The sequence below is a fragment of the Parabacteroides sp. FAFU027 genome (genome assembly GCF_022808675.1).
GTDB lineage: Bacteria > Bacteroidota > Bacteroidia > Bacteroidales > UBA7332 > CAXXIC01.
In genome coordinates, this window is record NZ_JAKZKV010000015.1 from 1 (window position 1) to 57,671 (window position 57,671).

Annotated in this window: 49 protein-coding genes (1 of these 49 running past the window's edge); 26 read left to right on the top strand and 23 right to left on the bottom strand. The window is 43.7% G+C overall.

Translation table 11 applies throughout. From position 1 onward, the window contains the following. The first annotated feature begins 423 nt into the window (after window positions 1–423). Entirely contained in the window at window positions 424–3,126 is a 2,703-nt protein-coding gene (locus tag MLE17_RS16965) for a family 43 glycosylhydrolase (RefSeq protein ID WP_243349911.1), read from the top strand. 191 nt (window positions 3,127–3,317) lie between these two features. On the opposite strand, the gene MLE17_RS16970 is transcribed toward MLE17_RS16965, so the two are convergent. The 7 genes from MLE17_RS16970 to dnaN all read right to left on the bottom strand — a co-directional run bounded on the left by MLE17_RS16970 (window position 3,318) and on the right by dnaN (window position 10,327). Continuing rightward, a complete protein-coding gene (locus MLE17_RS16970) occupies window positions 3,318–3,695 on the bottom strand; it encodes a RidA family protein (RefSeq protein WP_243349912.1) in 378 nt (125 codons plus the stop codon). Between the two features lie 30 nt (window positions 3,696–3,725). Next, a complete protein-coding gene (gene rlmB, locus MLE17_RS16975) occupies window positions 3,726–4,469 on the bottom strand; it encodes a 23S rRNA (guanosine(2251)-2'-O)-methyltransferase RlmB (RefSeq protein WP_243349913.1) in 744 nt (247 codons plus the stop codon). Beyond that, window positions 4,451–6,124, bottom strand: coding sequence for a DNA repair protein RecN (gene recN, locus MLE17_RS16980; protein ID WP_243349914.1), 1,674 nt, complete (start codon window positions 6,122–6,124; stop codon window positions 4,451–4,453). The genes rlmB and recN overlap by 19 nt, the downstream gene beginning before the upstream one ends. Window positions 6,125–6,133: 9 nt before the next feature. Then, a complete protein-coding gene (locus MLE17_RS16985) occupies window positions 6,134–7,033 on the bottom strand; it encodes a DUF4835 family protein (protein ID WP_243349915.1) in 900 nt (299 codons plus the stop codon). A gap of 31 nt (window positions 7,034–7,064) precedes the next feature. Continuing rightward, window positions 7,065–8,267, bottom strand: a complete 1,203-nt coding sequence (gene coaBC / locus MLE17_RS16990) for a bifunctional phosphopantothenoylcysteine decarboxylase/phosphopantothenate--cysteine ligase CoaBC (RefSeq protein WP_243349916.1) — start codon at window positions 8,265–8,267, stop codon at window positions 7,065–7,067. 43 nt (window positions 8,268–8,310) lie between these two features. Beyond that, entirely contained in the window at window positions 8,311–9,078 is a 768-nt protein-coding gene (locus MLE17_RS16995) for a 3'-5' exonuclease (RefSeq protein WP_243349917.1), read from the bottom strand. Between the two features lie 124 nt (window positions 9,079–9,202). Next, window positions 9,203–10,327, bottom strand: coding sequence for a DNA polymerase III subunit beta (dnaN, locus tag MLE17_RS17000; RefSeq protein WP_243349918.1), 1,125 nt, complete (start codon window positions 10,325–10,327; stop codon window positions 9,203–9,205). A 342-nt stretch (window positions 10,328–10,669) separates the two neighbouring features. Here dnaN and MLE17_RS17005 point away from each other — a divergent pair, with 342 nt between their 5' ends. The 5 genes from MLE17_RS17005 (at window position 10,670) to MLE17_RS17025 (ending at window position 16,944) form a co-directional block, all read left to right on the top strand. Then, window positions 10,670–12,649, top strand: coding sequence for a TonB-dependent receptor (locus MLE17_RS17005; RefSeq protein WP_243349919.1), 1,980 nt, complete (start codon window positions 10,670–10,672; stop codon window positions 12,647–12,649). Between the two features lie 154 nt (window positions 12,650–12,803). Further along, window positions 12,804–13,811, top strand: coding sequence for an MFS transporter (locus tag MLE17_RS17010; protein WP_243349920.1), 1,008 nt, complete (start codon window positions 12,804–12,806; stop codon window positions 13,809–13,811). A 186-nt stretch (window positions 13,812–13,997) separates the two neighbouring features. Next, window positions 13,998–14,546, top strand: coding sequence for a hypothetical protein (locus MLE17_RS17015; protein WP_243349921.1), 549 nt, complete (start codon window positions 13,998–14,000; stop codon window positions 14,544–14,546). Between the two features lie 124 nt (window positions 14,547–14,670). Beyond that, window positions 14,671–16,077, top strand: a complete 1,407-nt coding sequence (locus tag MLE17_RS17020) for a serine hydrolase domain-containing protein (protein ID WP_243349922.1) — start codon at window positions 14,671–14,673, stop codon at window positions 16,075–16,077. Between the two features lie 36 nt (window positions 16,078–16,113). Next, a complete protein-coding gene (locus tag MLE17_RS17025) occupies window positions 16,114–16,944 on the top strand; it encodes a polysaccharide deacetylase family protein (protein ID WP_243349923.1) in 831 nt (276 codons plus the stop codon). A 91-nt stretch (window positions 16,945–17,035) separates the two neighbouring features. Here MLE17_RS17025 and groL read toward each other — a convergent pair whose 3' ends face one another. After that, window positions 17,036–18,673 (bottom strand): chaperonin GroEL, encoded by a 1,638-nt coding sequence (gene groL, locus MLE17_RS17030; RefSeq protein WP_243349924.1) that lies wholly within the window; start codon window positions 18,671–18,673, stop codon window positions 17,036–17,038. A 67-nt stretch (window positions 18,674–18,740) separates the two neighbouring features. Next, window positions 18,741–19,010, bottom strand: coding sequence for a co-chaperone GroES (locus tag MLE17_RS17035; protein ID WP_243349925.1), 270 nt, complete (start codon window positions 19,008–19,010; stop codon window positions 18,741–18,743). Window positions 19,011–19,571: 561 nt separating this feature from the next. On the opposite strand from MLE17_RS17035, the gene MLE17_RS17040 reads away from it, so the two are divergent. The 3 genes from MLE17_RS17040 to MLE17_RS17050 are packed head-to-tail and all read left to right on the top strand — an operon-like array spanning window position 19,572 to window position 21,233. Beyond that, on the top strand, window positions 19,572–19,886 hold the full coding sequence (locus MLE17_RS17040) for a hypothetical protein (RefSeq protein ID WP_243349926.1): 315 nt from the start codon (window positions 19,572–19,574) through the stop codon (window positions 19,884–19,886). Window positions 19,887–19,945: 59 nt separating this feature from the next. Further along, window positions 19,946–20,587, top strand: coding sequence for a uracil-DNA glycosylase (locus MLE17_RS17045; RefSeq protein WP_243349927.1), 642 nt, complete (start codon window positions 19,946–19,948; stop codon window positions 20,585–20,587). Window positions 20,588–20,612: 25 nt separating this feature from the next. After that, window positions 20,613–21,233 carry a hypothetical protein gene (locus MLE17_RS17050; protein ID WP_243349928.1) on the top strand — a complete coding sequence of 207 codons (621 nt, stop codon included), beginning with the start codon at window positions 20,613–20,615 and terminating at the stop codon, window positions 21,231–21,233. A 366-nt stretch (window positions 21,234–21,599) separates the two neighbouring features. On the opposite strand, the gene MLE17_RS17055 is transcribed toward MLE17_RS17050, so the two are convergent. Beyond that, a complete protein-coding gene (locus MLE17_RS17055) occupies window positions 21,600–22,268 on the bottom strand; it encodes a Crp/Fnr family transcriptional regulator (RefSeq protein ID WP_243349929.1) in 669 nt (222 codons plus the stop codon). Between the two features lie 365 nt (window positions 22,269–22,633). Between MLE17_RS17055 and MLE17_RS17060 the strand changes: the two genes are divergently transcribed. Beyond that, window positions 22,634–23,509 carry an ATP-binding protein gene (locus MLE17_RS17060; RefSeq protein ID WP_243349930.1) on the top strand — a complete coding sequence of 292 codons (876 nt, stop codon included), beginning with the start codon at window positions 22,634–22,636 and terminating at the stop codon, window positions 23,507–23,509. Window positions 23,510–23,641: 132 nt separating this feature from the next. After that, window positions 23,642–25,288 (top strand): hydroxylamine reductase, encoded by a 1,647-nt coding sequence (gene hcp, locus MLE17_RS17065; protein WP_243349931.1) that lies wholly within the window; start codon window positions 23,642–23,644, stop codon window positions 25,286–25,288. A gap of 622 nt (window positions 25,289–25,910) precedes the next feature. On the opposite strand, the gene gldG is transcribed toward hcp, so the two are convergent. After that, window positions 25,911–28,298: a gliding motility-associated ABC transporter substrate-binding protein GldG gene (gldG, locus tag MLE17_RS17070; protein WP_243349932.1), complete on the bottom strand. Its 2,388-nt coding sequence runs from the start codon at window positions 28,296–28,298 to the stop codon at window positions 25,911–25,913. Between the two features lie 191 nt (window positions 28,299–28,489). Between gldG and MLE17_RS17075 the strand changes: the two genes are divergently transcribed. From MLE17_RS17075 to MLE17_RS17115, 9 genes are all read left to right on the top strand, one after another. After that, complete coding sequence (locus MLE17_RS17075) at window positions 28,490–30,571, top strand: beta-galactosidase (RefSeq protein WP_243349934.1); 2,082 nt, start codon at window positions 28,490–28,492, stop codon at window positions 30,569–30,571. A gap of 104 nt (window positions 30,572–30,675) precedes the next feature. Then, the gene (locus MLE17_RS17080) at window positions 30,676–31,317 is read left to right on the top strand and encodes a vancomycin high temperature exclusion protein (RefSeq protein WP_243349935.1); all 642 of its coding nucleotides are present in this window, start codon (window positions 30,676–30,678) and stop codon (window positions 31,315–31,317) included. A 79-nt stretch (window positions 31,318–31,396) separates the two neighbouring features. Then, window positions 31,397–31,993, top strand: coding sequence for a hypothetical protein (locus tag MLE17_RS17085; protein WP_243349937.1), 597 nt, complete (start codon window positions 31,397–31,399; stop codon window positions 31,991–31,993). A 257-nt stretch (window positions 31,994–32,250) separates the two neighbouring features. Beyond that, entirely contained in the window at window positions 32,251–33,849 is a 1,599-nt protein-coding gene (locus MLE17_RS17090) for a hypothetical protein (protein ID WP_243349938.1), read from the top strand. A 60-nt stretch (window positions 33,850–33,909) separates the two neighbouring features. Further along, complete coding sequence (purU, locus tag MLE17_RS17095; protein WP_243349939.1) at window positions 33,910–34,785, top strand: formyltetrahydrofolate deformylase; 876 nt, start codon at window positions 33,910–33,912, stop codon at window positions 34,783–34,785. A 42-nt stretch (window positions 34,786–34,827) separates the two neighbouring features. Beyond that, on the top strand, window positions 34,828–35,418 hold the full coding sequence (hisH, locus tag MLE17_RS17100) for an imidazole glycerol phosphate synthase subunit HisH (RefSeq protein WP_243349940.1): 591 nt from the start codon (window positions 34,828–34,830) through the stop codon (window positions 35,416–35,418). A gap of 4 nt (window positions 35,419–35,422) precedes the next feature. Then, entirely contained in the window at window positions 35,423–36,142 is a 720-nt protein-coding gene (hisA, locus tag MLE17_RS17105) for a 1-(5-phosphoribosyl)-5-[(5-phosphoribosylamino)methylideneamino]imidazole-4-carboxamide isomerase (protein WP_243349941.1), read from the top strand. Between the two features lie 127 nt (window positions 36,143–36,269). Continuing rightward, a complete protein-coding gene (hisF, locus tag MLE17_RS17110) occupies window positions 36,270–37,028 on the top strand; it encodes an imidazole glycerol phosphate synthase subunit HisF (RefSeq protein ID WP_243349942.1) in 759 nt (252 codons plus the stop codon). A 78-nt stretch (window positions 37,029–37,106) separates the two neighbouring features. After that, window positions 37,107–37,832: a porin family protein gene (locus MLE17_RS17115; protein WP_243349944.1), complete on the top strand. Its 726-nt coding sequence runs from the start codon at window positions 37,107–37,109 to the stop codon at window positions 37,830–37,832. Window positions 37,833–37,896: 64 nt separating this feature from the next. On the opposite strand, the gene MLE17_RS17120 is transcribed toward MLE17_RS17115, so the two are convergent. The 7 genes from MLE17_RS17120 to MLE17_RS17150 form a co-directional block, all read right to left on the bottom strand. After that, window positions 37,897–40,890: a glycoside hydrolase family 3 N-terminal domain-containing protein gene (locus tag MLE17_RS17120; protein WP_243349945.1), complete on the bottom strand. Its 2,994-nt coding sequence runs from the start codon at window positions 40,888–40,890 to the stop codon at window positions 37,897–37,899. A 30-nt stretch (window positions 40,891–40,920) separates the two neighbouring features. Further along, window positions 40,921–41,418: a metallophosphoesterase family protein gene (locus MLE17_RS17125; RefSeq protein ID WP_243349946.1), complete on the bottom strand. Its 498-nt coding sequence runs from the start codon at window positions 41,416–41,418 to the stop codon at window positions 40,921–40,923. Then, complete coding sequence (kdsA, locus tag MLE17_RS17130) at window positions 41,418–42,233, bottom strand: 3-deoxy-8-phosphooctulonate synthase (RefSeq protein ID WP_243349947.1); 816 nt, start codon at window positions 42,231–42,233, stop codon at window positions 41,418–41,420. The genes MLE17_RS17125 and kdsA overlap by 1 nt, the downstream gene beginning before the upstream one ends. Window positions 42,234–42,281: 48 nt before the next feature. After that, window positions 42,282–42,701, bottom strand: coding sequence for an endonuclease domain-containing protein (locus MLE17_RS17135; RefSeq protein ID WP_243349948.1), 420 nt, complete (start codon window positions 42,699–42,701; stop codon window positions 42,282–42,284). 147 nt (window positions 42,702–42,848) lie between these two features. Continuing rightward, on the bottom strand, window positions 42,849–43,769 hold the full coding sequence (gene miaA, locus MLE17_RS17140) for a tRNA (adenosine(37)-N6)-dimethylallyltransferase MiaA (protein WP_243349949.1): 921 nt from the start codon (window positions 43,767–43,769) through the stop codon (window positions 42,849–42,851). Between the two features lie 64 nt (window positions 43,770–43,833). Then, entirely contained in the window at window positions 43,834–45,366 is a 1,533-nt protein-coding gene (locus MLE17_RS17145; protein WP_243349951.1) for a 4Fe-4S binding protein, read from the bottom strand. 123 nt (window positions 45,367–45,489) lie between these two features. Next, entirely contained in the window at window positions 45,490–46,422 is a 933-nt protein-coding gene (locus MLE17_RS17150) for a DUF362 domain-containing protein (protein ID WP_243349953.1), read from the bottom strand. Between the two features lie 196 nt (window positions 46,423–46,618). Here MLE17_RS17150 and MLE17_RS17155 point away from each other — a divergent pair, with 196 nt between their 5' ends. The 3 genes from MLE17_RS17155 to MLE17_RS17165 all read left to right on the top strand — a co-directional run bounded on the left by MLE17_RS17155 (window position 46,619) and on the right by MLE17_RS17165 (window position 50,254). After that, window positions 46,619–46,921, top strand: coding sequence for a hypothetical protein (locus MLE17_RS17155; protein WP_243349954.1), 303 nt, complete (start codon window positions 46,619–46,621; stop codon window positions 46,919–46,921). 221 nt (window positions 46,922–47,142) lie between these two features. Beyond that, window positions 47,143–47,832 (top strand): hypothetical protein, encoded by a 690-nt coding sequence (locus MLE17_RS17160; protein WP_243349955.1) that lies wholly within the window; start codon window positions 47,143–47,145, stop codon window positions 47,830–47,832. A gap of 148 nt (window positions 47,833–47,980) precedes the next feature. Continuing rightward, window positions 47,981–50,254: a YCF48-related protein gene (locus tag MLE17_RS17165; RefSeq protein WP_243349956.1), complete on the top strand. Its 2,274-nt coding sequence runs from the start codon at window positions 47,981–47,983 to the stop codon at window positions 50,252–50,254. 185 nt (window positions 50,255–50,439) lie between these two features. Here MLE17_RS17165 and MLE17_RS17170 read toward each other — a convergent pair whose 3' ends face one another. Next, entirely contained in the window at window positions 50,440–52,011 is a 1,572-nt protein-coding gene (locus tag MLE17_RS17170) for a ribonuclease E/G (RefSeq protein ID WP_243349957.1), read from the bottom strand. A 238-nt stretch (window positions 52,012–52,249) separates the two neighbouring features. Then, window positions 52,250–52,528, bottom strand: a complete 279-nt coding sequence (locus tag MLE17_RS17175) for an HU family DNA-binding protein (RefSeq protein ID WP_243349958.1) — start codon at window positions 52,526–52,528, stop codon at window positions 52,250–52,252. A 159-nt stretch (window positions 52,529–52,687) separates the two neighbouring features. On the opposite strand from MLE17_RS17175, the gene mutY reads away from it, so the two are divergent. Further along, entirely contained in the window at window positions 52,688–53,740 is a 1,053-nt protein-coding gene (gene mutY, locus MLE17_RS17180; protein ID WP_243349959.1) for an A/G-specific adenine glycosylase, read from the top strand. Window positions 53,741–53,766: 26 nt separating this feature from the next. Beyond that, window positions 53,767–54,981: an S-adenosylmethionine:tRNA ribosyltransferase-isomerase gene (locus MLE17_RS17185; protein WP_243350001.1), complete on the top strand. Its 1,215-nt coding sequence runs from the start codon at window positions 53,767–53,769 to the stop codon at window positions 54,979–54,981. Between the two features lie 136 nt (window positions 54,982–55,117). On the opposite strand, the gene MLE17_RS17190 is transcribed toward MLE17_RS17185, so the two are convergent. The 3 genes from MLE17_RS17190 to MLE17_RS17200 are packed head-to-tail and all read right to left on the bottom strand — an operon-like array spanning window position 55,118 to window position 57,247. Next, on the bottom strand, window positions 55,118–55,429 hold the full coding sequence (locus tag MLE17_RS17190) for a pyrimidine/purine nucleoside phosphorylase (protein WP_243349960.1): 312 nt from the start codon (window positions 55,427–55,429) through the stop codon (window positions 55,118–55,120). A gap of 21 nt (window positions 55,430–55,450) precedes the next feature. Then, window positions 55,451–56,197, bottom strand: coding sequence for a bifunctional demethylmenaquinone methyltransferase/2-methoxy-6-polyprenyl-1,4-benzoquinol methylase UbiE (gene ubiE / locus MLE17_RS17195; protein WP_243349962.1), 747 nt, complete (start codon window positions 56,195–56,197; stop codon window positions 55,451–55,453). A gap of 18 nt (window positions 56,198–56,215) precedes the next feature. After that, window positions 56,216–57,247 carry a LacI family DNA-binding transcriptional regulator gene (locus MLE17_RS17200; protein ID WP_243349963.1) on the bottom strand — a complete coding sequence of 344 codons (1,032 nt, stop codon included), beginning with the start codon at window positions 57,245–57,247 and terminating at the stop codon, window positions 56,216–56,218. 283 nt (window positions 57,248–57,530) lie between these two features. Between MLE17_RS17200 and MLE17_RS17205 the strand changes: the two genes are divergently transcribed. After that, a protein-coding gene (locus tag MLE17_RS17205) for a carboxypeptidase-like regulatory domain-containing protein (protein ID WP_243349964.1) crosses the window boundary here: on the top strand, window positions 57,531–57,671 show its 5' portion. It continues 1,101 nt past the right edge of the window; only the first 141 of its 1,242 coding nucleotides appear in the window; the start codon lies at window positions 57,531–57,533; its stop codon lies beyond the right edge, outside the window.

Genomic DNA, 57,671 nt, shown 5'->3' on the forward strand with positions numbered 1-57,671 from the left:
GCATTTGCAAATCGTATTATGAAGTGCAAAAGTGCAAATTGAAATCCGTTTAATTCAAAAACGACTATAACTGACTAAATTTCAAATATATCAAAGACCTTTTTTAGATTTTAATGGGACAGCAATGAGATTCAGTTATTCCCTTCGAGTCTGACAGAATAATTTTGTCACTATTACCGCATAGCCATAAAATCCACAAACTATATATCCATGAAAACTCTTGTTTCAATTGCATTTACATTTATTTCAGCTTAGAAAACCACGTCCTAAGGGCGTGGTCAGAGACGTTTTACGGGTTTGCCTGAAAATAGTCTATGTATAATCAGTGAACAATCAATAACATTTTCATTGTAGTTCTCTGAATGCGTATGAATTCGAGTAAACAGAAACCCTTATAGGGTAAATCAATGCCCCTTCCTCTGGATGGGGATTTTTACTCTTTTTCTTAACGTTCAGGCGCAAAGCTGGACGAATCCCATGACTCTTTCGGGTGAATGGTATCTGTACGGAATCGGCGACCCCTATATCATGAAATACTGTGGAACCTATTATCTGTATAGCAGCACAAAAGACAATAACATAGGGATCAAATGCTGGTCGTCCAATGATCTGGTTCACTGGGCAGGGCCTTACACCTGCTCAACCGATGCGGTTACGAAAACTGCGTATGCCCCCGAAGTTGTGTACTGGAACGGCGCTTTCTATATGTACACCTCACCGGCAGGCAACGGACATTATGTATTAACCGGCAAAAGCCCCACAGGCCCGTTTACAGTCGCGACCGGGAATCTGGGCAAAAGCATCGACGGTTCGGTATTTATTAATGACAACGGGAACTGGTACTTTTATCATGCCGGAATGAATGGTATCCAGGGTTGTGCCATGAGCTCCCCCACTGCTATCGGTGATGACATTAACCTGAATACCTGTATGGGTAATAACTGGACTGAAGGTCCCTGCGTATTTAAACGAAACGGAATATATTATCTGCTTTATACAGGAAATCATTGTATCAGTAAAGGGTACAGAATCGATTATGCGAAGAATAGCTCAGGACCAATCAATCCCTTTACGGCTCAAAGCGCACAAAATCCCCTTCTGGTTAGTACCGAAGGAGACTTTGTCGGTTTGGGACATGGAACAGCCTTTATTGGTCCAGACCTGGATACTTACTTCTTCAGCTATCACAATCTGGCAGGCGATTATGGCGTAGGACCTTACCGCCATTTAAATTATGACCGCATTGCCTGGAACGGGGATAAAATGCTGGTACTCGGCCCAACTACCTGGGCACAACAAGCATCCGCAATGCCCTATATGTACGATTATTTTGCCAGAACGGAAACCGGAACAGATTGGACGACTCCAAACGGTGGAAACTGGATCATTGAGAATAATGACGCTTTAATACAGACCTCTTATAAAGAGAGCTCAGAAACCTGGCACAAAATCATTTCTACTAAAAAAGCATCCGACAACTATACAGCCGAATTTAATCTCTGCGAAGACAGCTGTTCCAACAGTCAGTCACGTACCGGAGCCATATTCGGATATACCGATGAAGCCAACTATGGGATAGCCGTCATACACAGTTCAAGCAAACTATTGGAGATTAATTTCCAGGTAAATAATGTATGGGAAGCTCCCCGTTATTACAGTTTATCCACTGCATTTGTTCCTTCCGCCTGGCATTGTCTGCGTATCGAAAAATCCGGCACTCTACATAAGTTCTTTATCGATGGAATGTTGAAATCCTCAGTGACAAGTACATTAAACGGGGGAAAGATCGGCTACATGACCAGTTGGAGTAAAGGTCGTTTTGGATATATCGCCTTCAGTAATCAGGTAAACGGTTCCGGTATTTTTGATACATACAAACCCATTCCCGGAGCGATTGAAGCGGTACATTACATTTCCGGTGGTGAAGGAATCGCTTATCACGATGTTACTGTTGGGAATTCAGGCAGTAAATATATCCGGAATGACAGCGTCAATATATCCGATTGCAGCGAAGGCGGCTATGCGATAACCGATAATCAGACCGGTGAATGGTATAAATACAGGGTGAATATTAAAGCCACAGGTATCTATAACGCCGGAATACGTTACGCCTCAGCAGGAGCCTCACAGATCAGAATCTGGCAGGATAACAAGGATTTAACCGGAATCGTTACACTGCCCTCTACCGGCAGCAACAGCACTTTTAGCACCTTTACGGTTAAGGGGTTGAACTTAACAGCAGGGTATCAGAACCTGCGTATTGAAACAATTGACGGAAATTACAGTCTCTATCGGATTCAGTTCCAGGAAGCTGCTAACGACGCCTTTACCCAAACGGATGATTTTCAATCTGCCTTCTCTTCTGACTGGAACTACAGTGATGGCACATGGGCTATCGAATCGGGTGAAGCAAGCAGCATCGGATATGGGAAACGCACACTGGGCAGTACCGGATGGACTGACTATAGTCTTCAGACCGATATTACTTACAATGATGTGATAAATGGCGGCCTGATCTTCAGGGTGAATAACCCGGCATTAGGCAGCGCAGGGAATAATTCCCAGTTAGGAACCGATTTTTACCAGGGATATTTCGTCACTTTAGCCTCGGGAGCTCTCATTCTTGGAAAACAGAACTACAACTATACCCAATTGGCGTCAGCTGCAGGGTCTTACACGACCAACAGAAAATATACGCTGAAAGTTGTAGTAGCAGGGGCTAACATTAAGGTGTATGTTGATGATCTGAATACTCCCAAAATTGACTTTACCGACCCGCAACCTTTTATATCAGGCAAAGTCGGTCTGCGTACGTTCAATGCTCATGTCCATTTCGATAATTTCCAGGTTACGACCGGCAAAAGCACTCCGTCTGCTTTAAACACGACTAAGGACAGCAATATCCGAATCTATCCCAATCCGGCAACAAATCATTTAATTGTTACCGGTCTGGAGGAGGTTTCAGAGATAAGAATCAGTAATCTGGAAGGTCGGGAAATTCTAAAAACAAAAATCAGTCCCCCGCAATGGACTCTGAATACATCGGAGTATCAACGGGGAAGCTACATCCTGCAAATCAGCAATAAGAAAGGACTTTCTGTATTGAATAAATTCATAGTACTATAAAATGCGAGCTCGCTGAAATCCTACCATTAAAAGAATGATCTCTTGAAAAAGAATCTGGCACTCTTAGTAATTGCCATGACAGTCATAGAAATAGAGCTGCAGTCTTGGGAGGATTACTAACAGAAAAAAACCGGATTCCGTCATTAACAGAATCCGGTTTTTATTTCTTTTTAGATAGGGGTATCAGTCAGTTATTTCACCGCAATCACTTCGATTTCCACCAAAGCTCCTTTTGGCAAAGCCTTTACCGCTACGGTAGAACGGGCAGGGAAGCTGTCACCAAATTCCTCGGCATATACCGCATTCATCTCAGCAAAATAGCTCATATCGGTAAGGAATACTGTGGTCTTAACCACATTGTCCATAGTGTAACCCGCTTCTGCCAGGATAGCATTGATATTTTTAAAAACCTGTACGGTCTGGCCGACGATATCGTCAGATGCAAACTCGCCGGTGGCAGGGTCAACCGGTATCTGACCGGATGTAAAAAGCATATTATTAACCTCTACAGCCTGGCTGTATGGCCCGATGGCTGCCGGAGCCTGATTGGTAGCAATTACTTTTTTCATAGTAAGTAGTTTTTTGGGGAAATGAATAACTTAAAATGCACCTCTCTGACGAATCACTTCGTAAATCAAAACACCTGTAGCCACCGAAACGTTCAATGACGCAATAGTTCCAAACTGTGGAATGGAGACCATCTCATCACACATTGCAATGTGCTCGCGGGGAATACCGGACTCTTCAGAGCCTACCACCAAAGCCACAGGACCTGATGTATAATCTGCCTGGGTGTAATTCATTGTTCCTTTTTCGCTTACGGCAATTAACTTGAATCCGCAATCTTTAAGGTATTGCAAAGCCTCTCCCGCCGATTTCTCACGACAAACCGGGATATGCAGCAAGGCTCCCGCCGAAGTCTTCACCGCATCGGCACTTACGGTCACACTACCACGTTGCGGAATCACGATGGCATCCACACCGGCACATTCGCAGGTACGGGCAATAGCACCAAAGTTACGCACGTCGGTCAGTCCGTCAAGCACCAGCACGAAAGGGTCTTTGCCCTGTTCGTAAAGGAACGGAACCATGCTCTCCAGTTTATCGTAAGTAATGGCAGATAGGAAGGCAATCACCCCCTGGTGGTTCTTTTGCGACATACGGTTGAGCTTGTCACCCGGCACGCGCTGAACCATAATATTTTTTCCACGTAAAACATTAAAAAGCTCCTTGGAAAGGTCTCCCTGAAGCTCCCGTTTTACCAGAATCTTATCAATCTCTTTACCGGCTTCCACAGCCTCAATCACGGCACGAATGCCGAAAATCATTTCGCTTTTTTCCATTGATTAATCAGTTCTTGCGCATTTTCGAGGGCAGCCTGAGTCAGTTCCGCCCCGCTCAGCATCCGCGCTACTTCTGCTGTTCTGTCGTTTGTATCCAGTTTTCTCAGACGGGTAGCCGTCGAGTGTTCGTTATCTTCTTTATACACCTTGTAGTGGTGTTTTCCCTTCGAGGCAATCTGTGGCAGGTGTGTGATGCTGATGACCTGCATCACCTGCGACATCTCCCACATGATCACTCCCATCTTATCGGCAATCTCGCCCGAAACCCCGGTATCAATTTCGTCAAATACAATGATAGGCAAGGCTTTGGCATCAGCAATCAACGCTTTCAGGCAAAGCATCAGACGGGAAACCTCACCGCCCGAAGCAATCTGGGCTACCGGTTGCAGATGTCCGTTTTTGTTGGCCGAGAAGAGGAAATCCACTCCTTCCGCTCCGTTATCGTCGAGTTGCTTCTTCGTATCGAAAGCCATTTCTATTTTGGCATGTGGCATCCCCAACGGCGATACTTTCAGCATCAACTCTTTGGCCAATTGGGGGGCATGCGCTTTGCGTTTTTCGGTCAGCTCTGCCGCCAGTCCGGTGACTACAGCGAGCTGTGTTTCAACCAAATCCGTCAGTTTGATCAACTCTTCGTCGGAGTTTTCAATGACGGATAGGCGGTTATCCAGCTCCAGCCGGATGGACAACAGTTCCTCCACGGTTTTCACCCGGTGCTTTTGTTCCAATTGATAAATCAGGCTCAATCGTTCATCGATAAAGGCCAATCGTTCAGGATTAAACTCGATATCTTCGGCCATGGATTCCGACTCAGTAGCCAGATCTTTCAGGTCGATATAATTCGATTCCAGACGTTGAGCCAATTCTTCACCATCGGCATACACCTTCGACGTCGCTCCGGCTACCTGCATCGCTTCGCGGAGGAGTTGAACGACTCCACCGTCATCACTGCTCAGCAGTTGGCAGATTTTATATAGATTTCCTTTAATCTCTTCGGCATGAATGAGCATCTCCTGCTCTTTCTCCAGCTCATCCTGTTCACCTTCCACCAGTTTGGCTTCATCCAGTTGGTTAAACTGGAAGCGGAGATAATCCTCTTCCTCTTTCTCTTTCAGTGATTGCTCGGTCAGGCGTTTGAGCTCCGATTTATATTTCCTGTAAAGCTGAAATTCAACGCCATATCTTTCCAGTAAAGGCTGGTTACCCGCCATCATATCCAACACCCTAAGCTGAAACGAATTATCCGAAAGCAACAGATTCTGGTGTTGAGAATGGATATCGATAAGCCGTGCGCCAAGCTCCTTAAGCTGGTTCAGTGAAGCCGGAGTGTCATTGATAAATGCACGGGATTTCCCGGAGGCCATTAACTCGCGACGTAGAATGGTCGTATTGGCATCGTACTCGATATCATTTTCCTCAAAATAGCTTTGCAGTGAATAAGCGGAGATATCAAAGTAACCTTCTATGACACATTTGTTTTCACCTTGTTTGATGGATTTGCTGTCGGCTCGTTGTCCGAGGATAAGGGAAAGGGCGCCCAGAATGATGGATTTTCCGGCTCCAGTCTCTCCCGTAATGACGGAAAAGCCTTCGTGGAAATCAATCTCCAGACGGTCTATTAGTGCGTAGTTCTGAACAAAAAGTGATTTCAACATAGGCTAATTCTATTGTAAAATAGAACTGTAACGATTGGCCTGTGCAGGAAATACATCAGTAAGAATCTGATGTACGCTCTCTTTTTCTGAGGTCAATCCTTTTGAAAAAACATCTCTTACCTCTTCAATTTTGGTATCTGAGAAAATGCTTAGCAAAACAGATCCAGGACGGTCACTGTTCAGCGTTTTTAACGCAGTCAGTGATTCGGCAATGGCAGCACGGGGCTTGTCGGTATTGGTACTCATCTCGTCTAGTCCTTTTCGATGGTAGGTGTACCACATTTGGCGAAATCCTTTAGACGCTTCGTCTGTAAACGCAGAAACCAGGGCATATCTGTTTTTGGCATTTTCAAATGCGCCCCATCCGCTCAGATTGTTGGACTGAGCCTGACTCATGATTTCACTCGCTTTATTGAAATAGGCCGTTCCACCGAAAGGCGAGAAACTGTCCTGGTCAACACCTAATAAAATATAGGCGTAGAATGCCATGACTGCGGTCAGGTTACCATTCGAACGGTTTTCCGTAAACTGCAACGGGTCTGATTCCACGTAGGAAAAATCGAATGAGGGGTCCTTGAAGTTAAATAACGAGGTGGTATAAACCGAATTAAACACCGGACGACGCGACTGCACCTGCAAATCGCAGGTAAAAGTATTGGCGCTTAAATCAGCCGTTTTTACAGTAATCACAAAGCTGCAATCGATCTTCTCCAGTTGGGTGAAACTGGCATTGGTCCACTTTTTATTATTCATAAAATCCATCAGCGCCCCCTGCAATGTCGTAAATACCTGCTTGTTGGTTCCCTGGATTTTATCTGTATTGAACTGGATCCGGCAATTCAACTCTTGTGCTGACAGGGTTGCCAAACCCAGCACCAGCATGAATGATAATAAAAGGTTGCGCTTCATAGACTTACGCTTTATTGTTTTGGACTATTTCTTATTTCAGATATCCGGCCAGCTTATCAATGATATCGGCAGCTACTTCCGGTTTCAATTTAAGCTCGTAATCGGTCTTTGCTCCGGATTTTTCCACAATACAGATTTTGTTGGTATCGTGACGAAATCCGGCACCCTTTTCCTGTAATGAGTTCAGGACAATAAAGTCCAGATTCTTGCGCTCAAGCTTCGATTGGGCATTCGCCAATTCGTTATGTGTTTCGAGGGCAAATCCCACCAACACCTGCTTATCTGTTTTGCATTTACCCAATTCAGCCGCAATATCACGGGTAGGTTTCAGGCGAATAACCAGATCGTCTTTCTCCCGTTTAATCTTTTGGTCGGCAGACGTTTCCGGCGTAAAATCAGCCACAGCGGCACAGAGTATGGCGCTATCAGCCGTTGCAAAAGCCTTTACGGAAGCTTCATACATCTCGGCAGCTGACTCTACATCAATCCGTTCGATGGCAGGGTGACTGGTCTTGAGATCAACCGGTCCTGCCACCAAAGTCACCTGTGCACCCCGACAGGCACACTCTTCGGCCAGGGCAAAACCCATTTTACCGGATGAATAATTACCTATAAAACGTACAGGATCTATCTTTTCATACGTCGGACCGGCAGTAATCATGATTTTTTTACCGGCCAGATCCTGGCTTTTAGTAAAAAAGTCTTCCAAAACCTGTACAATCTCCTCCGGCTCAGCCATACGGCCTTTGCCTTCAAGACCACTGGCCAGGAAGCCTGTTCCCGGTTCGATGATGTGATTGCCCCGACGGCGCAGGGTCTCAATATTCTCCTGCGTGCTCGGATGAGCATACATATCGAGGTCCATCGTCGGAGCAACAAATACCGGACACCGTGCCGACAGGTAAGAGGTCAGCAACAGATTATCGGCAATGCCGTGCGACATCTTGCCCATGGTATTGGCTGTTGCCGGTGCTATCAGATAAGCATCTGCCCAAAGGCCAATCTTCACGTGGCTGTTCCAGGCCCCGTTGGTCGGATCAAAGAAATCCACCAAAATGGGATTATTTGACAAAGTAGCCAATGTGAGTGGAGTAACAAACTCTTTGGCCAGCGGGGTCATGATGACTCTTACCTCCGCCCCTTTCTTCACCAGCAACCGGATAATGTTGGCCGCTTTATAGGCCGCTATCCCTCCGGTTACACCGAGTACGATCTTTTTGGATTGTAATGACATGTTTATTGGATTTTGTCTTCCTGTGAGGAAACTTTCAAACACGTTATTTTTTCAGTTCGCGCAACTTGATATTGGTCAGCACTTTTTTGGTATGAAGCGAGAAATCGCCATTCATCATCCAGCCATAGTAACCCAGGTCATTTTTCAAGACCTCTGCCACCGGTTTTCCTTTGTATTTACCAAAATTGAAAATCTCCACACCTTTATCATCGTAGATAAAGCGACCGGCAAAGTCCACGTTTTTATTGTGTGCAGAAAATTCTGACAGGTAGATAACATCGTTTTGCAGGTTGGGATAACGATCCAGTTGGGCTTTGAGCACCTCATAGGTCGCTTTGGTATCTGCCTCAGCCGAATGGGCGTCTTCCAGATCCTGATTGCAATAGAATTTGAGTGCGGCAGAAAGTGTGCGCTGTTCCATTTTATGGAAAATGGTCTGTACATCCACAAATTTACGCTTGCTCAGGTCGATATCGACATCTGCACGCAAGAACTCTTCCGCCAACAACGGAATGTCGAAACGGTTAGAGTTGTACCCCGCCAAATCACACCCTTCAATATCGCGGGCCAGATTCTTGGCAACTTCTTTGAAGGTCGGACAATTGGCTACATCGGCATCAGATATTCCATGGATAGCCGTTGCCTGAGCAGGAATTGGCATTCCCGGATTTACCAGGATGGTTTTGGATTCTTCGGTACCGTTTGGATTTACTTTCAGGTAGCAAATTTCAACGATTCTATCAGTAACAGGGTTTGTTCCGGTAGTCTCCAGGTCAAAGAAAACAAGCGGATTCCGCAGATTTAATTGCATAGGTAAAGGATTATTTGAAAGAATTTCCTCCCATTACGGAGGTGTTGTTATAAACAGAACAAAGTAGCCGGGAGGAATCGGTCCTCCTGACTACTTTATTGATTATCTTTTTTGTAAATGCTATTTAGTCGTTGAGCATCATCGGCATGATCAGCATCAGCAGATCTTCGTTTTCGTCCTGATCCATTGGCAATACAATACCTGCACGGGAAGGATCTGCCAGCTCAAGAGAAACCTCGCTTGAACCCATATTGTTCAGGATTTCCACCAGAAACGATGATTTGAACCCGATGCGGATAGGCGCTTCACCGTACTGGCACATGATAGATTCCTCAGCCGCAGTAGAGAAGTCGATATCCTGAGCCGTCACCACGATGAGGTTGTTCTCAATCTGCAATTTAATCAGATTGCTGGCCTGGTTAGAGAAGTGAGATACGCGACGAAGCGCTGCCATCAACTGTACACGGTCAACGACAACCTTGTACGGGTTATTTTGAGGAATTACCGAGTTGTAGTTCGGGAAACGGCCTTCAATCAGGCGACACACCATTCTATAGTTAGAGAAAGTAAAGTGTGCGAGACGTTCATCAAATGCGATGGATACAGCTCCCTGCTCTTTCGGAAGAATATTCTTCAGCATGGTTGCCGGTTTTTTCGGCAAGATGAAAGAAGAAGCCGAGTTGGCTTTGATAGTGTTGTTTGTGCAACGAACCAGCTTGTGACTATCAGATGCAACGAACGTAAGCGCATCCGGTGTGATATCGAAGAATACCCCGTTCATCACAGGGCGGAGCTCATCATCGGCAGTTGCAAAAATAGTTTTGTTGATACCGCTTGCCAATGCCTGTGCTTCAATGTTAAGCTGAGTATGCTCTTCCTTGATAGCCGGGCTTTTCGGATAATCCTCACCGTGCTGGCCAATCAGGTTATACTTACCGTTTTGGAAATAGATAAACACCTCCAGATTGGCATCGTTGATATCAAGCGTCAACGGCTGTTCAGGAAGTTCGCGCAGCGGATCAAGCAACAGTTTGGCAGAAATGGCAAATACGCCGTTACCTTCCGCATCAGCTACCTGCATAGTGGTCACCAAAGTAGTATCACCGTCCGAAGCGGTAATGGTCAGTTGGTTTTCATTCAACGAAAACAGGAAACTATCCAGAATGGGTATTGTGTTTTTTGAACTGATTACCCGGCCAATCGTCTGTAAATGTGACAAAAAATCTGTGCTTGAAACTACAAATCTCATAATAATAGATTTTATCTTGAATGATTATTGTTTGAAAATAACAGCTTCACTCGGAAGCAAAAGAGATGCAAACATACACAAAAAAGAGAGGACTTGCAACCTCTCCAAATTGAAAGTTTTGATTATGGGTAAATAGATAAATCACGTTCAGGATTCTTTACCAAAGAGAATCTCTCCACTTTCAAATCCAATTATAAAATAGAGCCCTATAAAAACGCTATAAAACTATCTATCATATCATTACAACGACAATCCACCCGTTTTATTTACGTCCTACCAATCCAACTCACAATTTAGCCGTATCTTTGCAGCGACAATTTAGTATAAACCAAACAATTTGTTATGCAAAATCAACGTACAAATTTTGCTCAGATCAGCTTCAACAGATGGTCCCGTAAGAATTATTCGGCATTTACCAGCATGGGAAAAGTGGTGAGAATCGGCGTTTTATTGTCCGGTTTTTCAATGCTTGCCGTGCCTGCTGCCAAAGCAGAAAACACGCTGGCCAAAGATTCTTTACGTACCGGACGTGAGCAGCAACTGAGCGAGCTGACCGTGGTGGGCAGCAAAATCGAAAGTCTGCAAGGACTCAATACCACCCTACCGGTCATTAAAACAAGTGATGTAGACCGATTACCGGTCATCAGTCTCGAAAGTGCCCTTCGCCAGTCGGCCAGCATCGACATTCGCGAGCGTGGCGTACGCGGCGTACAAGCCGACCTCTCTATCCGCGGCGGTTCATTCGACCAAAGCTTAGTATTCCTCAATGGTGTCAATTTTACCGACTCCCGTACCGGACACCAGAACCTCGGACTTCCTATCGACATCGAAATCATCGACCAGGTAAACCTGCTGCAAGGCCTGACCACTCCCGGAGCATTGACCGGAGCTATCAACCTCATCACAGGCTCATCGAAGCGCAACTTCCTCAAAGCCGAAATCAATTCCGGTGAATACGGTTACCAGTTGTATCGCCTCAACGGAAACCTGCATCAGGGATTGACCAATGTGTTTGCAGCAGCGTCTCTGAAACGTTCAGAAGGTTACACTGCCAATACCGATTTCAATACCCAAAACGGATTTATCCACCTGAAACAAGGCGCCCACGGATTCGGAAACTTCGACCTTCAGGCGGGTTATCAGGAAAAGGCATTTGGAGCAAATAGCTTTTATACTAAGTATGACTCACTTCAACGTGAAGCAACTAAATCATATATAAGTTCAATTGGCTGGAACAAGTCTATGCAAAATCTGACTTTCACCTCAAACATATCATACAAGAAAGTCTATGATAAATTTTCAATGCCTGGCTATAAGAAAATATTCTACCATACGACAGATGATTGGAATGCCTCATTTTGCGTCTCTTATATTTCAACTTTAGGTAAAACATTTGCCGGTATTGATTACATGTACAGTCATGTTTACAGTAATAATATCGGAGATAAACTTAGCAAACAGATTCCTGTAACCGGAGAACCGGGAGCCTTTTATCTATATGGAAAGAAAAGAGAGACTACAAATGTATTTCTAAAACACAGGATGTATATTAAAAACTTCCAGGCTGAAGGAAATATAGGGTATCTGACAACCTCCTTTGAAAACCAGCTTCTTTGGGGAGCAAATGCTCAATATCAACTTTTCCCATGGTTTAAATTGATTGCAAATTTGAATCATAATACACGCTTTCCAACCTTTACAGATTTGTACTACCAGTCGGCTTCTCAAATCAGTGACCCTAATCTAAAAATGGAGAAAGCGACATCTTTTGACATTGGTTTTGAGGTTAACAAGGACCATTTTTCTGCTTCGGCAACAGCATTCTCCCGTTCTACCAAAAATCAGATTGACTGGGTTATCAAAGATGCTACAAAAAAATGGTACAGCGTAAACTACGACAAGTTGGATATGCAAGGAGTTGAATTATCAGCGGCCTATTCTCAGGACAAAATGGTAAAAAGCATCAAATTGAGCTATACTTACCTCCAATCTAACAATCCGGCTGGGAACTGGATTTCCAAATACGCCCTGAGCTATTTGAAAAATAAAGCAACCGCTTCCACCCAACTGGCGCTAACCCACAAACTTGCATTAGGAGTAATCGGAACGCTTTGGGACAGAAACGACAGCTATTCCGAAATTACAGGCACACAATACACTTATAAACCTTACGCAACTCTTGACGCCAAACTCACCTGGAAGGAAAAGAACTACACGCTTAAGGTAGAAGGTGCCAATATCACCAACACTACCTACTATGACCTGGGCGGTCTTCGCCAACCGGGACACTGGTTTAATGCCGGTATCGTGGTGAACTTGTAATAAAGCGCCATATGGCAAATATATGACAGGCGGAATTCCATCGGGATTTCGCCTGTCTCATTTTCATCCGCATAAATAATCTCTTAAAACGGTGATTTCAACCGCCCCCCGATTGTTATATTCTAAGATACAGCTACGTTCCCCCAATTTCAGAATGAAAAGCAGTAAACTATTCGGATTAGAGAAGAATATTTTTTACGCCGGTCTTACCAGCTTCTTCACCGACACCTCAACCAAAATGGTGTATAGCGTCATACCTCTGTTTTTGCTCTCCATCGGCGCTTCGAAAACCACCATTTCACTAATTGAGGGAGTCGCTGATAGTACTGCTTCACTATTGAAAGCCGTATCGGGATTATGGAGCGATAAACTTGGCAGGAATAAGCCTTTTATGATAATCGGATATGGCATAACCACTTTAGTAACTCCTTTTTACGCATTGGCTGTGCGTCCTGTACAGGTATTAGTTTTGCGTTTTATAGAACGTGCGGGTAAAGGGTTTCGGACAGTCCCTCGCGACAGTCTGATAAGTAATTCCATAACCGGTAATGATGCAGGACGCAACTTCGGTTTTCACAAAGCCATGGATAACAGCGGCGCAATTGCTGGTCCATTTCTGGCCTCTCTTCTGCTTTGGATTTTTCCGATGAACTATGGTTATATTTTTATTTGGGCCGCTGTCCCGGCTTTTCTTGGAGTATTGACCATTGTTTTTCTTATCCACGAAAAACATTCTGCCTTCAGTATTAACAACGATAAATTTAATGTAAGGCAACTGCCGCGGAAGTTCTGGCTATTTTTAGTCGTGATATTTATCTTTTCATTGGGAAACTCAACCGATGCCCTTCTATTGGTAAAGACTTCGGAAACCGGCATTTCAAAATCTGCGATTCCTTTTATATACATGATATACAACCTGACATCCGTTATGTTGGCCATTCCTATCGGAAAACTTTCTGATAAAATCGGGAGGGAAAAGCTGATTATTGCCGGCTTCCTGATATACGCCGTGACATATTTCCTTTTCGGCCATTTTCATGACATCAAAATCTTCATTGGATTGTTTATTATTTACGGGAGCTACAGTGCTCTGACCGACGGCAATGATTTCAGACCTGGTCAGTCCCGAATTAAAAGGAACAGGATATGGTTTATATCATGACATACTCGGGATAACCCTTCTGCCAGCCAGCCTGATAGCGGGAATCTTATACGATAAGGTAAATGCAGATGCACCGTTTTATTTTGGGGCATTTATGGCTATTCTGGCAGCCCTGGGGATGATTATTTTCCATAATACATCAGAAAAAGAGATGTTCAGAATTACAAATCACTAAAACATAACACAATGAAGAAGAAACTTATCCCCAGCATCATTTTGACAATCACAAGTATTACTGCATTTTGCCAAAGTGAAAACCCGGTAAATGTAACACAAAAAACGCCGGACAATAACGAGGTGAGGCTAAATGTGGCTTCCGCGATTATCGGACTTCCAGAGTTGAATTACGAACGGTTTATTACGGACAATATGGGAGTGGGACTTGCTTTATCCATGTCACTGGATAAACCCAGAATTCTCATAATCCGAAACATCGCACTACCCTATTATCGAGTCTATTTCGGTGAAAAGAAAGCATCCGGATTCTTTATTGAAGGGAATATGGCTATTGTAGGACAGAAAAAAGCGGTTTTAGGAACTAATGCAAACGATGAGAGCTACGTTAGCGGCTATAATTCAGCCACCAATTTCGGCTGCGGTGCTGCAGTTGGTTTTAAAATACTGAACCGCAACGGAGTAATCGGAGAAATCTGTCTGGGCGGCGGCCGGTTGTTTGGCGGAACATTGGTTGATGGCTATCCGCGGCTCGGCATTTGCCTCGGTAAAAGATTCTGATCAGATTCTCTTTTGAAACTATTTTTGGCACAGAGTTAATATCATTTTACTGAAAGAATAGTTACATTTAGCCCGACATTGATGTGGTCAACAGATTCGCATCAATGTTTTATTTTTGTCCGGTATGAAAAAACTATCCATTTACATAATCGCATTTGCGTTGACTGGCGCTGCCGCTTGTCATTGCATAGCTGAAAATACATCCAAAAAGGGAATTCATTCCCTACAAACAGTTACAGCCGAACATGTCGGAATGAGTTCCGCCACGCTATCCCATATCGACACTATTGTAAAAGAGGGCATTGATGCCAAAGCTTATCCGGGCTGCCAGGTATTGATACTCAGGGATGGCTATACCGTTTACGATAAATGCTTTGGCACCTACACGTACGAAAACAATCAAAAGGTTTCGTCCAACACCATCTACGACCTGGCCTCTTTGTCCAAAACAACAGGAACATTACTGGCCCTGATGAAGCTCTACGACAAAGGACTTATCAAACTGACAGACAAAGCCTCCCAATATCTGCCGTTTCTCCGCGGCACCAACAAGGAAAACATCACCATTACCGAGTTGCTTTTCCACGAATCGGGCTTACCCGCATCGTTACCCTTTTACAGTCTGGCTATTGATAGAAATGGAAAACTTCCGGTTGTGGCCGGGGGAAAAGATAATGGATTTACATCTGTAAACAATATAAACCAGGTAGTAGGTCCTCAATACCGGTTCAAAGGGGATTGGGTCTCTAAAACACCCTCTTTTCAATTTCCGTTACAGGTGACAGACAGCTTCTTTATCACCGGTAAAGTCCGCGACTCTGCTATGCAGATGATTGTCAGGACTCCGCTCAGAAGCAAAACATACGTGTACAGTTGTGTCAATTTCATTCTATTGAAAGAGGTGGTGGAAAGCATTTGCAAAATGCCGATGGACAGTTTTCTCAATGCAGAGTTTTACCGTCCGATGCAGTTGGCGTCGATGTCCTATCTGCCATTGCGCAACCACAACCGGGAAGAAATTGCCCCGACGTTGAAAAAGGATTTCCTTCGCAACGGGATGATTCAAGGTTTTGTACATGACCCTGACGCAGCCATTCTGGGAGGTGTATCTGGAAATGCCGGGCTATTTTCCACTTCTCATGATGTTGCTTTGGTTTATCAGATGCTGCTTAACCGGGGAGAAATCAACGGCAAACGCTACCTGAGCGAAGAGACTTGCCGCCTGTTTACCTCAACCACTTCCCCGAGCGGCAGACGCGGACTGGGCTTTGACAAACCAGTTACTACCATTCCCAACCATAGTCCCTGTTGCGCTTCGGCTCCGGCTGCTGTATATGGTCATACGGGATACACAGGGACCTGCTGCTGGGTGGACCCGGTCAACAATCTGATCTTTGTTTTCCTGAGTAACCGTACCTATCCTAACGACAGCATCAACAAGCTGGCAAAGATGGGTATCCGCACCAAAATACAGGAGGTCATTTACCAATCACTCAAACAAAATAATACGACGCAACGGAAAAACCGTTGAAACCACATAAGTTTAATCAAAGACAACTATTGAACCATGAAACAAATGCTATTTATTGCCGGAGCCCTTTGGCTGACCATTGCATTAACAAGTTGCAACAACGCGACATCAAAACAGGATAAACCATCCCCGTCAACACAACAACCTCAACAGAAGGGTAATGATACCGGCAAACCATCTCCAAACAGTGTCGCACAGATAATGGACAAACCGGAGATTCCCGTGCTGTGTTACCACCGCATCACCGAAGGAAAGAAAGGAGACTACACGGTCAGCCCTGCCACCTTTGCAGCACATATCAAAATATTGGCTGACAGCGGATACCACGCCATCTCTCCGGCACAATTATATGACTATCTGGTGTACAACAAATCCCTACCCACCAAACCGGTGATGGTAACATTTGACGACTCACGTGAGGAACACTCGGCTATCGCAGCTCCGACACTGGAGAAATACGGATTCCGTGGGGTATTCTTTATCATGACCATCACCTACGATAAGGAAAACTACATGACCAAAGAGCAGATTGCCCAATTGGCAAAAGCGGGTCATACCGTAGGCCTCCACACCTGGGACCATACGATGGTGACTAAATACAAAACCGAAGAGGACTGGCAAAAAGAGATTGCCCAACCTAAAGAAAAACTGGAAAAGATTACAGGCAAACCTGTGGAGTACATTGCTTATCCGAATGGTGTATATAACCACGAAAGCGCTGAAAAAATGAGCAAATACATGAAACTCTCCTTTTCTCTTTCTACCAAACGCGACACTCTCCTGCCTTTGCAATGCATCAGACGTATCATTGTACCGGACATGCCGGCACAAAGCCTGTTAAAGTCAATGCGGAGAAATTTCAAATAATCATCAGTACAAGTAAAATCTAACAAAAAACCTCCAGGGTCATGAAGACCCTGGAGGTTTAGTTTTATATATTCGACAGAAGCGTGTCAGATTACATCATGCCGCCCATGCCGCCCATACCGGGAGCCATTGGAGGCATTGCAGCGCCTTCTTCTTTCTTCTCAGCGATAACGCTTTCAGTAGTCAGGAACATACCAGCGATAGAAGCTGCATTTTCCAAAGCAACACGGGTTACTTTAGCAGGGTCAATTACACCGGCTGCGAAAAGGTTTTCGTAAACACCTGTACGAGCGTTGTAACCGAAGTCAGCAGCACCTTCTTTCACTTTCTGAACAACTACAGCACCTTCTACACCAGCGTTGAAAACGATCTGACGAAGAGGCTCTTCAATTGAACGTTTAACGATTTCGACACCTGTAGTTTCGTCTTCGTTATCACCTTTCACACCTTCAAGAGATTCGATAGCTCGAATGTAAGCCACACCACCACCAGGAACCACACCTTCTTCGATGGCAGCACGGGTAGCGTGAAGAGCGTCGTCAACGCGGTCTTTTTTCTCTTTCATCTCTACTTCAGAAGCAGCGCCTACGTAAAGTACAGCAACACCACCAGCCAGTTTAGCCAGACGCTCTTGCAGTTTTTCGCGGTCGTAATCAGAAGTTGTGTTTTCGATCTGAGTTTTGATCTGAGCCACACGTTTAGCAATGTTATCAGCGTGACCTGAACCATTTACGATTACAGTGTTGTCTTTGCTGATAGTGATTTTCTCAGCAGTACCCAACATATCAAGAGTTGCACCTTCCAGTTTCAATCCTTTTTCTTCAGAGATAACGATACCACCGGTCAATACCGCGATATCTTCCAACATCTCTTTACGACGGTCACCGAAGCCCGGAGCTTTTACTGCACAGATTTTCAATGAACCACGCAGACGGTTAACTACCAAAGTAGCCAACGCTTCGCTATCCACATCTTCAGCGATGATCAACAATGGTTTACCACTTTGTACAGCTGGCTCAAGTACTGGAAGAAGTTCTTTCAGGTTAGAAACTTTTTTATCGTAGATCAGGATGAAAGGATTTTCCATCTCTACTTCCATTTTCTCAGTGTTGGTCACGAAGTATGGAGAAATGTATCCGCGGTCAAACTGCATACCTTCTACCACTTCGATAGTAGTTTCCATACCTTTAGCCTCTTCGATAGTGATTACACCGTCTTTAGAAACTTTACGCATAGCATCAGCAATCAGTTTACCGATTACAGCGTCGTTGTTTGCAGAGATAGCAGCAACCTGCTCGATTTGATCGTAGTTGTCACCAACCACTTTTGATTGAGCTTTGATGCTTTCTACTACTTTAGAAACCGCTTTGTCAATACCGCGTTTCAAATCCATCGGATTTGCTCCGGCAGTCACGTTTTTCAAACCTACAGCGATGATTGACTGAGCCAATACAGTAGCAGTAGTAGTACCGTCACCTGCATCGTCACCGGTTTTAGAAGCAACTTCTTTCACCAACTGAGCACCCATGTTTTGGAAAGGATCAGCCAGTTCTACTTCTTTAGCCACAGTTACACCGTCTTTGGTGATGTGAGGAGCACCGAATTTTTTCTCGATGATTACGTTACGGCCTTTAGGACCAAGAGTTACTTTCACTGCGTTTGCCAATTCGTCAACACCTTTTTTCAGTTGATCGCGGGCTTCGATATTGAATAAGATTTCTTTTGCCATGATTCTGGAATTTACAATTTTACTATTTACAATTTACCATTTAAAGAAAACAGTCTTTGCTATTGTCTTAAATAATAGCCAAAACGTCAGACTGACGCATGATTAAGAACTTGTCGCCATCCAGTTCGATCTCAGTTCCGGCATATTTGCCATAAAGAACCTGATCACCGGCTTTCAGGATCATTTCTTCATCTTTAGTACCCTGACCTACAGCGATCACTTCGCCTTTCAAAGGTTTTTCTTTTGCTGAATCAGGAATGATGATTCCACCGATAGTTTTCTCCTCGGCAGCAGCTGGCTTAACCAGCACTCTGTCTGCTAATGGTTTAATGCTCATAATTGTGTTATTATTTAAGTTGTTAATTGAAAATTGATGAGTGCGCATCAGGCACACGCCAATAGTTTTAGCGAATATCGTGCCAAAAAACTTTCGCCCGCAAAGTCAGACAAAGTGTGACAAAATTTCCGATAAGTATGACAGACAGGGCGATTGTTGGCAGAAAATCGGAATTATAATGGTCACTCAGACAACTACAAAGTTTAATTCAAAATAAACCCTCCAGAGACACTAAACATTAAGATATATTTCATACATTCGCAAATAACCCCAAAATACATTGATATATTTTCAATAATTCCTCAAGGGGATTAAAGTTTTCATCAAGGGGAATGAATCCCCCTGTAAGAAAATTCAATTTTACTTCAAGGGAAATGAATCCCCAAGCAGGGAAATTTAATCCCCCATCAAGGGGATTGAATTTTACTGCTGGGGGAAACAATCCCCCAACACGGGAAAAGGCTCCCCAAGGAGGAAAATCAGAAGTTACCGATGGGGGAAACCGTCCCCCCGGATAAACATAGAGATCATAAATTATTTGTCTAACTAAATCTACGCACAATGCCAAAACAAGGTTATGCAGAACAGGTCAGCAAAAACGAATTGATGCTGTCCGGATTGAAAAACAATGCCGGTAAACTGAGTCGTCGGGGAATCGACGAAGCATTTATCAGCCAGTACGAAACAGATCACAAAGCGACAATCGCCCTCAACAATGAGCAGGAAAGGCTCAAAGCTGAGCTCAAGTTGAAGACATCCGAACTGGAAGCACGACTTGAGAAAGTGAAAGCGGCTACCTCCGAAGCTTCCAAGTTGGTGAAGATGGACATCCCGCAAGAGCAGTGGAAGGAGTTTGGAATTACTGTGAGTAAGTAGGAATTTCAAGAGGCTCTGCCGGTGGGTGGGGCCTCTAAATATTAAATCATAATACGAACATGGATAAAATACAGAACTTCATCGAATATCTCAGTTTAATCAGAACAAGCGAAAATGCTGAAAACTTATACAGTGGAAACACCGTCGAAAGTCAAATTAGAAGACATAACCTAAGTATTTATCTTACACTAATGCAAGAAATATCACCATCGATTTTACTTGTAGGGGAAGCTCCAGGATATAAGGGATGTAAATTAACTGGAATCCCTTTCACTAGTGAAGATATTTTATTATCAAAAACTCATGGAAAGATACTTGGTAAGCAAAATGGATATAAAACCATTAATCCAGAAAATAGATTACAAAACGAAGCATCTGCATCTATAGTTTGGAACGAGTTATCAAGCTACAAAAAATACCCTATTATGTGGAATATTTTTCCCTTCCATCCGTTTGTGCTTTCTAATAGTAATTCAAACAGATGTCCCAATGCCAATGAAATTAAGTTAGGACAAAGAATCTTGATAGAATTTATTGCTTTATTCAATATCACTAAAATTGGTGCAGTAGGTAAAAGAGCTGAATATGGGATAAAAAATCTTCAATTAGATATTGAAACTCAATACATAAGACATCCATCTCATGGAGGAACAAAGCAATTTAAGGAACACTGTTGTAATTTATTCCAATCAAATAACTAGATCCTAATCAAAAAAAATAATTCAAATGAAAAAAGCCGTTTTACTTCTATGCTTTGTATATTTTGCGTGTAGTCATATCAACGCACAAATAATAGCCAAAACACAGAAGAATAATCTGAAAATAATAACAGGAATAGAACAACTTCCCGAAGGAGAAAAGGCTAATAGTGTCATATATAAGACCTTCAACTTCAATGAGAAATTTGGCGAATATGTTCTAAGTAAATTAATTAGGGATTCGACTATTTTTGAATATAATAATCATGGTCAAATCTCACATGCTACAAAATATAAGATTAGCTATGATATCGAAGGTGAAGACAGAATAATACCAATTATCTCTAAGTCAATGGATATTCAATATAAATATGATTCAAATAACGCTCTAATTGAAGAGTTTGATTTACAACAAAACTATCCTATAGCCAAATACAAAACAAACAAGTTTAAACAAGTCACATCAAAAACAGAATATAATTCAAGCGGCCGCGAAGAAAAGAAAACAATATATCAATATGATATAAAAGGAAAAATAACAATGAAAACTGAGGAAGTAAGTATGATCCGAGGTTCAATAATATATAAATACGATATTAACAATAATATCGAGGAAGAAAAGTCTTCAACTGTTCTAAACCCCAAATAATATATAGTCAAAAAATACAAATACCAAAACAGCAATCTTATTGACTATAAGCAGATCTATTATAACGAAAAAGGTGGCATCAAATTCAGATACAATGGTGGACTTAAACACTTCACTTATAGTTTAACAAACAATCCAAATAACAATTGGATTAAGCAAATTACGATAGAAGTAAAGGAAGATATTTCGAAAACAAATAAGAAATTAGAGCAAACCGAACGTATTTTCGTCTCTCTTTTGAACTAAATATCATTCAATAAATCGGTATAGATTATTGGACGGTCTTATAAAAGTCTAAAACTGCATCACCATTAAAAAGCCGTTTAACCAGCACTTAAAGACTGATTAAACGGCTTTCTTAATTATCTACATCGCCACCTTCTTCAACCGACTCACATCCAGCAGCGTCATCTTCTTCCGCTCGATGGCAATCAACCCCTCATCTTCCATCTCCTTAAAGGTTCGGGCCAAAGAAGGACGCGCCACACCAAAGATATCTGCCAACTCCTGCTGCGTCTCTTCGAGGATGATGGTTTGGGAGCCTGCCTCTATGGAGCGCTTGAGGAGGAAATCGGCAATCTTACTCTTGATAGTACGGAAGGTCAGGAAGTGAATCTTATCCGAAAGGAACTTGCTGCGGTTGGAGATTACGGTGAGGTAATTGAGCAGCACTGTCTTGTTTTTCTGCAACATATCGGTAAATACTTCCCGGCGTACAAAGAGAATCTCACAATCCTTCAACGCCACCACCGAAACCGGTAATTCATTCTTCTCGGCAAAAATAAACGCCGTGGCAATGGCAAATGGCGCTGAAATCTCTTCAATCACAATCAACCGACCTGACGAATCGACCATTTGCCCCTGCACAGTACCGTCAAGAATAATCATCAGATTGTTGCACGGTTCGCCCTGCAGGGCGACAATATCTTTCGTCTTGAACTTCTTAATCTGGTAGAGCCCCTTTTCAAACAGCTCTTCCGTCTCTTCTATTTTCAATCCCCTGAACAAGGGATTACGGATAATCGTTTCAAACATGTGATTGACACCTCCCTGCCCCTCCAAAGGAGGGGAGTTTTTACTACGGTATTATAATCTTTATTATTCGCACAAATGATACGGATTTCTTTCTTATCGGTAAAAATCTGAGTTGCAAGCATCCTTGTCATCTGTATAGTAAAAACAAAAGTAGAAAAAATTCGGTGGTTGTAACATGCGTTACAAATTTGCCCGTTGTGCTCCCCTACCTTTGTGCTATCAAAAGGAACAGAGGTTCGCAGAAAATGTTCGCTCAGAAAAATTTTTCAGAAAAAAAATGACGGTTGTAACATGGGTTACAAATTAAGATTGAACGCCGCGATACCTTTGCAATATCAAAACAACGAAACAACAACTCAAACAATATGAAACGTACCATTATAAAAATAGACGAGGAACTTTGCAACGGTTGCGGCCAGTGCGTGAGCGGATGCCACGAAGGAGCACTGCAACTCATCAACGGAAAAGCGGTGATGATTAGTGAACTCTACTGCGACGGACTGGGAGCCTGCATCGGTGATTGCCCGGTAGGCGCTATCGAACTTGAAGAGCGCGAGGCAGAAGCTTACGATGAAATCGCCGTAATGGAACGCATTTCTTCGAAAGGAGAAAAGGTAGTCCTGGCTCACCTCAAACACCTGAAAGACCACGACCAACACGAATTCCTGCAACAGGGAATCGATTACATCAAAAAGAATAATCTACCGATTTCAATTGACTCACTTATGGATAAACCCAAACCTGTATTTGCAGGACATCACGAACATGCCGGTCATCACGGTGGCGGTTGCCCCGGTAGCCAGGCAAAATTCTTTGCCAAACCAGACATCAAACCGGCAGGTGTGCAATACGCCTCCCAATCAGAGCTTCAGCAATGGCCGGTTCAGCTACACTTGCTCAGCCCGATGGCGCCTTATCTGACCAATGCGGATCTGCTGCTAGCTGCTGACTGTACTGCTTTCTCGGTAGGTGATTTTCATAGCACACACCTCAAAGGCAAACGACTGGCGATTGCTTGTCCGAAACTCGACACCAACAAAGAGGTGTACATCGACAAACTAGTCGCGATGATTAACGATGCTAAAATCAATACCCTTACAGTTATGATCATGGAAGTGCCTTGCTGCGGCGGATTGCTTCAGATTGCACAGATGGCAACAGCACAAGCCTCCCGCAAAATCCCGGTGAAACTGATCGTTGTAGGGTTGCAGGGAAATATCATCAAGGAGGAATGGGTGTAAAGACCTCCCCTAACCCCTCCAAAGGAGGGGAACAAAAAAACAAAATCAAATAAATTATAAATCAAATTGGCCGAAGCCCTTACCCCCTCCCCTTTGGGGAGGGACGGGGTTGGGTCTCAAATCAATCGAATAATGGAAAATATGTTTTGTTTTCAGTGTCAGGAAGCCGCTAAAGGCACCGGCTGTACAATAAAAGGAGTGTGTGGTAAAGACGACAAAACCGCCAACATCATGGACTTGCTTATCTATGTGAGCAAAGGAATCTCTGTCGTAAACGAACAACTGCGCACACAAGGCGCTAACAAACCTGAAGTAGATCACTTCATCCTCGACGCACTATTCTGCACCATCACCAACGCTAACTTCGACGTGGAAAGCATCTCTGCCCGCGTAACCAAAGCCGTAGCGTTGAAAGCTGAATTGCTGAAAATAGCAGAAGCAGCCGGAATCGCGGTTCCGCAAATTGATGAAGTAAAATGGGCGGGTACACCTGAAAACTACGAAACAGTAGCTAAATTGGTCGGCGTTTTGAAAGAGAAAAATGAAGACGTGCGTTCGTTGAAGGAACTGGTAATCTATGGTTTGAAAGGTATGGCTGCTTATGCAGAGCACGCTTACAACCTGGGCTTCGTAAAAGACGAAATCAGCACTTTCATCCAGCACGCTTTGGCTCAAACCACCCGCACAGACATCTCTGCTGACGAATTGGTTGCCCTGACTCTCGAAACCGGCAAATACGGTGTGGACACTATGGGCTTGCTCGACACAGCCAACACTACCCGCTACGGTAATCCTGAAATCACTTCTGTAAACATCGGCGTAAGCAACAAACCGGGTATCCTCATCAGCGGTCACGACCTGAAAGATATCGAAGAGCTGTTGGCTCAGACTGAAGGAACCGGTGTGGACGTATATACTCACAGCGAAATGCTTCCGGCTCACTACTATCCTGCATTCAAGAAATACAGCCACTTCGTAGGAAACTACGGTAACGCATGGTGGAAACAACGCGAAGAATTCGAAAGCTTCAACGGCCCTGTACTCTTCACCACCAACTGTATCGTTCCGCCACTGGATAAAGCCGGTTACAAAGACCGTATTTACACAACCGGTTCTACAGGCTTCCCGGGCTGGAAAGTGATTCCTGCCCGTGAAGATGGCAAAACCAAAGATTTCTCTGAAATCATCGAACACGCAAAACGTTGTGCTTCTCCTACCGAAATCGAATCAGGTACTATCGTAGGTGGTTTCGCTCACGAACAGGTATTTGCTTTGGCTGATAAAGTTGTTGACGCTGTAAAAACAGGCGCTATCCGCAAATTTGTGGTGATGGCAGGTTGCGACGGACGCATGAACAGCCGCGATTACTATTCTGAATTTGCACAAGGTCTGCCACAAGATTCTGTAATCCTGACTGCAGGTTGCGCGAAATACCGTTACAACAAATTGCCTCTCGGTGACATCGGTGGTATTCCCCGCGTACTTGACGCTGGTCAGTGCAACGACAGCTACTCATTGGCTCTGATTGCATTGAAACTGAAAGAGGTATTCGAACTGGAAGATATCAACGAATTGCCAATCGTGTACAACATCGCATGGTACGAGCAAAAAGCGGTAATCGTATTGCTGGCTCTGCTTTACTTAGGTGTGAAAAACATCAACCTCGGACCAACATTGCCTGCATTCCTTTCTCCAAACGTAGCAAAAGTATTGGTAGAAAACTTCGGAATCGGCACCATCTCAACTCCGGAAGCTGACCTGGCTGCCTGGGTAGGATGATAAACCGGGACTCATAACCCGTCATAAATTGTTTTTAACCCTTCAACCCTTGAACGGCGGCTCGCTACGGTGAGTCGCTGTTTTTTTTTATTGGGACTGTAACTTTTCCAAAGTTTAGAACTTTGGAAAAGTTTACACAGATAAGATTCTCTGCCGTTGAATTTCATTCTGGTTGAAGCCTACATTCAACCCAAGCGTTTATTTACTCAAAAAATTCTCCAGACATCAAATAAAACAGTTTTTTGACGCTCCGGATTTTTCCGGACAGGTTTTCAACCGTTTATTTTCACTCTGGTTTCAGCCAGCATTAAAATAAACCGTTGAATATTTACCTATAAAAATATGGGAAGGAAATTGACCGTTTAAAACCATCCTATAAATTTATAGGCTCATTTTTGACGAATGAAAACCTGTCTATAAAAATATAGGATGAAAATCTGTTGCATATTTTAACCCTATAAATTTATAGCGTTAAAATATACGAATTAAAACCGTCCTATAAAATTATAGGCAAGATTTCGACGGTTGAAATCCTGCCTATAAATTTATAGCTTGCAAATTGACGGTTGAAAATTGGCCTATTAAATTACAGATTCATTTTCAACGATATATTCTTGTCTCTTCAGGCACTATATCTTCTTTTCCTATAAATAAATACCCCAATCACCATCAGGCAAAGCAATACGACCGGTACAGTCACAGCCGTCACCTGAATAAGGGTCAGCTTCTCATTCACTTTGGCCTGGTCGAGCAATCGCAACACAAACTGGCGCGAACGCAAGGCGATTTTACCCTGGTCACCCGCCAAATATTCTACCGCATTGACTATGAAATCGGCATTGCCAAACTGCATATCCATAAACGGAACATAGCCGAGGGGAACAGGTGTAGGCTGTCCGTTCTGTGCCTGGCGAATCTCATTGCGGATAATGCTTCCCGTGGAAACGACAATCATTTTCCCGCCCTGACTTTCATTCAGGCGCTGACCCTGCACGCTATCCGGTACAAAACGGTTATTGAAGAGCGAGGTAAATTTTCCTTCCAGCAAGACAGCAACCGGTACACTCGCCGCATTGAAATATCCCTGCGGCAATTTCTGATAGACTGATTGATAAGAAACGGATGCCGGCACACTCAGTATGTGTGTACGCGATGACGTAGCCAACAACACCTCTTTTTTTACAGTTGAATTATCCCCTACCAAGTCCAGCGACGAAGCAAAATCAGCCTTCACCATAGAAATATTGTGGGTAATCAGGTGCGAAGGATTCACCTGCAAGGTCGGCGAAAAATACCACGGTGCCGGGAAAACATCTTCAGCGCCATTCGGTGATTTCAGCGGAATGGAGATGCATTGGGCATCCTGCAAAAGATTCGGATTGATGCGCACGCCGTAATTGAAGAAATAGTCGGTCAGGTTCAGGTCAAGTGCGGCGGCAGTCGTCTCCCCTTTTTCAGCCAGAAGTTCCTGCGGCAAATAAGCGCCATCCACCAACCAGAAAATTCGGCCGCCGTGCATCACGTACTGGTCAAGCACGTATTTGTCCGCTTCGGTGAAACGCTTTTGCGGTTCGGCAATAACCAACACTTTATACGGAGAAAGAATCTGCGGGTCAAGACCAATCATGCCGCGGTCAATGCGGTAACTGCTTCCCAGTTTGTTCAAGGCATCCGACACGTAGGCATCGGGCAGTTCGCCGTGACCTTCGAGGAAAGCAATGCGCGGCGGGGCTTTGCGGGTGAGCCATTGCAGGGCTTCGGTGAAGTTAAGCTCCAAAGACTCGAGCGAGGCATTCAGGTTTTCGTGGGCCGATTTGCCGGGAAGCGTTTTGAGCAACGGCACACGCATGGTATCTTTTCCGCAAATCATCTCCGCCCAAGGGAAGACCAGCTTTTGCGTCACCTTACCCTGGCGGTCTGCCTCATTGACCGAAATGGGTTTCATGCCCCGGGCAATCAGTTTCGAGTAAATCTTATCGCGCTGGGCTTCGGAGGTAGCCGATGGATTGAGGTATTGGTAATAAATGGGAGCTCCCGAGTAGTTGTTGCACTCGTCAATCAGTTCACCTGTCCCGTTTTTCAGTCGGGTAAATGCAGCGTTGAGTTCGCCATCCAGGTAAATATTCACCTGAACCGGCGCTGTCATTCCGCCTAATAATGATTTGGTATAATTGGACAACGAATAGCGTTTCTCCGCCGTCAGGTCAAAACGCAAAAACACATTCCCCGAAATCACAAGCAATATCGCCCACACGCCTACCTGGATAAATAACGGTTTACTTGCCTTGTATTTATCCAGATAAAAAGAGGTCAGTTTGGTGAAAATGAAAAATAGAGAGATAAAATAAAAGAGGTCGCGGGTATCGATGACACCGCGTTGCAAGGATTTATAACGGGCGGTCAGGCTCAACACATCCGACCACGACTGGAAGAATGAGAGTCCGGGGATGCCGCTCAACAATTCAAATCCGTAATAGAGAAATCCGTTTATCAGCAAAGCAATAATAAACGCCACCACCTGATTGGCCGAAACCGATGAGGCGAAAATCCCCACAGCCGTACAAGCAGCCGCCAGCAACAGCAATCCACCATACGAACCCATCACCACGCCCCAGTCGATATTCCCGACCGGAGTGCTAAAGCTGGAAAGCAGCACCGGATGTACCACCGACAGCAGAATACCCAGCGAAACCGTTGCAAACACGGCCAGAAACTTAGCGGTCACAATCCGCCCGCTGCTGATGGGACGCACACGCAGCATATCCCACGTGCCCTGCCGTTTCTCCTCGGCAAAAACGCGCATCGTGAGCGCCGGAATCAGTATTAGCAACAGCTGGGACGAAAGCTGAAAGAGATTCTCTGTCACCGCCAGCCCGCCGTCTGCCAGATTATATTCACCGGGAATGACCCATAAAAACAAAGCTAACGCCACCAGGTAAAGCCCAATCACTACGGCCCCAACCGTGGAACCAATCAGGCTGAATAAGTCTTTTTTGAATAAGGAGAACATCGTATGGTTTTATTTTTTGTATTGTCAGAAATATGCAGGGCGCTAATTTACGGCTTTTTTCCGTGAAGTACTCTGACTATCTTTTAAGCAAACAAAAGAAATCGCACAAAATCATGTAGGAACAATCGTTCAAATTTTCTTACATTTGCTTTCCTTTTAAATCTCACACACTACAATCATTAATTACCACTATGAAAAAAACACTCCTGATGGGATTGGCACTGACCTGCGGCTTGGCATCGCAGGCACAGAAGCAGTTCTTCAAACCCGAAAAAATGGTAGAAACCGGCGTTTACTACTATCCCGAAGCATGGGACCCGGCACAATGGGACCGCGATTTCAAGAAAATGTCCGACATGGGCTTCGAATTTACCCACATGGCCGAATTTGCCTGGGGACAGATGGAGCCGACCGAAGGCCAGTACGACTTCAAATGGCTGGATAAAGCCGTGGAACTGGCGGCTAAACACAACCTCAAGGTCATCATGTGTACTCCATCGGCTACTCCTCCGGTATGGCTTACCCGTAAATACCCCGAGATTCTGGTAGAAATGCAGACCGGACAAACCGGCCAGCACGGCACCCGCGAACACTACTCCTGGTCAAGTGCCAAATACCGTGAACTGACCTCCAAAATGGTTGAAGCGATGGCCAAACACTTCGCCAATGACAAACGCATCTGGGGATGGCAAATCGACAACGAGCCTTCACACTATGGCACCTACGACTACAGCCCGGCTGCACAGGCCAACTTCCGTATCTGGCTCCAGAAAAAATACAAAACTATCGACAACCTGAATAAGGCCTGGGGAACGGCTTTCTGGTCAGCTATCTACTCTGACTTCAGCCAGATTGAAATCCCGAATGAAAAACGCCTTTATTCCGGTATCGCCAGCCCTATCTCGGTGGTGGATTTCAAACGTTTCAGTGCAGATGAATGCGCAAGCTTTGTTTCCATGCAATGCAACGTTATCAAGGCCAATGTCTCTAAAGAACAGTTTGTGACCAGCAACTTCATGCACGGCCACACTGATGTGGATCCGTGGCGCAATAAAGACCTGGACTTCATCTCTTACACCATGTATCCTGTGGCAGGTTATACCAAAGGCGTAGGCGACCAGGGTTTCCGACTGGGTGACCCGTGGAGAATCTCTTATGCCAATGACTTCTTCCGTCCGCTCAAAGGAGTGACCGGCGTTATGGAACTTCAACCCGGTCAGGTAAACTGGGGAAGCTACAACCCACAACCCTATCCGGGAGCCGTTCACGCCTGGTTGTGGAACGCTTTTGCCGGTGGTCTTGACTTTATCTGTTCTTACCGCTTCCGTCAGCCGCTGTTTGGCGGAGAGCAGTTCCACTACGGAATGGTTGGCACTGATGGCGTAACCGAACTTAACGGTGGCCAGCAATACAACCAGTTCATGAAAGAAATCCGCGAGCTGCGCAAATTGTACAAACCCAACACTCAAATGCCGAAGGAGTATGCGGCCCGCAAAACTGCTCTTCTGTATAATGTGGATAATGTGTGGGAAACTACCGTTCAACCGCAGACATACCAATGGAACCAAATCACACACGTTACCAAATGCTACAACGCAGTGAAACTGCTTTCCGCGCCGGTGGACATCGTAGGCGAAGACCGCGATTTGAGCTCGTACCCGGTAGTCATTGCTCCGGCTTACCAAATGGTGGATGAAGCATTGGTAGCTAAATGGAAGAAATACGTGGAAAACGGAGGAAATCTGGTGCTGACGGTTCGCACCGGGCTGAAAGACCGTAACGGACATTTCCGTGAAGCACAGTGGGCCAATGCAATAGTTGATTTGATTGGAGCCAAAATCGCCATGAACGATATGCTTGATAATGATATTAAGGCGAAAGTATCATTCAATGGCAACACATACTTCTGGAACAACTGGGCTGATATGCTTGAGCCGATGCAAGGCACCGAAACCTGGGCAACTTATGCTGACCAGTTCTATGCCGGAAAAGCATCTGTCATCCACCGCAAGCTGGGCAAGGGAACCGTAACCTATATCGGAACTGACACCGACGATGGTAAGCTGGAGAAAGACGTGCTGAAAAAAGTATATGAATTAGCAGGAATCAGCACCAATGAACAGCCTGAAGGCGTAATGGTCAACTGGCGTGACGGATTCTGGATTGCAGTCAACTACTCATCAAGCAACGTAACGATAAACATTCCACAAGATGCTAAAATCATCTTCGGCACGAAGGAGTTAACTCCGGCAGGAGTGGTAGTCTGGAAGTAACCATATCACAATATTTGGAAACGGGAAGTCGGCTTCGGCTTCCCGTTTTTTCAACAATCAAAATTATTATCTATGTTTGTGGAAATCGATAATCGAAGTAAAATATGACACGTTCAGGAAAAATCAAAATTACTGTTACATCAATCACAACCATAATTCTGATATTCTCAATTTTGGCTAATAAGTCGGTAATCAGGTATAGTAGCCCTTACATATCTGATAATATCAACAAACTTAATCCAACCAAATGTGGACTTCTGCTTGGCACAAGCCGGACATTGAAAAATGGTAGTCCAAATGATTTCTTTTATAAGAGAATTGAAGCTACATTGCAATTATACCACGCAGGAAAAATCAAACACATTATTGTCAGTGGGGATAATAGCAAGCAAGATTACAACGAACCGATGGATATGAAAATGGAACTGATTAAAAGAGGAGTTCCCGACAGTGTGATACACCTCGATTATGCCGGATTCCGCACATTTGACTCTGTGATAAGAGCGAAAGAAATATTCGGCCAAAATACTTTTATTATCATATCTCAGAAATTCCATAATGAGCGTGCTGTTTTCATCGCCCGAAAGAATGGAATTGAAGCATTCGGTTATAACGCACAAGAAGTTACCGCTTTCAAAGGATTCAAAACTAAATTGCGGGAATTATTCGCCCGGAATAAAGTTTTCATTGATTTAATATTTGGCTATAAGCCAAAATTTCTGGGAAGCAAAATTCCAATCAAATAAAAAACGACACCAGCTTTCATCAATTAGCAAATCAAACAAAAGCCCTTAAATAGCCGTTTTATAATAAAGCACACAGGTCATGAAATTAGAACAACGACGGCTTTGGGACTATAGGGAATTCACCCTTTCAGACAAGGAGATTAACATTCGAATGGAATCTCCCATGGAAGATATTGAACTAACCTTAAAGTATGAGGATTTAGGATTCGAAACTGCCTATGTTCGAAAGAAATCTCTTGGAGTTGTCCTAGCGGTTATAATTTTCACAGGCTTAGTCATCGGTTCACTCATCTGGAAAAATCTGACCTTTACGACACCCTCCTCCTGGATTGTGGTAGCCAGTTCGCTTATCATATTCATAATATTTTTACTAATTGTCTATGTGGACAGAAAGCCTCAAATTGTAATCAAAGGAGGGAAAGAGAGTTTTTCTATCTTAGCTGACTCACCGAACAAGCAGGAAGTGGATAAATTTATCCAGACCCTTCATGAAAGAATGACACAACGCATCATCGACATCGAAATCCGGCCTGACGATCCGAAAATGGAGTACAGCGCACAAAAAGAAGCGCTGGAAACCCTCCTTGACAACGAAGTCATCAGCCGTGAAAAATTTGAAGAGGTCATCAAACAGCTAAAAGAAAAGCAGCGTTCAAAACCGGCCATAGGCTTTTAACTCCTGAATAACACACACTTAGAAAACCGACTTTATGACGATGCAGACAAAAACCTGGTTGCGGTTTGTCTCATCGTCATTTTTGTATATACATTTTCACTAAAGCATTTCACCGTATCAATTATTTAACTAAATTTGGGGTGTTAAATATCCAAACAAAGGCCTCCAAACCGATGTTTTACCGTTGAGAAAATAAGATTGCCAAAACCACAAAAGCAGAGCTGCCCCTAGGCTCTCTTTATAAACAGACTTGCGTTATGAGCAAATTTCATATTATCAAAATCAGCCTGACTGTGGCAATTATCGCAGTTGTTGCTGCCGGCGCTTTTTTTGTATATCAAAAATTCGCAGACGAACATTCTGCTGCCCGCACCGACCTGATGCGTATTATCCCCGAAAATTGCGATGCATTTATAGCCATCGACAACCTGAAAGACCTCGACAGCATCAAGCAAAACTACCTCATCCAGGCATATCTCAAGAATAAAAGTAACCCCTCAATCATCAAGACACTCACTAACCTTCAACCCTATTTCTCTAAAGGAAACTGGTCGGGCACCGAAAACAGCCTGCATCAGATGATTATCTCTTTTCACACTTGGGAAAATGAGCATGGAGAACTTCTGCTTTTTAAAATGGCTGCCGGAGATAAGGAGAGGATTGCCGATATGCTGGACCAACACTTCAAGTCATCATTTGCACCAATGATTGAAAAAAATGCAGGAATTGAGATTACCCACTATTACGTCACAACAGGGGTTAGTTTTCACTGCTTTTATTACAAAGGAATCTTTGCCGGAAGTTTCCAGAACCGTCTTATTGATGAAGCGATAATGCGAATTTCTACTCCTAAAGGCAAACTTGAAGAACCTGATTTTATTGATATTGCCAAAGACAGCGAGAAGTCCTCGTCTTTAAAGTTCTTCCTCAGACTAAATGGAATTCCGCTTCATTACGGCAATACACCCGACAAAGTGGATACGCTCAACCTTACCGAATGGATTGCACCCGAGCTCTCTTTCAGCAAGGATAAAGTAACAATGAGTTGCTACACCTCTCCTCTATATGAAAAGCAGAATCGCCTCTGCTTGTTTATCGGTCAAAACGGTGGACAAGCATTAAACCCCGACATTATCAGTAAAAATTGCCCCGTTTGCCTTCACTACGGATTAAGTGACCGGGATCGTTTTGTACAAAATCAGGAACGTTTCTACGGTAGCCAGGAGAAAGACACCACCTTTTTTCGAAAAGATTTTATGAGCGTTGACTCCATTTTCGGGAATCACTTTGAGGGAGAAATCAACATTGCCTACTACCCCGTGCTGGTTCCTGAAAAAATTTATCAGAAAGTTCTCTTAATCAAACTGGATAATCTGAAAGATGTTGCAGAACGACTGGAATCCCTCCACGCTAAGATTGATAAGGCAAACGAGAAAATGGTTAAGCTACCGTTGAATCAAAAAGGATTTCCGGAAAAATTATACACCGGAATGTTTGGACAAATCTTTTCATTGGGTGACCCGATAATCTATTGCGACACTATTCAAAATTACCTGGTGCTTTCAGGCCGTTCGGAAACAGTCGACTCCTATGTAAAAGACATCAAAAAAGGCGATAATCTGACCAAAGTATCCTGGTATCGACAAATTGCACCGGACATTGACAAAGAAAGTAATATTTGCTTCTTCGGCAAAGGTGACTCTTTTATTGAAGACCGCTACATTCTACCCTTTGGATTGCCCAATTTCCTGACCGAGAATCCCTATCTATTCAGGAAAAACACGTTTTGCTTTCAATTTAACGCCGAAGAGAGTTTCATTTACTCAAATGCTGTCATAAAAGCGCTTAAACAGTAACGGATTGGCCTGCCTTATGAGGGAAATTGCTATCTTTGCATCTCAAAATTTAATGGAAAAATGGCAACAACTGAGGCAAATCAATCCACCGCAATATTACTGATTCACTGTCCCGATAAACCGGGTCTGATTGCGTTGGTAACAGACTTTATCAACGCAAATGGTGGTAATATTATCTACCTCGACCAGCACGTGGACCGTACTGAAGGGGTATTTTTTATGCGTGTAGAATGGGAACTGGAAAACTTCGTGATTCCCCGTGATAAAATCAATGAATACTTCGGTACACTCTACGGGCAGAAATATGACATGGATTTCCGCCTCTACTTCAGTGATGACACGCCGCGTATGGCCATTTTCGTTTCCAAAATGTCACACTGTATCTACGACCTGCTGGCACGTTACATTGCCGGCGAATGGAATGTTGCTATCCCGGTCATTATCAGCAATCACCCGGATCTACAGACAGTAGCCAAGCGTTTCGGAATTGAATTCCATTGTTTTCCAATCACGAAAGAGACAAAAGCCGAACAAGAAGCGCTTGAGGTTGAGCTATTGAAAAAGCACAAGATTGACTTCATCGTTTTAGCGCGTTACATGCAGGTGGTTTCTCCGAACTTTATCAAACAATACCCGAACCGAATCATCAATATCCATCACTCATTCCTGCCTGCTTTCGTAGGTGCAAAACCTTATCATGCAGCGTTCGAACGTGGAGTAAAACTAATTGGTGCAACCAGCCATTATGTAACCAGCGACCTCGATGCCGGCCCGATTATCGAACAGGATATTGCCCGTATCTCTCACAAAGACACGGTGAAAACCCTGATTCACAAGGGACAGGATTTGGAGAAAATCGTTCTTTCCCGAGCAGTGGAAAAACATATCGAACACAAGGTGTTGACCTACAAAAACAAAACGGTTTTATTTAACTAATCCTGAGAGTCGAATATTCCGATTCATCAAGAACTTACAAGAATGAAAGTTGCAATTTTAAACTATAATGCCGGTAATATCTATTCTGTAAACTATGCATTGAAACGCTTAGGCATAGAGGCTGTGATTACCGACAACAAAGAGGAACTTCAGTCGGCTGACAAAGTAATCTTCCCCGGTGTAGGTGAAGCCGAAACCACGATGAATTACCTTAAACAGCATCGTCTGGACGAATTGATTGTTAATCTCAAGCAACCGGTCATGGGTATATGTCTGGGGATGCAGTTGTTGTGTCGTCATTCTGAAGAAGGTGATGTGAACTGCCTGAACGTCTTCGATGTGGATGTAAAACGATTCATTCCACAAAAACATGAAGATAAAATCCCCCACATGGGATGGAACAGCATCTACAATCTAAACGACAAGATGTTCCCCAAAGAGCTGGAAAACGAATTCGTCTATTTCGTACACAGTTTCTATGTGCCGATAAATGATTTCACGGCTGCCACAACGGATTATATCCAACCATTTAGCGCAGCTTTGCAAAAAGACAATTTCTACGCTTGCCAGTTCCACCCTGAAAAAAGTGGGAAAGTAGGTGAAGCCATTTTGAAACAATTTATCTCCCTATAATCAAATGATCGAACTCGTTCCCGCAATAGATATTATCGAAGGAAAATGCGTACGTCTGACGCAAGGTGACTATAACCAGAAAACCGTTTACAACGAAGACCCGCTTGAGGTTGCCAAAATGTTCGTTGACAATGGACTGAAACGCCTTCACCTGGTTGACCTTGACGGCGCAAAAGCTCAGCATATTGTCAATTATAAAGTACTTGAACGTATTGCCAATCGGACGAACCTTATCATCGATTTCGGTGGTGGATTGAAAACTGACGAAGACCTAGAAATCGCATTCAACTCTGGTGCAAAAATGGTGACCGGTGGTAGCATCGCAGTAAAGAATCCGGATGTTTTCAGTTCCTGGTTGGAGAAATTTGGTCGTGACCGTATCATTCTCGGAGCCGATGTCAAAGACAATAAAATTGCTGTGAGCGGCTGGAAAGAAGAAACCGACCTGCAACTGAATGACTTTCTGAAAAGCTACGTTGATAAAGGTATTTACAAAGTAATCAGTACAGACATCAGCAAAGACGGGATGTTACAGGGTCCTGCCACAGAACTGTACAAGCAAATAATGGCTGATTTTCCTGAATTGTATGTTATTGCCAGCGGTGGTGTGAGTGGTATTGAAGATATCGAGAAACTTGACGAATCCGGTGTACATTCGGTAATCTTTGGAAAAGCCATTTACGAGGGAAGAATCAATCTTAGAGATCTTAGACGATTTGTTTAGGAAACCGCCCCGAACCCCTCCGAACGAGGGGATTTCTGCTCATTATCTTATTTTGAATCTATAATAATCTAATAATAGCACCCTCATTCTCCTCCCCTTCGGGGAGGTCGGGTGGGGTCTTCATCCTATGTTAGCAAAACGAATTATTCCTTGCCTCGACGTCAAAGATGGAAAAACCGTCAAAGGCGTTAACTTCGTGAATTTCCGTGATGCCGGTGATCCGGTTGAATTGGGAAAAATGTACAGTGACCAGGGAGCCGACGAATTGGTTTACCTGGATATTACAGCTTCGCACGAAGGTCGCAAAACATTTACCGATATCGTAAAAAACGTAGCGGCAGAAGTAAGTATTCCTTTTACCGTGGGAGGTGGAATCAATGAGCTGAAAGATGTGGATCGTCTGCTAAATGCGGGGGCTGACAAAGTATCTATAAACTCTTCGGCACTGCGAAATCCCGACCTGATCGGTGAAATTGCAAAAAACTTCGGCACTCAGGTTTGTGTCGTGGCGATTGATGCAAACTTCGAAGCAGATGGCTCCTGGCGTTGTTACCTCAACGGTGGGCGCGTTCCTACAGATCGCGAACTTTTCACCTGGGCCAAAGAGGCAGAAAGCCGCGGAGCCGGCGAAATTCTCTTCACCAGCATGACTCACGACGGGGTGAAAGAAGGTTATGCCAATGATGCACTTCGCCGTTTAGCTGAGGAGCTTCACATTCCGATTATCGCATCAGGCGGTGCGGGAAAAAGAGAGCATTTCCGTGATGCTTTCGAACTGGGTAAGGCTGATGCGGCACTGGCAGCCAGCGTATTCCATTTCGGAGAAATTCCAATGCACGAATTGAAAGAATATCTGCGCCAGAGCGGTATTGTGGTCAGGTTGTAATCAGATTGCTTTATCGGTAGAATTCACCAACCATGCAATTTAAAGATTGAAACAGCGTTTAAAATAGAAAAAGAACTCATGAAGCTTCTCAAATATATTTTGACAGGACTTTTTCTGACTGCCTTAGGTGAGATTTCAGCCCAGAATTTTATGGACCAGAACCAACCGATGGTGGACTTTAAACGGTTACACTTCGGATATCTGGTCGGTTTAAATTCTCAGGATCTTCATTTTTCACATACGGGAATAGATCAAAATGGGAACAAGATTTATGCTGAAATACCGAGTTATAGTCCGGGATTTACAGTCGGATTGGTCGGTGATTTGGCTCTAACACAATATTTCAACCTGAGAGCAGTTCCTTCTTTACATTTTGGAAGTAAAGATCTTGTTTACAATAATCAATCAGGTGTGACACTAGGTAAAGAGTCTATCAAATCCAATTATCTGATGCTTCCTCTGGAGTTAAAATACTCATCGTTGAGATTAAACAATTCCAGACCGTATTTAATGGTTGGGGGAGCTGCTGCTTACGATTTGGCCAGTAAAAAAGACCCGGAAGATTTGATTCGATTGAAGAAGCTGAACTACTTTCTGGAAATCGGGGTAGGTTGCGATTTATACTTTGAGTATTTTAAACTGAATCCGGAGTTGAAACTCTGCATTGGATTGAATAATGTACTGGATAAAGATAGACCAGAGCTATTTGATGATAAAGGGAATGCTCTTCCAAATCTGCAATACACCAATGCTTTATCAAAAGTAACGTCCAATATGATTGTTCTTTCTTTCTTCTTTGAATAAAAACAATTAATCGCTATAACGAAAAAGAGTGACTTTGTCTCAACCGATTCAAAGTCACTCTTTTTTATTTTACCATCGCCTTATAAATGGCTTCCTGAATTAGCGTCCGGGTATCCATTTGACTGAGCTTCTTATTCCAGCTATGCGGATAAACCCGATTGGAAAGAAAAATATAAATCAGTTTATTCTCCGGATCCACCCAAAAACAGGTGCCGGTAAATCCGGTATGACCATATGTAGAAAGCGGCGCCGAATCACCTGTTGGGCCATTACTCGGTTTAACCGGATTGGGCCTATCAAAGCCCAGACCACGACGACTATCTGAACTTTTCATTTGGGTAAACATACGGCAGGTTTCACCCGAGATAAGTTGTTCTCCACCATAACTACCTTCATTCAACCACATCTGGCAAAGTTTAGCCAAATCATTGGCATTTGAAAATAATCCGGCATTCCCCTCTACTCCACCGGCCAAAGCTGCAGTTTCATCATGAGGATAACCGACGATTAACTGGTGACGGAAAAACTGGTCATTCTCCGTCGGTGCAATTCTAAGTTTATCAAAACGTGTCAGTGGCAAGTAACCTAATGATGAAGCGCCCAATTTTGAATACAGATTCTTAGTTAAGAAGGTATCCAGCTTTTGCCCTGAAACATTCTCAACCATCATCCGTAGCAGCATGAAGTTCAAGTCGCTATATACATATTTTTCTTTGGAACCTAGTTTCGTTTTCAACAATCGCTGCATCATCTCTGCATGAAACACTGGATTAAGGTAAAAATGGTCTGCTACCTGTACGGTATAGTTTGGTCCCGGTGTTTCAGTTACAAGTTCGGTCTTGAATTTCAGATTCTCAGGAGCAAAAGCATCGTCATCCACCTGAATCGGATAGCGGGTAGTTTTTTGCTTGCTTATCAATTCGCCTTTATAGCTTTTCGGTTCAAACAGCATATGGCTGAACGGTAAATAAGCCGGTAATCCTGATTGGTGGAAAAGAGCATCCCGGACAGTTATGTTTGCTTTATCCGAACCTTTAAGAGCAGGAATAAATTTACCCAATTTATCACGCAATACATATTTATCCTGGTCATAAAGCAACATCATTGCCGGAACAGTAGCAGCGGCTTTGGTAACTGAAGCCAAATCGTAAAGGTCAGAACTCGTTACTTCATGGGTATTGGCATAATCAAAATAGCCGTAAGATTTATTGAATACGACTACGCCATCTTTAGCAACCAGAACCTGGCAACCGGGAGTAGCCTGGTTGCGAATCGCATCATAGACTACTGTATCAATCAGGTTAAGCTTCTGCGAATTCATACCGACTGTTTCAGGCAGGTCATAAGATAAACGGCATTTTTCAGTCTTTTGACCAGCCCCATAAGCATAGAGGCTATCAGCAGTTACCGGCAAAACTCCTTCTGCTTCTACTCCACCAAATAATAACTGCATGGAGTAACTTCCTGCCAAAACAGTGTTTTCATAAGCGAGCAAAACTCCACGCGCCTTCGCCACCGACTCTTCATATTGCTCCAGTTTATACGGAGAAGTAAAGAAGGTCAATATCATCTGATTATTCCGTCCCAGAGTGTTGGTGATTTGCTTAAGGCGGGCCGGATAATCGGAGCGGTCTGTATAAACTCCAACTATTATGATGTCGAACTGTTTAAGATTTTCAATGATTTGCGCCAGCTTTTCCTGTTTCGTATCATCAGTTATAGAAAACAAAGTAGTCTCTGCATAATTCTTTGACATATTCTGGAATGTCGTGTTCTCTTCACCTAAAGCCACAACCGCAATACGATTTTGGTCCAGATTCTGAAGCGGAATAATGTGCTTTTTATTCGACAATAACGTTAGTGACTTTTTCGTCAGTTTGCGGTTTACCAAATCCGCCTCACGACTATTCAGCCTTGGAGTTAGCCGGTACAGGTCAATCGGTTTGTATTCATTCAGTCCGGCGACATATTTATAAGCGAGAATTTTCTTGCATTTCTCCTCAATAATGGATTGTTTGATAGTTCCATTTTCCACGGCTTTCTTTACTGCATTAAATTCTTCAACCGGATTGGACGGACTCAAGAGCACATCAATCCCAGCAAGTAAAGCTTTTACACATGGGCTTTCTCCTTTTTGCACAATAGCTTTCATCACCAAAGCATCGGAAAAAACCAAACCATCAAAATCCAATTCATCTTTTAGTAAATCAGTCACCACATTGTGAGACAAAGATGCGGGCACAGTGTCTTGATCAATCGCAGGCAAATACAAATGACCGACCATCATTCCGGCATAACCTTTTTGGATATACTTTTTAAAAGGATAAAGTTCCAATGAATCAAGACGTGAAAGGCTCAAATGTAGCGTCGGCAATCCTAAGTGAGAATCAACAGATGTATCCCCATGACCGGGAAAATGCTTTCCAACCGAAATAACACCAACGCTCTCCAACCCACGGGCATAAGCCAATGCTGCATTAGTCACTTTCTGACGGTTTTCTCCAAATGAACGGATATTAATTACCGGGTTATTGGGATTGTTATTGATGTCAAGCACCGGCGCAAAGTTGATATGAATGCCCATCGCCTTGCATTGTTGTCCTACCAGTCGTCCGTATTCATAAATAGAGTGCAGGTCACCTCCTGCCCCAAGGGCAATATTCTTCGGGAAACGGGTAGTTCCTTCGATACGCATGGAAAGCCCCCATTCCCCATCCAGAGAGATTAAAAGCGGAATCCGGGCCTGCGACTGAAGATAATTAGTCAGTTTTGCCTGCGTCTCAACGGTAGCTTTGGAAAAAAGAACGCCACCAATCTTCTGATTCTTCACCAGACTGGCAAGTCTTTCCTGATAAGCTTTGGATTGGGTTACATCAGCCGTAATCATAAACAGCTGTCCGATTTTTTCTTCGAACGTCATTGATGAAAATACGGAATCAACCCATTGCTGCAATTTTCCGTCTTTCATGGCTTTGGCCAATAATCCGGGAGTAACCGCATGGGTGTTTAAACCAATAAATAGGAACGTTAGTAGAGAAACGGCAATTCTTTTTATCATTATCAACAGAAAATATTTTGTTTTGCGAGCCTATCCTTGCCGGCCAAGCTCTATAACTTCAAGGTCCTTAAATTCACCATTATCAATGGTAAACCTGACCAGTGTGCGCTGTACGTGAAAACCATATTTCCCCGCAGCGCCCGGGTTGATATGGAGAAGATTCAGCTTCGGGTCAAACTTTACCTTCAATATATGGGAATGACCGCAGACGAAAAGCTTCGGTGGATTCTGGAAAATCTCCGGCTTAACCTCGGGCGCATATTTACCCGGATAACCACCGATGTGGGTAATCCAGACATCAGCGCCTTCGAGCGTGAATCGCTGGTCTTTGGGAAACATGCGGCGAATCTGTTGCCCGTCGATATTTCCATATACCGCACGCAAAGGCTTGATTGCAGCCAACCGATCAGCCACTTCTACCGAGCCAATATCTCCTGCGTGCCAGATTTCATCACATTCCCTGAAATAGTATTCGTATTTATCATCCCACCACATGTGGGTATCAGAAAGCAAACCTATCCTTACCATCAGAATTTGTTGATGGTTTGACGGATGGCTGTCAGGCGGGTCAATACTCCTTCTAGCAAATCCAACTGAAGCATGTTAGCTCCATCCGATTTGGCGTTTTTAGGGTCGGGATGTGTTTCCATAAAAAGGCCATCCACTCCAACGGCAACACCTGCACGGGCAATGGTTTCGATAAGTTGTGGTTTACCACCGGTCACGCCACTGGCCGAGTTGGGTTGTTGCAACGAGTGGGTAACATCCAGTACCACCGGATAGCCAAAGCTTTGCATCTCAGGAATACCACGGTAGTCCACAATCAGGTCGTAATATCCGAATGTCGTTCCACGGTCAGTCAGCATCACATTAGGATTGCCTGCATCCACTATTTTCTGTGCGGCAAACTCCATTGCAGCCGGTGAAAGAAACTGGCCTTTCTTGATATTGACACAGCGTCCCGTCTCGGCAGCAGCAATCAGCAGGTCCGTCTGACGGCAAAGGAAAGCGGGAATCTGAAGTACATCAACGTATTCAGCTGCCATCTTCGCTTCATCAGCCGAATGAATATCCGATACTACCGGAATGCCAAAGGTTTCGCTCACTTTGCGCAATACCTTCAACGCTTTTTCATCGCCGATTCCGGTAAATGAATCATTACGTGAACGGTTCGCCTTGCGGTAAGAGCCTTTGAAAACATAGGGGATATTCAGCTTATCGGTTATTGTAACGATGCGTTCGGCAATTTCCATTGCCATGGTTTCGCCTTCGATTACACACGGTCCGGCAAGCAGGACAAAATTATTGGATTCTTTGTGTTTGAGATTTAATGATGGATACATGGCGTAATTTGTGTATGTGGTTTGTATATTTTTTAGCTATAATAAATTCTAAAGCAAATGGTATTCAGAATTCCCCTCCTCGGAGGGGTTAGGGGTGGGTTCTTGTTTTGTGTTTTGAATCCACGATTCAATAGTCCTCAGAACATTATTCATGTTATGCTTGACCTCAATATCGTCAAAGCGAAGAAACGTAACCCCTTCTTTTTCAAGTTCAGATTGTCGTAGTTTATCTTGTTCAAATTTAAAGTCGTGACTATCTCCATCAACTTCAATGGCTAACATTAAGTCTTTGCAATAAAAATCAACTATATAATTGAGCATTGGACGTTGTCTGTCAAAATCCATTCCCAGCATTTTCTTCTGCTTCAGCTCATCCCACAATAACACCTCCGAAAGAGTCATATTCTCCCGAAGCTGTTTTGCCAGTACTTTCAAGTTAGGATTGTATGGAATGATTTTTCTTCTCATTGATTATATAAATCAGTTTAGAGTATCAGAGTTCCCCTCCCGGGAGGGGTTAGGGTTGGGTCCTGTGAAATATTTACCCACCCCCGACCCCTCCTAGGAGGGGAGTTTGGTCACATTATATTTCTGCAAATTGCCTTGTTTATCCCCTCAATCCCTTCCAAGGAGTCCCTTCACCCGCTCAATCTTCTCCTCCATCGGCATAAAGGCATCGAGCCAATGAATGGAGAATCCGCGGCGTTCCATGCCCCTGAACCAGGTCATTTGCCGTTTGGCAAACTGATGGATGGCGATTTCAAGCTGGGAAAACATTTCATCGAATGAGATTTGCCCGGTTGCATAAAGCGTCAGGTATTTGTATTCGAGGCCGTAGTAAATCAGGTCTTCGGCAGAAATACCTGAATCAAGCAGTCGCTTCACCTCATCGACCATCCCGGCATCGAGACGGCTTTTCAGGCGACGGGAGATCTTTTCCCGACGAGCCTCGCGTTCTATATCCACACCGATAATCAGGCTATTGATCGGTGCAAATTCATTCACATCGGGAGCCTGATTAAGGTAATATTCTTCGATCTCGATGGCACGGATGGCACGTTTCACCGTATCTACATCGGTAGTGTTGTGAAGGTCCTTATATTGCTTCAGCATTTCGGTGAGTTGCTCCAAAGAATGCCCGCTCAAGCGTTCGCGCAATTCGGTATTCTCAGGTACGGCCAGCAATTTATATCCCTTCAACACCGACTCGATATACATGCCGGTACCTCCGCACAGGATAGGCAATTTACCCTTTTCTTTGATTTGGGAAAATGCTTCGGCAAAGTCGTGCTGAAACTCGAATACGTTATACTTCTCCCCTGCATCGCAAATATCAATCAGGTGATAGGGAATTGGCTTTCCGTTTACAGTGTAATCCTCCAGGTCTTTTCCCGTGCCCAGGTCCATTCCACGATAGACCTGACGCGAATCGGCGCTGATGATTTCCGTATCAAGATCATAAGCCAGCGCAGCAGCGAATGGCGTTTTACCCGAGGCGGTCGGGCCTAATATGGTGATGAGTTCGTATTTTTCCATAATAAAAAGTCCTGAGCCTCCCCTATTTGGGAAGCTCAGGACAAAATTACGAATATCAGTCTGTTTAGAACCCGAAATTGTCTATCTTTTTCTCAAACTTTTGTGCATCTTTCGGCTTTTTAGCCTTCACCTGCACGCTGTTTCCCTCCACATAGATGGCCTGGTAAGGGCGAACCGGACAGATTGATTCGCATCCGCCGCAACCAATACAGAGGTCGGGAGTCACCTGCGGGATAGTCAACCCGTTTTTGTAGGGAATCATGTGAACGGCTTGCGTCGGGCAATGTTCCGAACAAGCGCCGCAATCTTTCTCATCGGTATAGACCACACACTTGTGTTTACGGAAACGGGCAATCCCCATCTGCGTGACGCGCTTTTCCTCTACTGTCAGCTTCGTCAATGCACCGGTCGGACAAACCTCAGAACATATTGTACAATCCTGATTACAATATACGTGCGTGGAAAAGGCAAGTCGCGGCTGCATAATCCCACTGATACCGTATTCAAGGGCAGCCGGTTTCAGTACATGCATAGGGCATTTGCTCACACAGAGCTGACAGCCGGTGCATTTGGTATTGAAATGCTCAAGATGGCCGGCTCCCGGAGGCATAATGGGTTTGCGGGAGAGGATTTCGTCCTTTTTACCGGTGAGGGTCTCGGCTTTGGCGGTCGCAAGGGCTGCTACCACGGCTCCGGAGGTCAGCATAAAGGTGCGACGGCTACTGTTGATTTCCGAAACGGGAGCTGCCTCCTGCTTTTTACCATAGCGAAATGCGTATTTGACACCTCCTTTTTTGCAAACGGAGAGACAGTTGAAGCAACTCACACAGCGTGTCTCGTCCACCGTCATTGCCATCGAATCGATGCACTGGGATTTGCAGCGCTTTTCGCAGGCACTGCATTGGGTGCAGGAGGATTTCTCGATTTCAATTTTAAACAATGAGAGTTTGGATAATAGTCCGAGGAAAGTCCCCACCGGACAAACCGTATTGCAATACAACCGCCCCCGAAACCACGACATGACTGCCACTATCACAAAAAAGACCGAAGTAATAATAAACGGTATCACCACAAAGGCGTTTTGAGACACGCCGTAAATCACATAAATACCTTTTTTGATGAACAATGCCGAGAAGCCGTTATTTGCCCATATAAAAAGCGGGCGAAGGAGTTGCGTAATGATGCGGCCGAAGATACTATACGGGTCGAGCCACACCACCACCGCGCTACTGCCCAGCAAAAAAACAATCACGGTCAGCGCAAGCAGGCTGTAACGCAGAATATTATTCGGTTTACGGTAGTCAAAGCGGTAACGTCTCCCCTTTTTCTTAAACCAACGCGACTTCCAGGCTGCAATGTCCTGAAAAACGCCCAAGGGGCAAATCACCGAGCAATACAAGCGCCCGAACAGCAGGCTTAAGACCAGAAGGAAACCCACCACTCCCACCTGGACAGACATCAGCGCGGGAATCCATTGCATTTGCAGCAATTTATGCAGGAAAAGGGGCAGTAACCCCGTGAAATCAATAAAAAAAAGCAGAATCGGCAGGAAGAAAAGAATTGCCAGTAATCGTCGAATGTGTTTAAGGGTTTTCATGAACATTAAAATGATAAGTTTTATAGAAACTATCAGCACAAAGATGCAAAAACGCGTGTCACTTTGCGCCTTTGCATCTTTGTGCTGAGTTTGATTATCGTTCTGTTAGATGCCTGAAGCCCCTTATAGTTTAATCCGTTTTACATTTAATTTCTCCAGATGTTGCGTACCCACTTTGAGTTGTTCGGCCAGAGCAACGTAGCGCACATCCGCCAAATTGGTCTCGCGAATCTGGTTAAACATCTTGATGGCCGCTGTATCCACAGCCACGAAATCGTGCGACACGAGCAGCGATTTCATCATCACCGCATCGGATTCCGACTTGCCTTGCGGACCGTTGGATTTCATCGCGCGGTAAGCGTCCACGATGTTCAGCACCGGTTTCTTGTGGAAAGTAGCACAGTCGGCGATGCACTGGTGAAGGTCATTGCGATGCCAGTATCCGCGGTCCCACACGATACCCATCATATTTTTCATGGAGATAGACATCTTTGGCCCGCCGTGATGCTTGAGCACCGGCACATTAAACCACACGTCGCAATCAAGAATGGCTTCATGCACTTTAATCTTTTTCAGATTCACGCCATGCGGCAAATCCGCCTCGCGATACATCGACTCATCGTTGCCGGGGATAATCTTACCACCCGCAGCCTTCACCGCAGCCTCGATACCGCTGGCCTCGTAGCACTTCTGCCAGTTGTCGCACGTATGATCAAACACCAGCACCTGCTTCGCTCCCGCTGCCAGACACTGTTTCACCAACGCACCCACCAGTTGCGGATTGGTATTGGCGGCCATCTGCGGAGTACGATCCCAACCGATATTGGGCTTAATCACCACCTTCTGGCCCTTCTTTACAAACTTCTGTATTCCGCCCAATTCCTTGAGCGCCCGGATAAGCATCACTTCGGGTTCGCCGCCCATCACCGCCACCAGGTCGGGGGATGAAGCCACGGTCAGTTCGTTTTCGGTCACCACGTTAGCCAACGATTTCGGACTAAACAGGGTCGCGATTCCTGCCAGAGCAGCCGTCTTGAAAAAATCTCTTCGTTTCATGGTTGTTTATATTAAATGTTTTCAGAAAATAAAGTCTTGTGAGTTGAATGCAGTACTTTGACAATCAAACTATCTGCATCGGGAGAAGAAGCCCAAAGATATTGATTTTAAAGTAAAAACGGAATAGGAAGCCACGATAAATATCATCCTGAACAGTATCAATGGCGCTTATTCTCAAATAAAAACGATTTTCGCATTGCAAAATACCATCCCGGACAACACAAATACCACCTTGGGTGATATAGATGTAATCTTGACTTTGCAAAATGCCATCCCGGGCGACACAGATGCCATCTTGAATGATATAGATGTAATCTCAGGATGCCAAAATGCCATCTTGTTTCATATAAATGCCAACTTGGGCGACATAGATGCAATCTTGACATTGCAAAATGCCATCTCGGGGGACACAAATGCCATCTTGGGTGATATAGATGTAATCTCAGGATGCCAAAATGCCATCTTGATTCATATAAATGCCAACTTGGAACAGAAATAAAGGAATTCAATCTTTTCAAATTTCAGCTCAACATATTTTTCCGGCTATTTCCAGTATAGATTTCACAGTTCTGCAAACATACTTTTAATATATCCACCTATAAAATCACTCAAATTATCAATTTTACACATCCAAAATTTGCAAAAGCCGGAAAGTATTTCAATATTTGCGAATATAAAATAATCAATTTTCAATATACACATCTCTTAAATTTCAAAAACATGACAAACAACCAAACCAACCAGTTTAACATGCAAGAGCGTGTAGAACAGTTTTTCACAACAAAGCATGAGACCATCAAGGATATCCAGCCTATTGTCTCTGCGCACTCCGAATTACAAAGCAATACGGTTGAAATCCGAAGCCTGATTCAGTTAATTGAGTCCACAAAAAGCCTGACCTCGACCAAAAATAATCTGGAAGAACGAATTATCAATGGCATTTTGAAACTGGCCGGAGCATTCGCCGCACATGCCGCAGCCACCTCTGACGAAAAGCTCGCATTATTGGGAGCCGTCAGCCCGACCACGATTAAAGGATTGCGTAACACCAACTTGATAGACACTGCCCAGAAATATGGCGATACAGCAACCCCTATCGTTACCTCACTCGTCACTTGGGGTGTTTCTCAAAGTGATGTAGATTCTCTTTTTACCGACAAACAAGCTTTTCAAAAGAGCATCGGCGAAATAGGTAACCAGCAAGGCTCAAACAGTGCCACAAACGATCAAATCAGGAGCAAAATATCAGACAACCAAGACCTGCTCAAAAACAAGGTGGACAAACTGATGCTCCCGTTCAAGACCACCAATCCCACTTTCTACAGCGAATACCAGTCCGCTCGCCAGATCATCGACCTCGGAGGTTCGCATTCCAACTCAAAAGATACGCCTGATACGCCACAAGCTTAACGCTTGTCTGTTCCAAATGAAATAACCCCATCAAGCCTATGGTTAAAACGCCATGGGCTTGATTATTTGAATAGGAACTAACTATTTATTCGTCATAATACAACATTAAGATGTGCAGAGTCAGCACAATAAAAACTGACAACCACCTATGATAAAGAATTACTTATTAAGCATTGTGTTGGCTTGTAGCATAGCCTTTACGATGCAAGGGCAAACAATGGAAACTGCAACTTACTCTCTTGAATGTTCAGGTTCTATTCAATTAAAGCCATCTCTTAGCTGGACAAAATTATCAAGTGGAACGACCAAAAGTCTGAAGCAGATTCTATTTATAAATAAAGATATCGGTTTCGCTATTGGCGACTCTGGACTGATTCTTAAAACAACAAATTCAGGTAATTCATGGATAAAAAAAGACACATTACACTATGACCCTTCATGCCTGAAATCAATCTTCTTTGTAAACAAAGATACGGGCTATATCGTCGGAACTGAAAATATCAGGAAAACTACCGATGGAGGAGAAACCTGGAAACATATTTCAGGCTTATCTGGAAATTCAATTTGGATGACTTCGGCCAACACCGGATTTGTGGGTACAAATAATGGTTTGTATAATATAACAGACAATGGCGACACATTGAATGTGGGCCAAATAAGCAGCACCTCCATCACTATCAATTCCGTTTATTTTAGTTCCCCAACTAATGGATACGCAGTTGGAGCAAATGGGATGTTTTATAAAACAACCAATGGTGGTACTAGCTGGGCCCATAAAACATGCAATGTTACTAACAACTTAAGAGCTGTTTATTTCACCGATGCAAATAACGGATACATCACCGGAGAGTCTGGCATATTTTTAAAAACATCAAATGGCGGTAATAGCTGGACATCAAAAACATTTTCCGATTTAACTACCGGATATTCCATATATTTCACTTCACAAGATACTGGATATATAGTATCCTCAAAAGGGTACCGCTATAAGACAACAGACAAAGGAGAGAATTGGGTTATTAAAAGTATTGGACTCCCTGATAGCACCAATCTTCAGTCTATAACATTTACAGATCCTAAAACAGGGTACATCGTTACTGATAGAGGAGCGATTTACAAATTTGATGGCAATGGTACTTATTCATGGTCTTCATTATTACCGACAGATAACCTTTATCTCAGTGCCACTAACATTGAAAACCCTATTGCATCCCCTACTCAAACCATAACCTACAAGCTTACTTTTACCAATAGGCAAAATATTACAACAAAATACGGCATCAAGGTAATTGTCAATCAGCTAAGCGTAAATGCCGGCGCCGACCAGACTACCCAATGTGGAGGAACGGCTCAATTAGGTGTAACCGCCAACTACTCAGGAGGTGGAACATTTAAGTACAAATGGACCCCATCTACCGGACTTAGCAATGACACTATCGCCAATCCGGTTGCCTCTGTTACAACCAACACCACCTACACAGTCACCGTGTCAAACTCTAAAGGCTGCACCTCCAGCGATCAGGTACAAGTCAACTTAACACCAATAAGCAGCCCAACACTGGGAATTGTAACCGCAAACAGCTCAAATAACAACGTCATCGCCTGGAACAGGCCATCATCAACTACTATCGACTCTATCTGCGTTTACAAGGAAACGAACGTGACCAATGTTTATAAAAAAATCGGCTCGGTAGCCTATTCCGCACCAAACCAGTTCGTGGATTCACTTTCAAACACCAGTGTTCAATCAAACAAATACCGGATTTCGCTGAAAGACCACTGCGGTTTTGAATCAGCTCAAAGTGATCCGCACAAATCCATGCACCTCGCCATCAACCAGGGCGTGAATGGCTCGTGGAACCTGATCTGGGAAGCATACTCGGGATTCACCGTTTCAACCTATAACATTTACAGAGGAACAAACGCACAAAATGTCGCCCTGATCAATTCGACTTCAGGAAGCAATACACAGTTTACCGACCTGACCGCTCCGTCCGGCAATGTCTATTATCAGATTGAGGTAATCAGCCCCTACTCTATCTTTGTCGATAAGCAAGCAACCGCACAAAGCGCAAGCCTCTTAAAATCGGCAACAGCCAGCACTTACCCTGCGCTTTATTACTCCTCTCGCTCAAATGTTGCGACAAACAACACTGCCGGAATCGCAACAACCACATCTGGCGACCTACTCTCGATTTACCCTAATCCGGCAAAAGACAACATCCGGATATCGACAAATAGCCAGAATGGAGATGAAGCAATCATAAACATCTACAATACGACAGGCTCTCTGGTTAAATCGGATATCCTGGGTCTGCCTGATCAATCTTACGACATCAGCAGTCTGAGCAACGGCATCTATATCCTGGAACTCAAATCCGGAAATATCACCTATAAGAAACGACTAATCGTCAATAAATAAAAATACAAGGGTGTTCATTTTAAAGTGAACACCCTTTTTATTTCAATTCTAACATCATCGCAAAGACAGTTTCTTTTCGAAAATCCGCTCAGCAATACCGCATAAAAAATCCCGAAGAGACAATTCTCTCCGGGATTTTCAAAAGATCAACGATCTTAATTTCGTACTAAACCTGAAAAATTCAATTATTTAATTTCGATTTCCTCTTTCAGGTCGATTTCGTTTTTGTCGGAATCAATAAAACGATATTCCAAAAGCGCCAGACTTTGGTTCGGAATAATCCGCAATCCAAAGCTGTATGAACATCTCCATCTCCATTTCAATGAGAAGAATCCCTGATTAATGAACGAAGCCACATAAGGGTGAACATGCAATGAAAAAGTCTTCACCTTCAATTTATTCACCAGATAATCTACCTTACGTTCGAGCATATCGGTAAACAGGATCGATGGCTTGATAGTGCCGTTTCCAAAGCAAACCGGGCAGGTCTCCGTCGTGGTAATATCCATATTCGGACGAACACGTTGGCGGGTAATCTGCATCAGGCCAAATTTACTCAACGGCAGGATGTTGTGTTTCGCTTTGTCTTTCGACATAGCCTCACGCATCACCTCATATAGCTTCTGACGGTTCTCACCCTCCTGCATATCAATGAAGTCCACCACAATAATACCACCCATATCGCGCAGCCTCAACTGGCGGGCAATTTCCTGTGCTGCAGCGCTGTTTACATCCAGGGCATTTTCTTCCTGCCCTTTTCCGGATTTCGAACGGTTACCGCTGTTTACGTCAATTACATGAAGCGCTTCGGTGTGTTCGATAATCAGGTAAGCGCCACTCTTGAAAGTCACGGTTTTCCCAAACAGAGACTTAATCTGCTTGGTGATACCGAAATTATCAAAGATCGGCAGGTTTCCCTCGTAAAGCTTTACAATATCCTTCTTCTCCGGAGCAATCATCTCCACATACTCCCTGACCTGGTTGAATACATCCGGATCATTGACGTGTATGCTTTGGAATGAAGGGTTAAAGTTATCACGCAACAAAGCCCCCGTACGACTGGTCTCTTCGAAAATCAGCGAAGGAAGTTTGGCGCGTTGTAGTTTCACCACACAGTCCTCCCAGCGTTTAGCCAGCATTTTAAGCTCATCGTCAAGCTCAGCAATCTTCTTACCTTCAGCCACCGTACGCACGATTACCCCAAAGTTTTTCGGTTTAACGCTTTGAACCAACTGCTTCAGACGCTGACGCTCTTCTGACGATTTGATTTTCTGCGAAACCGATACTTTATCGGCAAACGGGATCAACACCAGATAACGACCGGCAAATGAAATTTCGGCAGTAAGCCTGGGGCCTTTGGAAGAAATAGGTTCTTTGGCGATTTGCACCAGAATTTCCTGTCCGCTTTTGAGCAGTTCCGTAATGGCACCGTCTTTATTGATTTCAGGAAGTAGCTGGAATTTTGAGATGGAGAGAGTTTTCTTGCGGTCGGAAATAGTTTGTCTGAGAAACTTGTTTTGGGATGCGAAGTTTGGCCCCAAATCAAGGTAATGGAGAAAAGCATCTTTCTCGTATCCGACATCAACGAACGCAGCATTCAATCCGGGCATCAGCTTCTTCACTTTTCCCAGATAGATATCACCCACAGAGAACGAAATGTTCTGCGCCTCTTTTTGCAGCTCTACCAGATTTTTATCTTCCAGAACCGCAATCGAGACCTCTTTCGGGGTAACGTCAACGATGAGTTCGCTATTCACAATGTTTGAATTTAAGTATGATACAATATACAAAGAACAAACTTATGTTGAAACCACATGAAGTTTGTTCTTTGTTGATCTTGCTGGATTGAAAAAATCAGACTAAATTATTTTTTCTTTTTGTGTCTGTTTTTTCTCAATCTTTTCTTACGCTTGTGCGTAGACATTTTGTGTCTTTTTCTTTTTTTACCGCTTGGCATAGTCGTAATTTCTTTAGTTATTAATAAATAGTGTTGACTTATTCTCCTTTTACAGTGTCCATAAACGTTTTAGCCGGTTTGAACGAAGGAATGTTGTGTTCCGGAATAACGATGGTAGTATTTTTAGAGATATTGCGAGCTGTTTTTTGAGCTCTTTTCTTGATGATGAAGCTGCCGAAACCTCTCAGGTAAACATTATCTTGTTTAGCTAAAGAGTCTTTTACTACATCCATGAAAGATTCAACTGTTGCCAAAACAGCCGCTTTCTCAATCCCTGTTTTAAGGGAAATCTCGTTTACAATATCAGCCTTTGTCATATATGATTAAATTAATTTGTGAGTTCAATTCAGTTCCTAAAATTTTGGACTGCAAATATATACCATTTTATCAGAACAGAAAAACCAGTTCCTCTTTTTTTTGCGGAAAAACCTGATTTTCTTCGATTTGTGTGTATTTTTGGAAAAAAATTTGTATGGATGACTAACACTATATTTTCAAAAACCCTAATCAACTGGTATATAGGAATTAAAAGGGAATTACCCTGGCGGAAAACGAAGAACCCGTATCGAATCTGGATCTCCGAAATTATACTTCAACAAACAAGAGTAGCTCAGGGATATGACTATTACATCCGGTTTATAAATCGTTTTCCCGATGTAAAATCGCTCTCAGAAGCCCCCGAAGATGAGGTTCTCAAATATTGGCAGGGATTGGGATACTACAGCCGGGCGCGCAATCTTCATACCGCAGCCCACCAGATAATAAAAAAGCACAATGGCATTTTCCCAATCTTGTATAAAGATGTTCTGGCATTAAAAGGCGTTGGTGAATACACAGCTGCAGCAATCTGTTCATTTGCGTTTAATCAACCTTATGCCACGGTCGATGGAAATGTTTACCGGATACTGTCACGATTATATGATATAGACTTACCGATTGACAGCAACGAAGGAAAGAAATACTTTGCCGTTCTGGCTCAACAACTGCTATCAAAGAACGATCCGGCGACGCACAATCAAGCGATGATGGAGTTTGGAGCAGTACACTGCCTGCCTAAAAATCCCGCATGCAACGAATGCCCTTTTCAGGAAAAATGCATCGCTTTTGCAAATGGGTCAGTTATACAACGCCCGGTCAAGCAACAAAAAACAGAAGTAAAAAACCGCTATTTCAATTACTTTCACATCCGCTTAGGCGAAAACATATTGTTAAACAAACGCACCGGCAATGATATCTGGAAAAACCTTTATGAATTTCCGCTGATTGAAACCTCCGAAAAACTGGAATTTAATTCTCTTTCGTTATCAGAGGATTTTCAAAAAATGTTTTCCGGTATCAATAACATCTCATTCTCATTGAAACAAAGAGACATTATCCATGTCCTTTCCCATCGCCGGATTATTACAAATTACTATGAAGTGACTGTTTCGGGGCTGAATGATTGTCTAAAGCAGTATCTTTGCATCCCAGAAAAAGAATTTGAAAAATACGCTGTATCACGATTAGTCCATTTGCTAGTCAGCGAGTAGAAATAACATTTGCATTGAAATACGAAATGAATCATCCCCGCCATATCCGTATAGAAGAGTACAATTACAATCTTCCCGACGAACGAATTGCGAAATTTCCATTATCGGAGCGAGACCAGTCAAAACTGCTTCTGTATAAAAAAGGAGAAATCAGCGAATCTAACTTTGGTAATCTTCCCGAGTTCCTTCCGGAGAACGCTCTTATGGTGTTTAATAACACCCGTGTTATTCAGGCGCGGCTTCATTTTTATAAAGAAACCGGAGCTTGTATCGAAATCTTCTGCCTGGAACCGATTGCCCCGGCTGACTATGCCATATCTTTCCAATCTTCAGGAAAATGCACCTGGCTTTGCATGGTTGGTAATCTAAAAAAATGGAAGTCCGGCCAACTGAAACTCGATATTGCAACAGACAACGGCACTACAGCTCTATTCGCTGAAAAGATAGCCACAAAGGGCAATACACACGAAATTCGTTTTACCTGGGAAAATTCAGAGATTACATTTGCCCAAATACTGGACAGTGTAGGCGAATTACCCATCCCCCCCTACCTGAACCGCGATACGGAAGACAGTGATCTGGAAACTTACCAAACCGTTTATTCTAAAATAGAAGGCTCGGTAGCCGCCCCAACGGCAGGGTTGCATTTTACAGAAAAAGTATTCGAAGAACTGGAAAAAAAAGGGATCGAACGAGCGGAATTAACACTACACGTAGGTGCCGGCACTTTCCAGCCTGTTAAAAGCGAATTGATTGCCGATCACGAAATGCATACCGAATTTATCACGGTGAAACGGTCGTTGATAGAGAAATTACTATCGGAACGACCGGTAATTGCAGTGGGAACAACCTCTGTACGCACACTGGAAAGCCTCTACTACATCGGCTGCTTGCTGGAATTTCGCCCGAATGCAACTGCCGAAGGATTGATGGTACGCCAATGGATGCCATATGACCAAACCTGGACACTAACAGTTGAGCAATCTCTTACAAATATTATCAATTATCTGGAGCGTCAAAATAGCGACAAACTGGTAACATCGACACAAATCATGATTGCTCCGAGCTACCAATACCGAATTGTAAAGGGCATTGTGACAAATTTCCACCAACCGACAAGCACATTATTATTGCTGGTTTCCGCTTTCGTGGGAGAAGTTTGGAAAAGAATCTATGATTATGCATTATCGCATGACTTCCGCTTCCTGAGCTATGGAGACAGCTCATTACTTCTACCGTAACTTTCTAGATGACGATGTATCTCTTGGCACAACAAAGTAATCACAACATAACAAAAACAGCATTACTTTTAGAAAATAACAAGCCCCGGTTCAAAGATCTGAGCCGGGGCTATATATTGCATAAAAGCGATAAAAATCAATAGTAAGAACAGCAGTAGTCTGTAGCTTCTTTTACCACCAACTGAAATTTCGATTTGGCCGGAACACGGAAATCGTCGCCTTCTTTCACGGTAATCCATTCTTCTGAGCCTGGAAGTTTAACATCCATCTCACCACCCAAAATTTCCATTAATTCATTAGAATCCGTACCGAATTCATACTCACCCGGCATCATGATACCTAAAGTTTTTTTTGTTCCATCAGCAAACAACACTGTGCGGCTGGTAACCTGACCCCCGAAATATACGTTCGCTTTTTTTACTACTGTTACGTTTTCGAATTGTGACATAATTATCTGAATTAAAATTGTTTACTTAGTTGCCATGTAAAAAGCACAAACACCCATCGTGAATTTCTTATTGACCACTTGGCTGAATCCACAACGCTTGAGTAATGCGACCATCTCCTTGCCTTGGGGAAATGCTTCGATAGATTTCGGCAAATAGCTGTAGGCCTTTTTATCTTTGGAGAATACACGGGCAAACGCAGGAATTACAGTCTTAGAATAGATGCGATACATTTCGCGTGTCGGGAATCTTTCAGGCTCTGACATTTCAAGGATAACGAGATTTCCACCTGGTTTTAACACACGGCACATTTCGGTAATACCCTGCTCCAGATTTTCAAAATTACGAACACCGAAAGCAACAGTCACGGCATCGAAAGTCCCGGTCTCGAAGTCTAGCTTCATACTGTCTCCAATAGCAAGCGAAATTTTATCCTGCAATCCCAGATTCGCGAGCTTTTTACGACCCACCTCTAGCATTCCGTCCGAAATATCAATTCCCGTAATGTGCTCCGGTTGGAGTAAACGGTTGGCATTAATTGCAAAATCGCCTGTACCGGTAGCTACATCCAGAATTTGCTTTGGTTCAAATTTCTTCAAACTGAGAATAGCTTTTTTGCGCCACTGCTTGTCAATGCCCATCGTCATGAAACGGTTCATCGGATCGTAGTTACCGGAAATTGCATCAAACATTTTCACGATCTGATCTTTCTTGCTGCCCTTTTCATCGTATGGAAGGACGGTTTCGCATTTATAGCCTTTATGTTTCATATCTGTTTTAGGTTTCGCTTAATCGTATTTTTTTGCTTTCAGAGAAGAATCTCGTATCATCAGTTTCGGAGGAAATTTAATGTGTTTCTCCTCACGTTCTTCGGGGGATTGGTTGAGTTGCTCTATCAGGATTTCAGCTGAAGTCTCACCTAACTGCTGACTATCCAGATCCACAGAGGTAAGCTCCGGATCTATGAAGATATCGAATGTCTCGTTGGCGAATCCAACCACTGCAATATCATCCGGAATACGAATCCCCGCCTTTTTCAACGTCAGTATCACACCGATGGCCGAAAAATCCCCTGCTGCGAGAATTGCATCGGGCAAATCTCCTGACTGGATAATCTGTTTTGTTGCTTCCGTCCCCGTTTCGAGTGTAATCGCATTTTGGTAAAACCAATTCTCCTGCGGTTCAATACCATGCTTCTTCATTGCATCTTTATACCCCTGCATCCGGTTTTTGTAAACACTTAAAGTCATCGGACCGGAGAGGTGATAAATCTTCCGGCAACCCTGAGCAATAAGGTGCTCTACAGCCTGAAAAGCAGCCTCATAGTTATCCACCTCCACCTTGCTGACATTCAGCGATTCTGGAACACGGTCAAAAAAGACAATTGGGGTCCCTTTGTTGATAAAAGGCTGAAAGTGGGAATAATCGGTTGTCTCGGCAGAGATAGACACAGCCAGCGCATCAATTTTTTTATTCAACAGCGCTTTAGCAATAGCTTTTTCAGTTTCGTATTGCTCGTTTGATTGGGAAATAATGACACTGTAACCGTTTTGGTAAGCCACCTGCTCAATTCCGGTGATGACGGAGGCAAAAAAGTTTCGGCTGACACGCGGTACAATCACTGCAATCACCGAACTCCGGCCAGTACGCAGGTGCATAGCCACCGGATCGGGCTGAAAATTCAGCTTTTCGGCCAATTCCATCACCCGGGCTTTCATCTTTTTGCTTATGCGTGGATGATTTTGCAGCGCCCTCGAAACAGTTGATGCCGTGGTATTTAATTGCTTTGCAAGATCGTATATAGTGACTTTTTCTGCCATTTATGCTTTATTGAGTCGCAAATTTACAACAACTTCATTGACTTACCAACAAAATGTAAATGCAAAGCCCCACTCCCAACCCTCTAATTCAACTGGTAAAGAGCCTCTCTGATTAAGAATCATCAAACGGATAATTGCAGTCATTGAAAAAATCAGAAGCCAATCGCATTAAATTTCACATAACGAAAGTGTAATGAAACAGTTTTATAAATATATTTGTTGGCAAATCGCATAATTCGAGAATCCAGACATAAAAACTACACATATACAACCTTATTATACCATGAAAAACAAAATCAGGAAAGTAAAAACACTACTGCTCTTTCTCTTTTTCATCAATCAAATTACCCATTGTCAAAACATATTAACCGGTACAATCCTGGATGAAACCACCAAAATTCCGATTGATTACGCTTCGGTCTAT

Bases quoted from the DNA above. Each gene is read 5' to 3' on its own strand.
- MLE17_RS16965 (WP_243349911.1), top strand. From the start codon at position 424: ATGGGGATTTTTACTCTTTTTCTTAACGTTCAGGCGCAAAGCTGGACG.
- MLE17_RS16970 (WP_243349912.1), bottom strand. From the start codon at position 3,695: ATGAAAAAAGTAATTGCTACCAATCAGGCTCCGGCAGCCATCGGGCCA.
- rlmB (WP_243349913.1), bottom strand. From the start codon at position 4,469: ATGGAAAAAAGCGAAATGATTTTCGGCATTCGTGCCGTGATTGAGGCT.
- recN (WP_243349914.1), bottom strand. From the start codon at position 6,124: ATGTTGAAATCACTTTTTGTTCAGAACTACGCACTAATAGACCGTCTG.
- MLE17_RS16985 (WP_243349915.1), bottom strand. From the start codon at position 7,033: ATGAAGCGCAACCTTTTATTATCATTCATGCTGGTGCTGGGTTTGGCA.
- coaBC (WP_243349916.1), bottom strand. From the start codon at position 8,267: ATGTCATTACAATCCAAAAAGATCGTACTCGGTGTAACCGGAGGGATA.
- MLE17_RS16995 (WP_243349917.1), bottom strand. From the start codon at position 9,078: ATGCAATTAAATCTGCGGAATCCGCTTGTTTTCTTTGACCTGGAGACT.
- dnaN (WP_243349918.1), bottom strand. From the start codon at position 10,327: ATGAGATTTGTAGTTTCAAGCACAGATTTTTTGTCACATTTACAGACG.
- MLE17_RS17005 (WP_243349919.1), top strand. From the start codon at position 10,670: ATGCAAAATCAACGTACAAATTTTGCTCAGATCAGCTTCAACAGATGG.
- MLE17_RS17010 (WP_243349920.1), top strand. From the start codon at position 12,804: ATGAAAAGCAGTAAACTATTCGGATTAGAGAAGAATATTTTTTACGCC.
- MLE17_RS17015 (WP_243349921.1), top strand. From the start codon at position 13,998: ATGAAGAAGAAACTTATCCCCAGCATCATTTTGACAATCACAAGTATT.
- MLE17_RS17020 (WP_243349922.1), top strand. From the start codon at position 14,671: ATGAAAAAACTATCCATTTACATAATCGCATTTGCGTTGACTGGCGCT.
- MLE17_RS17025 (WP_243349923.1), top strand. From the start codon at position 16,114: ATGAAACAAATGCTATTTATTGCCGGAGCCCTTTGGCTGACCATTGCA.
- groL (WP_243349924.1), bottom strand. From the start codon at position 18,673: ATGGCAAAAGAAATCTTATTCAATATCGAAGCCCGCGATCAACTGAAA.
- MLE17_RS17035 (WP_243349925.1), bottom strand. From the start codon at position 19,010: ATGAGCATTAAACCATTAGCAGACAGAGTGCTGGTTAAGCCAGCTGCT.
- MLE17_RS17040 (WP_243349926.1), top strand. From the start codon at position 19,572: ATGCCAAAACAAGGTTATGCAGAACAGGTCAGCAAAAACGAATTGATG.
- MLE17_RS17045 (WP_243349927.1), top strand. From the start codon at position 19,946: ATGGATAAAATACAGAACTTCATCGAATATCTCAGTTTAATCAGAACA.
- MLE17_RS17050 (WP_243349928.1), top strand. From the start codon at position 20,613: ATGAAAAAAGCCGTTTTACTTCTATGCTTTGTATATTTTGCGTGTAGT.
- MLE17_RS17055 (WP_243349929.1), bottom strand. From the start codon at position 22,268: ATGTTTGAAACGATTATCCGTAATCCCTTGTTCAGGGGATTGAAAATA.
- MLE17_RS17060 (WP_243349930.1), top strand. From the start codon at position 22,634: ATGAAACGTACCATTATAAAAATAGACGAGGAACTTTGCAACGGTTGC.
- hcp (WP_243349931.1), top strand. From the start codon at position 23,642: ATGGAAAATATGTTTTGTTTTCAGTGTCAGGAAGCCGCTAAAGGCACC.
- gldG (WP_243349932.1), bottom strand. From the start codon at position 28,298: ATGTTCTCCTTATTCAAAAAAGACTTATTCAGCCTGATTGGTTCCACG.
- MLE17_RS17075 (WP_243349934.1), top strand. From the start codon at position 28,490: ATGAAAAAAACACTCCTGATGGGATTGGCACTGACCTGCGGCTTGGCA.
- MLE17_RS17080 (WP_243349935.1), top strand. From the start codon at position 30,676: ATGACACGTTCAGGAAAAATCAAAATTACTGTTACATCAATCACAACC.
- MLE17_RS17085 (WP_243349937.1), top strand. From the start codon at position 31,397: ATGAAATTAGAACAACGACGGCTTTGGGACTATAGGGAATTCACCCTT.
- MLE17_RS17090 (WP_243349938.1), top strand. From the start codon at position 32,251: ATGAGCAAATTTCATATTATCAAAATCAGCCTGACTGTGGCAATTATC.
- purU (WP_243349939.1), top strand. From the start codon at position 33,910: ATGGCAACAACTGAGGCAAATCAATCCACCGCAATATTACTGATTCAC.
- hisH (WP_243349940.1), top strand. From the start codon at position 34,828: ATGAAAGTTGCAATTTTAAACTATAATGCCGGTAATATCTATTCTGTA.
- hisA (WP_243349941.1), top strand. From the start codon at position 35,423: ATGATCGAACTCGTTCCCGCAATAGATATTATCGAAGGAAAATGCGTA.
- hisF (WP_243349942.1), top strand. From the start codon at position 36,270: ATGTTAGCAAAACGAATTATTCCTTGCCTCGACGTCAAAGATGGAAAA.
- MLE17_RS17115 (WP_243349944.1), top strand. From the start codon at position 37,107: ATGAAGCTTCTCAAATATATTTTGACAGGACTTTTTCTGACTGCCTTA.
- MLE17_RS17120 (WP_243349945.1), bottom strand. From the start codon at position 40,890: ATGATAAAAAGAATTGCCGTTTCTCTACTAACGTTCCTATTTATTGGT.
- MLE17_RS17125 (WP_243349946.1), bottom strand. From the start codon at position 41,418: ATGGTAAGGATAGGTTTGCTTTCTGATACCCACATGTGGTGGGATGAT.
- kdsA (WP_243349947.1), bottom strand. From the start codon at position 42,233: ATGTATCCATCATTAAATCTCAAACACAAAGAATCCAATAATTTTGTC.
- MLE17_RS17135 (WP_243349948.1), bottom strand. From the start codon at position 42,701: ATGAGAAGAAAAATCATTCCATACAATCCTAACTTGAAAGTACTGGCA.
- miaA (WP_243349949.1), bottom strand. From the start codon at position 43,769: ATGGAAAAATACGAACTCATCACCATATTAGGCCCGACCGCCTCGGGT.
- MLE17_RS17145 (WP_243349951.1), bottom strand. From the start codon at position 45,366: ATGAAAACCCTTAAACACATTCGACGATTACTGGCAATTCTTTTCTTC.
- MLE17_RS17150 (WP_243349953.1), bottom strand. From the start codon at position 46,422: ATGAAACGAAGAGATTTTTTCAAGACGGCTGCTCTGGCAGGAATCGCG.
- MLE17_RS17160 (WP_243349955.1), top strand. From the start codon at position 47,143: ATGACAAACAACCAAACCAACCAGTTTAACATGCAAGAGCGTGTAGAA.
- MLE17_RS17165 (WP_243349956.1), top strand. From the start codon at position 47,981: ATGATAAAGAATTACTTATTAAGCATTGTGTTGGCTTGTAGCATAGCC.
- MLE17_RS17175 (WP_243349958.1), bottom strand. From the start codon at position 52,528: ATGACAAAGGCTGATATTGTAAACGAGATTTCCCTTAAAACAGGGATT.
- mutY (WP_243349959.1), top strand. From the start codon at position 52,688: ATGACTAACACTATATTTTCAAAAACCCTAATCAACTGGTATATAGGA.
- MLE17_RS17185 (WP_243350001.1), top strand. From the start codon at position 53,767: ATGAATCATCCCCGCCATATCCGTATAGAAGAGTACAATTACAATCTT.
- MLE17_RS17190 (WP_243349960.1), bottom strand. From the start codon at position 55,429: ATGTCACAATTCGAAAACGTAACAGTAGTAAAAAAAGCGAACGTATAT.
- ubiE (WP_243349962.1), bottom strand. From the start codon at position 56,197: ATGAAACATAAAGGCTATAAATGCGAAACCGTCCTTCCATACGATGAA.
- MLE17_RS17200 (WP_243349963.1), bottom strand. From the start codon at position 57,247: ATGGCAGAAAAAGTCACTATATACGATCTTGCAAAGCAATTAAATACC.